This window comes from Corynebacterium auriscanis (genome assembly GCF_030408435.1).
Taxonomy (GTDB): Bacteria; Actinomycetota; Actinomycetes; order Mycobacteriales; family Mycobacteriaceae; genus Corynebacterium; species Corynebacterium auriscanis.
In genome coordinates, this window is record NZ_CP047046.1 from 1 (window position 1) to 57,671 (window position 57,671).

At 57.1% G+C, this 57,671-nt stretch carries 41 protein-coding genes, 3 tRNA genes and 3 pseudogenes (1 of these 47 running past the window's edge); 27 read left to right on the forward strand and 20 right to left on the reverse strand.

Going from position 1 to position 57,671, the window contains the following annotated elements:
* The first annotated feature begins 162 nt into the window (after positions 1–162).
* The 8 genes from dnaA (at position 163) to CAURIC_RS00040 (ending at position 12,237) form a co-directional block, all read left to right on the forward strand.
* Positions 163–1,935, forward strand: a complete 1,773-nt coding sequence (dnaA, locus tag CAURIC_RS00005; protein WP_425474822.1) for a chromosomal replication initiator protein DnaA — start codon at positions 163–165, stop codon at positions 1,933–1,935.
* A gap of 506 nt (positions 1,936–2,441) precedes the next feature.
* Entirely contained in the window at positions 2,442–3,626 is a 1,185-nt protein-coding gene (gene dnaN, locus CAURIC_RS00010) for a DNA polymerase III subunit beta (RefSeq protein WP_035114360.1), read from the forward strand.
* An 83-nt stretch (positions 3,627–3,709) separates the two neighbouring features.
* Entirely contained in the window at positions 3,710–5,176 is a 1,467-nt protein-coding gene (locus CAURIC_RS00015) for a DNA replication/repair protein RecF (RefSeq protein ID WP_282938238.1), read from the forward strand.
* On the forward strand, positions 5,169–5,708 hold the full coding sequence (locus tag CAURIC_RS00020; protein ID WP_282938236.1) for a DciA family protein: 540 nt from the start codon (positions 5,169–5,171) through the stop codon (positions 5,706–5,708). Before CAURIC_RS00015 ends, CAURIC_RS00020 begins: the two co-directional genes overlap by 8 nt.
* A gap of 86 nt (positions 5,709–5,794) precedes the next feature.
* A complete protein-coding gene (gene gyrB / locus CAURIC_RS00025) occupies positions 5,795–7,819 on the forward strand; it encodes a DNA topoisomerase (ATP-hydrolyzing) subunit B (RefSeq protein WP_070434410.1) in 2,025 nt (674 codons plus the stop codon).
* A 109-nt stretch (positions 7,820–7,928) separates the two neighbouring features.
* Positions 7,929–8,957 (forward strand): alpha/beta fold hydrolase, encoded by a 1,029-nt coding sequence (locus tag CAURIC_RS00030; RefSeq protein ID WP_235700735.1) that lies wholly within the window; start codon positions 7,929–7,931, stop codon positions 8,955–8,957.
* A gap of 97 nt (positions 8,958–9,054) precedes the next feature.
* Positions 9,055–11,565 (forward strand): DNA gyrase subunit A, encoded by a 2,511-nt coding sequence (gyrA, locus tag CAURIC_RS00035; protein WP_070434411.1) that lies wholly within the window; start codon positions 9,055–9,057, stop codon positions 11,563–11,565.
* 6 nt (positions 11,566–11,571) lie between these two features.
* Positions 11,572–12,237, forward strand: a complete 666-nt coding sequence (locus CAURIC_RS00040) for a DUF3566 domain-containing protein (protein ID WP_084588168.1) — start codon at positions 11,572–11,574, stop codon at positions 12,235–12,237.
* A 32-nt stretch (positions 12,238–12,269) separates the two neighbouring features.
* On the opposite strand, the gene CAURIC_RS00045 is transcribed toward CAURIC_RS00040, so the two are convergent.
* The gene (locus tag CAURIC_RS00045; protein WP_052095020.1) at positions 12,270–13,871 is read right to left on the reverse strand and encodes an HNH endonuclease signature motif containing protein; all 1,602 of its coding nucleotides are present in this window, start codon (positions 13,869–13,871) and stop codon (positions 12,270–12,272) included.
* 349 nt (positions 13,872–14,220) lie between these two features.
* Here CAURIC_RS00045 and CAURIC_RS00050 point away from each other — a divergent pair.
* Positions 14,221–14,294 (forward strand) — tRNA-Ile (locus tag CAURIC_RS00050).
* A 58-nt stretch (positions 14,295–14,352) separates the two neighbouring features.
* Positions 14,353–14,425 (forward strand) — tRNA-Ala (locus CAURIC_RS00055).
* A 130-nt stretch (positions 14,426–14,555) separates the two neighbouring features.
* Here the strand turns inward: CAURIC_RS00055 and CAURIC_RS00060 are convergent.
* The 7 genes from CAURIC_RS00060 to CAURIC_RS00090 all read right to left on the reverse strand — a co-directional run bounded on the left by CAURIC_RS00060 (position 14,556) and on the right by CAURIC_RS00090 (position 25,558).
* Positions 14,556–15,269: a YdhK family protein gene (locus tag CAURIC_RS00060; protein WP_035114366.1), complete on the reverse strand. Its 714-nt coding sequence runs from the start codon at positions 15,267–15,269 to the stop codon at positions 14,556–14,558.
* A gap of 335 nt (positions 15,270–15,604) precedes the next feature.
* Complete coding sequence (locus tag CAURIC_RS00065; RefSeq protein ID WP_052095021.1) at positions 15,605–17,128, reverse strand: aldehyde dehydrogenase family protein; 1,524 nt, start codon at positions 17,126–17,128, stop codon at positions 15,605–15,607.
* 13 nt (positions 17,129–17,141) lie between these two features.
* On the reverse strand, positions 17,142–17,639 hold the full coding sequence (locus CAURIC_RS00070; protein ID WP_035114369.1) for a hypothetical protein: 498 nt from the start codon (positions 17,637–17,639) through the stop codon (positions 17,142–17,144).
* A gap of 9 nt (positions 17,640–17,648) precedes the next feature.
* On the reverse strand, positions 17,649–19,061 hold the full coding sequence (locus CAURIC_RS00075) for an FAD-dependent oxidoreductase (protein WP_290182840.1): 1,413 nt from the start codon (positions 19,059–19,061) through the stop codon (positions 17,649–17,651).
* Positions 19,062–19,347: 286 nt separating this feature from the next.
* A complete protein-coding gene (gene katG / locus CAURIC_RS00080; protein ID WP_052095046.1) occupies positions 19,348–21,543 on the reverse strand; it encodes a catalase/peroxidase HPI in 2,196 nt (731 codons plus the stop codon).
* 240 nt (positions 21,544–21,783) lie between these two features.
* The gene (gene pabB / locus CAURIC_RS00085; RefSeq protein WP_052095022.1) at positions 21,784–23,517 is read right to left on the reverse strand and encodes an aminodeoxychorismate synthase component I; all 1,734 of its coding nucleotides are present in this window, start codon (positions 23,515–23,517) and stop codon (positions 21,784–21,786) included.
* 250 nt (positions 23,518–23,767) lie between these two features.
* The gene (locus CAURIC_RS00090) at positions 23,768–25,558 is read right to left on the reverse strand and encodes a YtxH domain-containing protein (RefSeq protein WP_035114375.1); all 1,791 of its coding nucleotides are present in this window, start codon (positions 25,556–25,558) and stop codon (positions 23,768–23,770) included.
* Between the two features lie 301 nt (positions 25,559–25,859).
* Here CAURIC_RS00090 and CAURIC_RS00095 point away from each other — a divergent pair, with 301 nt between their 5' ends.
* Both CAURIC_RS00095 and CAURIC_RS00100 read left to right on the forward strand, forming a co-directional pair.
* On the forward strand, positions 25,860–26,384 hold the full coding sequence (locus CAURIC_RS00095) for a peptidylprolyl isomerase (RefSeq protein ID WP_035114643.1): 525 nt from the start codon (positions 25,860–25,862) through the stop codon (positions 26,382–26,384).
* Positions 26,385–26,491: 107 nt separating this feature from the next.
* On the forward strand, positions 26,492–26,989 hold the full coding sequence (locus CAURIC_RS00100; RefSeq protein WP_290182843.1) for a rhomboid family intramembrane serine protease: 498 nt from the start codon (positions 26,492–26,494) through the stop codon (positions 26,987–26,989).
* A gap of 42 nt (positions 26,990–27,031) precedes the next feature.
* Here CAURIC_RS00100 and crgA read toward each other — a convergent pair whose 3' ends face one another.
* Complete coding sequence (gene crgA / locus CAURIC_RS00105) at positions 27,032–27,307, reverse strand: cell division protein CrgA (protein WP_035114381.1); 276 nt, start codon at positions 27,305–27,307, stop codon at positions 27,032–27,034.
* 76 nt (positions 27,308–27,383) lie between these two features.
* Here crgA and CAURIC_RS00110 point away from each other — a divergent pair, with 76 nt between their 5' ends.
* Positions 27,384–28,076 (forward strand): anthranilate synthase component II, encoded by a 693-nt coding sequence (locus CAURIC_RS00110; protein ID WP_035114384.1) that lies wholly within the window; start codon positions 27,384–27,386, stop codon positions 28,074–28,076.
* Between the two features lie 64 nt (positions 28,077–28,140).
* On the opposite strand, the gene pknB is transcribed toward CAURIC_RS00110, so the two are convergent.
* The 8 genes and pseudogenes from pknB to CAURIC_RS11075 all read right to left on the reverse strand — a co-directional run.
* Positions 28,141–30,270: a Stk1 family PASTA domain-containing Ser/Thr kinase gene (pknB, locus tag CAURIC_RS00115; RefSeq protein ID WP_035114387.1), complete on the reverse strand. Its 2,130-nt coding sequence runs from the start codon at positions 30,268–30,270 to the stop codon at positions 28,141–28,143.
* Positions 30,271–30,361: 91 nt separating this feature from the next.
* Positions 30,362–32,278 (reverse strand): serine/threonine-protein kinase, encoded by a 1,917-nt coding sequence (locus CAURIC_RS00120; RefSeq protein ID WP_290182847.1) that lies wholly within the window; start codon positions 32,276–32,278, stop codon positions 30,362–30,364.
* Between the two features lie 2 nt (positions 32,279–32,280).
* Positions 32,281–33,732, reverse strand: a complete 1,452-nt coding sequence (locus tag CAURIC_RS00125; RefSeq protein ID WP_035114390.1) for a penicillin-binding transpeptidase domain-containing protein — start codon at positions 33,730–33,732, stop codon at positions 32,281–32,283.
* The gene (locus CAURIC_RS00130; protein WP_035114393.1) at positions 33,729–35,168 is read right to left on the reverse strand and encodes an FtsW/RodA/SpoVE family cell cycle protein; all 1,440 of its coding nucleotides are present in this window, start codon (positions 35,166–35,168) and stop codon (positions 33,729–33,731) included. The genes CAURIC_RS00125 and CAURIC_RS00130 overlap by 4 nt, the downstream gene beginning before the upstream one ends.
* Before the next feature lie 3 nt (positions 35,169–35,171).
* On the reverse strand, positions 35,172–36,713 hold the full coding sequence (locus tag CAURIC_RS00135; protein WP_035114396.1) for a PP2C family protein-serine/threonine phosphatase: 1,542 nt from the start codon (positions 36,711–36,713) through the stop codon (positions 35,172–35,174).
* Entirely contained in the window at positions 36,710–37,225 is a 516-nt protein-coding gene (locus tag CAURIC_RS00140; RefSeq protein ID WP_070434426.1) for an FHA domain-containing protein FhaB/FipA, read from the reverse strand. The genes CAURIC_RS00135 and CAURIC_RS00140 overlap by 4 nt, the downstream gene beginning before the upstream one ends.
* 175 nt (positions 37,226–37,400) lie before the next feature.
* A complete protein-coding gene (locus tag CAURIC_RS11070) occupies positions 37,401–38,141 on the reverse strand; it encodes an FHA domain-containing protein (RefSeq protein WP_412766412.1) in 741 nt (246 codons plus the stop codon).
* A gap of 636 nt (positions 38,142–38,777) precedes the next feature.
* Positions 38,778–39,125: pseudogene (locus CAURIC_RS11075) on the reverse strand (DUF3662 domain-containing protein); the annotation flags it as partial.
* A gap of 468 nt (positions 39,126–39,593) precedes the next feature.
* Here CAURIC_RS11075 and CAURIC_RS00150 point away from each other — a divergent pair.
* Both CAURIC_RS00150 and CAURIC_RS00155 read left to right on the forward strand, forming a co-directional pair.
* Positions 39,594–39,678: transfer RNA gene (locus tag CAURIC_RS00150), tRNA-Leu, on the forward strand.
* Between the two features lie 173 nt (positions 39,679–39,851).
* Positions 39,852–40,388, forward strand: a complete 537-nt coding sequence (locus CAURIC_RS00155; RefSeq protein WP_290182851.1) for a transposase — start codon at positions 39,852–39,854, stop codon at positions 40,386–40,388.
* Between the two features lie 78 nt (positions 40,389–40,466).
* On the opposite strand, the gene CAURIC_RS00160 is transcribed toward CAURIC_RS00155, so the two are convergent.
* Positions 40,467–40,790 carry a transposase gene (locus CAURIC_RS00160; RefSeq protein WP_035113210.1) on the reverse strand — a complete coding sequence of 108 codons (324 nt, stop codon included), beginning with the start codon at positions 40,788–40,790 and terminating at the stop codon, positions 40,467–40,469.
* A 778-nt stretch (positions 40,791–41,568) separates the two neighbouring features.
* Here CAURIC_RS00160 and CAURIC_RS00165 point away from each other — a divergent pair.
* Both CAURIC_RS00165 and CAURIC_RS00170 read left to right on the forward strand, forming a co-directional pair.
* Entirely contained in the window at positions 41,569–41,976 is a 408-nt protein-coding gene (locus CAURIC_RS00165; protein WP_156963343.1) for a hypothetical protein, read from the forward strand.
* A gap of 8 nt (positions 41,977–41,984) precedes the next feature.
* Entirely contained in the window at positions 41,985–42,524 is a 540-nt protein-coding gene (locus CAURIC_RS00170; protein ID WP_156963341.1) for a hypothetical protein, read from the forward strand.
* Between the two features lie 1,867 nt (positions 42,525–44,391).
* Here CAURIC_RS00170 and CAURIC_RS00175 read toward each other — a convergent pair.
* Entirely contained in the window at positions 44,392–45,843 is a 1,452-nt protein-coding gene (locus tag CAURIC_RS00175; protein ID WP_290182853.1) for a peptide MFS transporter, read from the reverse strand.
* 45 nt (positions 45,844–45,888) lie between these two features.
* Here CAURIC_RS00175 and CAURIC_RS00180 point away from each other — a divergent pair, with 45 nt between their 5' ends.
* Both CAURIC_RS00180 and bioD read left to right on the forward strand, forming a co-directional pair.
* Positions 45,889–47,130 carry an adenosylmethionine--8-amino-7-oxononanoate transaminase gene (locus CAURIC_RS00180; RefSeq protein ID WP_035113209.1) on the forward strand — a complete coding sequence of 414 codons (1,242 nt, stop codon included), beginning with the start codon at positions 45,889–45,891 and terminating at the stop codon, positions 47,128–47,130.
* Entirely contained in the window at positions 47,127–47,828 is a 702-nt protein-coding gene (gene bioD, locus CAURIC_RS00185; protein WP_035113208.1) for a dethiobiotin synthase, read from the forward strand. Before CAURIC_RS00180 ends, bioD begins: the two co-directional genes overlap by 4 nt.
* Here bioD and CAURIC_RS00190 read toward each other — a convergent pair.
* Positions 47,758–48,468 (reverse strand): type 1 glutamine amidotransferase domain-containing protein, encoded by a 711-nt coding sequence (locus CAURIC_RS00190; protein ID WP_035113207.1) that lies wholly within the window; start codon positions 48,466–48,468, stop codon positions 47,758–47,760. The two genes, bioD and CAURIC_RS00190, sit on opposite strands and share 71 nt — an antisense overlap.
* Before the next feature lie 54 nt (positions 48,469–48,522).
* On the opposite strand from CAURIC_RS00190, the gene CAURIC_RS00195 reads away from it, so the two are divergent.
* The 8 genes and pseudogenes from CAURIC_RS00195 to CAURIC_RS00230 form a co-directional block, all read left to right on the forward strand.
* Positions 48,523–49,644: a pyridoxal-phosphate dependent enzyme gene (locus tag CAURIC_RS00195; RefSeq protein ID WP_290182855.1), complete on the forward strand. Its 1,122-nt coding sequence runs from the start codon at positions 48,523–48,525 to the stop codon at positions 49,642–49,644.
* Entirely contained in the window at positions 49,641–51,377 is a 1,737-nt protein-coding gene (locus CAURIC_RS00200) for an FAD/NAD(P)-binding protein (protein ID WP_290182857.1), read from the forward strand. The genes CAURIC_RS00195 and CAURIC_RS00200 overlap by 4 nt, the downstream gene beginning before the upstream one ends.
* Positions 51,370–52,953, forward strand: coding sequence for a type III PLP-dependent enzyme domain-containing protein (locus tag CAURIC_RS00205; protein WP_290182859.1), 1,584 nt, complete (start codon positions 51,370–51,372; stop codon positions 52,951–52,953). The genes CAURIC_RS00200 and CAURIC_RS00205 overlap by 8 nt, the downstream gene beginning before the upstream one ends.
* Positions 52,943–54,142: pseudogene (locus tag CAURIC_RS00210) on the forward strand (SulP family inorganic anion transporter); the annotation flags it as partial. The gene CAURIC_RS00205 and the pseudogene CAURIC_RS00210, both read left to right, overlap by 11 nt.
* A gap of 746 nt (positions 54,143–54,888) precedes the next feature.
* Positions 54,889–55,590, forward strand: coding sequence for a helix-turn-helix domain-containing protein (locus CAURIC_RS00215; RefSeq protein WP_235700636.1), 702 nt, complete (start codon positions 54,889–54,891; stop codon positions 55,588–55,590).
* Between the two features lie 294 nt (positions 55,591–55,884).
* Positions 55,885–56,343 (forward strand): annotated as a pseudogene (locus CAURIC_RS00220) (IS30 family transposase); the annotation flags it as partial.
* Between the two features lie 574 nt (positions 56,344–56,917).
* Entirely contained in the window at positions 56,918–57,208 is a 291-nt protein-coding gene (locus CAURIC_RS00225) for a hypothetical protein (protein ID WP_083284237.1), read from the forward strand.
* Positions 57,209–57,343: 135 nt separating this feature from the next.
* Positions 57,344–57,671: the 5' end (the start) of a hypothetical protein gene (locus CAURIC_RS00230; RefSeq protein WP_035114292.1), read on the forward strand. Its footprint extends 380 nt past the window's final position; 328 of the gene's 708 nt are visible here — the first part of the coding sequence; it begins with the start codon at positions 57,344–57,346; its stop codon lies off the right edge, out of view.

Here is a 57,671-nt window from a genome sequence, read left to right on the forward strand (position 1 = left end):
ATGACTGATCCAACGAACTCCTCCTCCCTCGAAGCCCACTTTCCAGGCTTATGGAACGCAATCATCAAAGAATGGGTAGATGAGAACGCCCGCGCGATCAATCAACCCCCTGATTCTCCAATTGGCAGGCGGTATCCTGCGCTCAGCCCAAAAAAACGCAGTATGCTGCTCCAGATCACTCCGATCACCTTGATCGGAAATATTGCTGTGCTCCAAACACCAAGCAAATGGATCAAAGAGGAAGTAGAGCGCGATCTGGCCCAACCCATCAAGGACGTTTTAGCTTCCCGTCTGCAGATCAACACAACTCTTGCGATCTCTTCACGCGAAGATGGCAATTCTAATTCGTCCTCGGAAGACCGCCAGAATCCGCAAGCCCAGGAGGAGCACCAGCCAAGTTTTGACACTTCGACCAGCGATAATGCTGCTAAGCAGCAATCCAATTCCGCAGCGAACTCAAACCACGGCGCATCGGCGCACAACCTGGTTGCCAATCGCGACAACCGTAGCGCTCACGAAGAAGATCCCAACACTGCCGAGGGCGATGTAATTGGCGCACGAAACGACAGCGGGTTTTCTGCTACCGAACACTCGCAGCAGCAACCAAATAGTCGCAGTTCGAACCGAGTCACCGCCTCTACCAACCGTTTCGCGGGTCATTCGAGCCGAGGGTTTAACGATTACGACCGGCCGAGGGCGTCGGGTAGAAGGGGCCAAGGCGGGCAGTCAAACGACGCCTTCTCCTTGGACGAGTGGATCGACATTAAAGAGCCAGAGGCCCAGGCAGCCGCGATTGCCAATACGAAACGACGCAACGAGTTTCTAAGGCAAGGAGGCATTGAACCGCAAGCGCGACCAGGCGCGACTGCTCCCATTACCGGGAATCCCGGGCGGGAGACAGAGCCCGAAACCTTGCTGAACAAAAACTATACATTCGAGACATTCGTGATTGGCTCCTCCAATAACTTTGCGAATGCGGCTTGCCGTGCCGTGGCTGAAAGCCCAGCTAAAGCCTATAATCCGCTGTTTATTTGGGGCGAATCGGGACTTGGCAAAACACACCTACTGCATGCCATTGGGCACTACGCTAAAGAGCTGCGACCGAACATGAGAGTGCGTTATGTCTCCAGTGAAGAACTGACGAATGACTTCATTAACTCCATTGCCACCGACACGCGCGAGGCATTTAAGCGGCGCTACCGCAATGTGGATATGTTGATCGTAGACGATATTCAGTTCTTGGAAGGCAAGGAATCCACGCAGGAGGAGTTCTTCCACACGTTCAATGCCCTTCACCAGGCGAACAAACAAATCGTGTTGAGCTCGGATCGTCCTCCCAAAAAGTTGACCACACTAGAAGATCGTCTGCGCACTCGCTTTGAGGGAGGTCTAACGACCGATGTGACCAGCCCAGATCTGGAAACCCGTATTGCCATTTTGACCAAAAAGGCCCAGATCGAGGGCATTCAACTCCCAGAAGATGTGAAGCAGCTCATCGCAAACCGGTACGACACCTCTATTCGGGTGCTGGAGGGTGCGCTGATTCGCGTCATTGCGTACTGCTCGCTGGGGGATGAGCCCATTTCTCTCGAAGCAGCCGAGATCGCTTTGCGGGATATCAACAACGGTTCGGTCGAGGTCACACCACAAGCTGTCATCGAAGTCGTGGCCCACTATTACAACCTCACCACCGACGAATTGGTTGGAAAGGGCAGGTCAAAGCGCTTTGTGCACGCACGGCAGATCGCTATGTACCTATGCCGTGAACTCACCGATCTGTCGTTGCCGAAGTTGGGGGCCGCATTTGGCGGGCGTGACCACACGACAGTGATGTACGCGGAGCGACGGATTCGGGAGTCTCTGACAGAGAACAAACAGGTCTTCGATCAGGTACAGGAGCTCACCCAGAAAATTGAAAATCACGCGCGCAACTAACCCCCGTTGCACTTATAAAAGCATATGTGCAGCCAAGTTATCCACAGTTAGTGGTGGTTATACACAGGGCAACTGGGGATAACTTGGGGTGCCGTGACCTTGATCGGACCTAGTTATCCACATTTCCACAGGGTTTTCCACAGATGTAATTACAAACTTGTAATTTCGGGGGCAGAGCCAGATTCGCTCTCGACGATGACAAACATGTAATTTCAAGATCGTAACTGGGGATAAGCCCCGAAAAACTGGGAACGAGACAGTGGAAAACCTGTGGATAAGTGCGACCCCGGGCGAGTTGTGCACAGAAGCACTGAGTTATCCACAGAAACATCCACCACTCCGCCAACAGGCAGAAAATAGCTCCGAACAGCACTAAACTTCTGTTATCCACAGAAACCACAGGACCTACTACGACTACTGAATCTATAACTAGAAAAAGATCAGAAATAGAGCTTGTGGGTAAAGTTGACGACCGAAATGACAAGCAAAGGATGAGGGACCAACATATGGACAACAACAACGTTCGCTTCACCGTGCCCAAAGATGATTTCTCAACGGCACTGGGGTGGGTAGCACGTTCCCTTCCATCCAAGCCCACGCAGCCCGTACTGCGCGGTGTACTTATCGAGGCCAGTGACCAAGGGCTCACACTCTCGGGATTCGACCGCGAGGTGTCCACTCAAATCACCATCAACGCCGAGGTCGATGAGCCCGGGCGCATCCTCATCGCGGGCAAATTAGCCAACGACATTGTGGGATCGTTGCCCGATAAGCCCATTACTCTGGAACTCAGGGAAACCAAAGTTCTCGTAACCTCCGGTAATTCCAGGTTCGAGCTACCAGCCATGACCATCGAGGACTATCCCGAATTGCCTGGTTTGCCTGGAGTCACAGGGACCATCGATCCTCACTTGTTCTCTGAGGCCGTTAGCCAAGTGGCTACGGCAGCCGGCCGAGATGACACTCTTCCTATGCTCACTGGTGTTCATGTAGAACTCGACGGTGAAAACGTCACTATGGCCGCCACGGACCGTTTCCGGTTGGCTGTTCGAACCTTGCAGTGGAATCCGGCCCAAGCCGATGGTAAAACCACTCTCCTGATTCCTGCTCGCACGCTGTCGGACACGGCACGTAGCCTCGACGCCCACAATTCTGATCCCATTGAAATTGCAGTGGGGTCTGGTGAGTCCATTGGCCGGGATGGCCTGCTCGGTATCGCCACCGAATCGCGACATACCACTACACGGCTGCTCGATGCCGAATTCCCCAAATTCCGGCCGCTGTTGCCATCGAGCCACACTGCTGTAGCCAGCGTGGAAATTGGTCCCCTCCAGGATGCGATCCGTCGCGTATCCCTCGTGGCCGACCGCAACTCGCAGATTCGCATGCAATTCGAGGAAGGTACGTTGACGCTTTCCGCTGGTGGATCCGAGGTTGGATCAGCAACCGAGCAATTGCAGTGCGCCTTCGCTGGTGAGCCTCTTGAAATTGCTTTTAATCCGGGTTACCTCAAGGAGGGTTTGGCAGCGATTCACACACCGCGAGTAATTTTCGGATTTACGCTTTCTTCCCGTCCCGCGATTATGATCCCCGATGCAGGTAACCTGCCAGAGGCAGATGCCGAAGGGAACTTCGCTACCCCGCGAACCGATTTCATTTACCTACTGATGCCGGTACGTATTCCGGGATAAGTCGCTCCAGCTAGACACTGATCGCCACTGGATGCGCCACGCAATAGGTTGCAGCTAGTGTAGGCCACTAGACTGGCAGCGATATGTACATCAGGTCATTACAACTAGAGGATTACAGGTCGTGGCGCACCCTCGACCTGGCACTAACCCCTGGTGTGACCATTTTTTCGGGCCCAAACGGGCACGGCAAAACCAACATTGTGGAAGCACTGGGATACCTAGCCCACCTTGGATCACACCGCGTTTCCACTGATTCAGCTCTCGTGCGCGAAGGCCAGAAAGTGGCTTCCATTTCTGCTACTGCAGTCAATGAGGGTCGCGAACTCACAACGCACTTGGCGGTTCGTGCTTCCGGGGCAAATCGTGCACGCATCAATCGAACCGCCATGCGCAGTCCTCGTGACATACTGGGAATTGTTCGGACCACACTCTTTTCGCCCGAGGATCTGGCTTTGATTCGGGGGGAACCCGAGCAGCGGCGAAATTTCCTCGATTCCATCATGCTGGCCCGGTACCCCCGCCTAGCCGGTGTGAAAGCTGACTACGATAGGGCTCTGCGCCAGCGCAACGCCCTGCTGAGGAACTCTTCTTTCGTATTACGGCACTTTGCTAACGGAGTGGCTGCGGGCCCAGGGAACACATCCAGCTCGACTGGTATCTCAAGCTCTAGCTCACCCTCGGACACGACACCGGGTGAAGCGCAGTCTGGAGTGGGGGTCGCCGTGGGCATGGCGAGGGCCGGATCCTCTTCTCATATCTCCGACGCTGAATCCGCCCTCGCCACGCTGGATGTGTGGGATGGACAACTAGCCGCATTGGGAGGACAATTGATGTCCGCACGAGTGCAGATCGTTCACGATCTCGCGCCTCATGTGGCAAAGACCTATCAGCGGTTAGCACCGGAATCCCGCCCAGCCCACATGGCTTACACGTCAACGATAGATAGTGCCCTACACGAGGTGGGAGTTCAGTTAGGGCACAGCAAGCCCGGTCAACCAACGGCGTTATTGAGCCCCGATGTTGCCGAGGCAGTGTTACTGCAAGCATTCGCTGAAAAACGACCGGCCGAAATTGATCGCGGAACCACGCTGCTCGGGCCGCACCGAGACGATGTGGTTTTTACTCTGGGCACACAACCCGCCAAGGGATTCGCATCCCACGGCGAATCCTGGTCGTTTGCATTAGCTTTGCGATTGGGCGCCTACTTCATGGGGCGTGCAGACGGGGCAGAACCGATCGTCATCCTGGATGATGTTTTCGCGGAACTGGATAAAAATCGCCGGCGCAGACTTGTCGACTTGCTACAAGACGCGGAACAAGTGTTGATTACAGCTGCCGTAGGTGAAGATATTCCCGTGGAATTACGCGCTCAAGCCACTATCTTCGACATTTTGGCCTCAGTCGACGAAGAAGGGCAGCGAATCTCCCAGATTTCCGCCGTTGACACGGATGAACCACAGGCTAAACACCAAAGAACCGAAGAATTAGACCCGCAAAGTGTTGTTGACGACGCTGGGACCGCGCAGGATGAGATCGAGGAACATGAGTAATCCCGGTTTGAACCCAAATGATCCAGTGGCCCAAGCACTGGCACAACTGCGGAAGGCCGGCGCCAACCCACAGGTTGACTCGGTTCCCAGGGGGGCGTCGGAAAGAAAAGAAAAAAAGTACAACAAACGGCGAATCACCACGCGCCTGGATGGAAGAGCCGACCGCAGTTATCGGCAGCCAAAGCGGTTTGGGGCATTGATTATGCCGGAAATCAAGCGGAATGGGTGGAACCAGCACTATGCCGTGGGGCTGATCATGAATTCCTGGGAGGAGCTGGTCGGGGAGAAAATCGGGTCCAAAACCAAGCCCATCAAATACGATCCCGAGACGAAACAGCTGTTCATCCAATGCGAATCCACACCTTGGGCCACACAGCTGCGATTGATCCAGACAAAAGTGCTGCACACGATCGTCAATCGGGTGGGGCCCAACGTGGTGGCCGAGCTGAAGATCCTCAATCCAGAGTTCAAAAGGCCCGGAAAGGGAAAGCTCCGCGTCCGAGGTCGCGGGCCGCGTGATGATTTCGGGTAAGCGGCGGGGTAGACTGGTGTGGTTACAAATAGCGTGCTTGGTTAACGCTGAACGAACGCTTTACCGACAAAGGAGCTTGACCCGACGTGGGTGAACCAGAGAACAAGAACAATTACGGTGCCAGTTCCATCACCATCCTCGAGGGACTGGAAGCGGTTCGTAAGCGACCCGGCATGTACATCGGTTCCACCGGTGAGCGTGGCCTACACCATCTCGTGTGGGAGGTCGTTGATAACTCCGTCGATGAGGCAATGGCGGGGTATGCAAACGAAGTCACCGTGCGATTGCTGGCAGACGGCGGTGTAGAGGTCGAGGATAATGGTCGCGGTATTCCCGTTGAGAAGCACCCATCCGGCCCGCCGACCGTCCAGGTTGTCATGACGCAGCTGCACGCTGGCGGTAAATTCGACTCGGATTCCTACGCTGTTTCCGGTGGTCTGCACGGTGTGGGTATCTCCGTCGTGAATGCGTTGTCCACTCGCGTGGAAACCGAAATTAAGCGCGATGGATATCTATGGAGCCAGGTGTTCAATAACGCAATTCCCGAAGAACTGGAGCAGGTCAAGAAGGCCCGTGGCACCGGTACCAAACAACGTTTTTGGCCAGACCCTGAGATATTTGAAACCGTTGAATTCGATTTCAAGACGGTGGCGAAGCGCCTCCAGGAAATGGCCTTCCTGAACAAGGGTCTGACCCTCAACTTGATTGATGAGCGGCCCCATGAGGAACCCGAAGAAGAGCTGGCTGATGCAGCTGAAGATGCTGATGCTCCTAAGTCTTCCGCAGAGAAGGCCGAGGAGGAAAAAGCTAAGAAGGGTCCTACCAAAAAGACCTTCCACTACCCAGAGGGACTAAAGGACTACGTCGACTTCATCAATAGCAAGAAGACCGCTGTACACCCCACCATTATTTCTTTTGAAGCCAAGGGTGAAGACCACGAGGTTGAGGTGGCTTTGCAGTGGAACTCCGGTTACTCCCAGTCCGTGCACACCTTCGCGAACACCATCAATACCTTTGAAGGTGGTACGCACGAAGAAGGCTTCCGTGCGGCGCTGACGTCTTTGATGAACCGTTACGCACGTGATCACAAGCTGCTTAAGGACAAGGATCCAAATTTCTCGGGCGATGATGTTCGTGAAGGTTTGGCAGCCGTTATCTCCGTGCGCGTAGGTGATCCACAGTTTGAAGGTCAGACGAAGACCAAGCTGGGTAACACAGAAATCAAGGGCTTTGTGCAGCGTGCCGTGAATGAGCACTTGTCCGACTGGTTGGATGCCAACCCTGCTGAGGCGAAGGTCATCGTCAACAAGGCAGTATCCTCTGCTCACGCTCGGATGGCGGCCCGTAAGGCCCGTGACCTAGTTCGCCGCAAGTCTGCTTCCGACCTGGGTGGACTGCCAGGTAAGCTGGCGGATTGCCGTTCTAAGGATGCGACCCTCAGTGAGCTGTACATCGTGGAGGGCGATTCCGCCGGTGGTTCTGCGAAGTCTGGCCGTGACTCCATGTTCCAAGCTATCTTGCCGCTGCGCGGGAAGATTTTGAACGTGGAAAAGGCCCGGATGGACAAGATTCTCAAGAATGCCGAGGTCCAGGCGATTATTACCGCTCTGGGTACCGGTATTCACGATGAATTCGATATCTCCAAGCTGCGGTACCACAAGATTGTGCTGATGGCGGATGCCGATGTTGATGGTCAGCACATCGCGACGTTACTTTTGACCTTGCTATTCCGCTTCATGCGCCCACTGGTTGAAGAAGGTCACGTCTACTTGGCTAACCCGCCCCTGTACAAACTGAAGTGGGCAAAGGGTGAACCAGGATTCGCCTTCAGCGACCGCGAGCGCGATAAGCAATTAGAGGAGGGCCTCGCTGCTGGCCGAAAAATCAACAAGGATGATGGCATCCAGCGCTATAAGGGCTTGGGCGAGATGAACGCTAAGGAGCTGTGGGAGACCACCATGGATCCCGAGTACCGCGTTTTGCGCCGCGTGACTCTGGAAGATGCAGCTGGTGCCGATGAGCTGTTCAGCATTTTGATGGGTGACGACGTTGTGGCACGCCGTAGTTTCATTACCCGGAATGCAAGGGACGTTCGCTTCTTGGATGTCTAACGTAGGTTGGAACCGAGGGCTGCCCGTAGTTACACGGGTGGCCCTCTTTTTGGTTTCGCTTCAGCTCATTTAGACATAAAACGATAGCTTGCTGGATACACTGGGCGACGTGACTAATTCTGATTCCATAGATTCCATGAACCCTCGCCAGGCCGCACCTGCAGAATCTCATAGGGATGCTGCAAGGAACAAGGATGAGGTGAAGGGAACAGAGACCATCGCAACGCGGATGGCGGATTCCTCTACCTCCATGATCAGAGTTTTCCCGGCTGGAGAGAATACTGTGAGTTCGGGTGCGGACAGCGAAGGGAAGACTGGAGCGACCCAGCCCCCGCTGATCGTTATTTGGCCTGGCTGGGGGATGGGTGCGCGCTACTACGATCCAATGGGTCGCGAGCTGGCATCCCGGGGTTATAACGTTGCAACCGGTGAATTACATGGTCAGGGAAGCAGCACGGCACGGGCTACGCGGATGAAGAGATGGGGATATCACGAGATGGCATCTCAGGATTACCCACGCACTATTCGGGCCGCCAAAGAGCGATTCAATCTTCCCGAAACACATCCTGTCGTGTTGCTATGCCACTCGATGGGTGGCCAGATTGGATCCCTATTCCTGGCGCGGCCCGAGGCATCCGAGCTTAATGTTGTAGGAATGATCGGAGTGGGCGCAGGCACACCGTTTTACAAGGGGTTTTCGGGTGCTCCCCGATATCAACTGCAATATGGTGCCCCAGTGATGAGATTGGTGACGAAGGCACTGGGTTATCAGCCCGAGGGGAAACTAGATTTCGCTGGATACGGTCGCCAATCTGGAGTACATGTAGGGGAGTGGTTCCGCCTTTCCCGCACCAACCGGTTTATCAACCTCAGCGGTGCGGATCTGAACTATGAAGCTGCCCTACAAGAAATAACCACACCTGTCTTGCTGCTGCGGTTCCGTAATGATTACGACTGCACAACGCGATCCGCGCACAATTTGGCGTCAATGATGCCGAAGTCAAAGACCTTAAAGGGGCGAGGTTCGGGGCCGGAGGTAGAAACGATTGAAGGAAAACTCGGGCACAATCGGTGGGCCCGAGAACCAGAGCAGGTGGCGATGCGCGTTGAGGAGTTCATCGACGATCTAGAAAAGTGACGACTGAATCTAAACTGCGAGTGTGGAGCCACAAAGGGAGGTTGTAAGAGGGTAGACTGGATTGGTCAGAGACTAGTTCAGAAAGGCTTCACACGACGTGAGCGACGATACAACCGGCAGCGAGAATCTCTTCGATCGGGTCGAACCCATTGACCTGCAAAAGGAGATGCAATCTAGCTACATTGATTACGCCATGAGCGTGATCGTCGGCCGCGCACTTCCGGAAGTCCGCGACGGGCTTAAGCCCGTGCACCGACGTATTCTTTACGCGATGTACGACAACGGCTACCGGCCCGAGCGAAGTTATGTAAAGTCTGCAAAACCAGTAGCAGACACCATGGGTAATTATCACCCACATGGTGACTCGGCGATTTACGACACTTTGGTTCGCATGGCGCAGCCATGGTCGATGCGATACCCGCTCGTTGATGGCCAAGGTAACTTTGGTTCGCGCGGTAACGATGGCGCCGCTGCCATGCGTTACACCGAGTGCCGGATGACACCGTTAGCGATGGAAATGGTGCGCGATATTCGCGAGAACACCGTTGACTTCCAGCCAAACTACGATGGTAAGACCAAGGAACCGGTCATTTTGCCATCGCGAGTGCCGAACCTATTGATGAATGGCTCCGGCGGTATTGCCGTTGGAATGGCGACGAACATTCCGCCTCACAACTTGAATGAGCTGGCAGATGCCATTTTCTGGTTGCTGGATAACCACGAAGCCGAAGAAGCAGAAGCCCTTGAGGCTTGCATTGCGCGGGTTAAGGGTCCCGATTTCCCAACGGCCGGTTTAATCGTTGGCGATAAGGGCATCCAGGATGCGTATCGCACCGGCCGCGGTTCCATCCGTATGCGCGGTGTGACTTCCATTGAAGAAGACGGTAAGCGGCAGATCATTGTGATTACCGAGTTGCCTTTCCAGGTGAACCCCGACAACTTGGTTCACAACATTGCTGAACAGGTTCGCGATGGAAAACTTGCCGGAATCGCTCAAATTGATGACGAATCCTCCGACCGAGTAGGTCTACGGATTGTTGTGACCCTCAAGCGTGATGCAATTCCACGTGTGGTTCTAAACAACCTGTATAAGCACTCCCAGTTGCAGACCAGCTTCGGTGCCAACATGCTGTCCATCGTAGATGGAGTGCCGCGCACTCTACGTTTGGATCAGATACTGCGTTACTACGTGAAGCACCAGATCGAAGTCATCGTTCGCCGCACTCAGTACCGCTTGGACGAAGCTGAGAAGCGGGCCCATATTCTGCGTGGTTTGGTCAAGGCACTGGATGCGTTGGATGAGGTTATTGCCCTGATTCGTCGTTCCCAGACTGTGGATATCGCGCGCGAGGGTTTGATGGACCTGCTGGATATCGACGAGATCCAGGCGAATGCGATTCTAGAAATGCAACTGCGCCGCCTGGCTGCGCTAGAGCGCCAGAAGATCATTGATGAATTGGCGGAAATCGAGAAGACCATTGCCGACCTGAAGGACATCCTTGCCCGTCCGGAGCGCCAGCGCGATATCGTTCGTTCTGAGCTAGCCGAAATCGTTGAGAAGTTTGGCGATGAACGTCGCACAAAGATTGTTGCTGCCTCCGGCGAGGTTTCCGAAGAGGATCTTATTGCTCGCGAGAATGTGGTCGTGACGATTACCTCGACTGGATACGCTAAGCGTACGAAGGTTGACTCTTACCGTTCCCAGCGTCGTGGTGGCAAGGGTGTGCGAGGTGCTGAGCTGAAGCAGGATGATGTGGTTCGCCACTTCTTCGTTTGCTCTACCCATGACACGATTTTGTTCTTCACGAACTTTGGACGGGTCTACCGACTCCGTGCGTTCGAGCTGCCTGAGGCATCAAGGACTGCGCGTGGGCAACACGTGGCGAACCTGTTGGAGTTCCAGCCAGGGGAGCAGATTGCTCAGGTTATCCAGATCCAATCCTATGAGGATGCACCGTACCTGGTCCTCGCTACGGCGCATGGACGGGTAAAGAAGTCCCGTTTGACCGATTACGATTCTCCGCGCTCCGGGGGGTTGATCGCCATCAACTTGAATGAAGGCGATCGACTGGTAGGCGCGCAACTGTGCACCGCGGAGGACGACTTGCTGCTGGTTTCCGAAGAGGGCCAAGCAATGCGCTTTACCGCTGATGACGAGGTGCTTCGCCCCATGGGCCGTGCAACTGCGGGTGTGAAGGGCATGCGCTTCCGTGAGGAAGACCAGCTGCTGGCTCTCACTGTTGTGCAGGAAGATGCCTACCTATTCGTCGCTACCAGTGGCGGATACGGCAAGCGCACCAAGATGGAAGAGTATCCGGCTAAGGGTCGTGGTGGACTTGGTGTTGTGACGTTTAAGTATGACAAGAAGCGCGGAAAGCTGATCGGTGCGCTGACGGTTGGTGAAGACGATGAGATTCTGGCCATCACTTCTGCTGGTGGTGTGATTCGTACCGAGGTCAACCAGATCCGCCACACGTCACGTGCCACCATGGGTGTCCGTTTAGTTGATCTTGGCAAGGATGTTGAGCTGGTCGCCGTTGACCGCAACATCGAGGCCGAGGTGGAGGAGACGGCGGAAGCTACTGCTAAAGCAGAGGAAGAAAAGTAGTCCGGTATGGCTGAAAAAAACCTAACGCCTGAAGGTAAGCCTTCCGTCGCGCCAGGGACCGCGAACCCGGCGTACGGGGCCACGTCGGGCCCTCCACGTGCCTCGAATACCTCAGATACCTCAGATTCCTCGAGGCGGGGTGACCCGGTGACGCCCCCGCGGAGCAATGTAGTGAAGTCACAGGGCACGGATAACCACGGTAGCCAGGCACCTACTTCCGAGACCCCGGCCCCGAGCTCGGGAATTCGCAGCAGGTTTGAGAAAACAAAATCCGCTTTGTCGGCGCAGGAATCTGGGTCGTCACGTGAGACTTTTCTCACCCACATTGACCCGATGAGTGCGTTCAAGGTTGGCTTCGTATTTAATTTGGCTTTGTTCGCCATTTGGGTCGTAGCGATGATTCTTCTCTGGATTGTCCTTAATGTCGCCGGAGTGTGGGATCGTTTGAATTCACTGGCTGGCGATTTGGCTGACGGTGAATTCTCGGCGGGATTGTACTTTGGGGTTGTCTTGGGTCTCGGCTTGTTTGAACTGGTGGTCTTCACCCTGTTGGCGCCAGTCTTGGCCGTAATCTTTAACTCGGCCGCATCCTTGTTCGGTGGCCTGCGTATTGGTCTCGGTTCCACGTGGGATAATCAGAACGATTCGCAAGCAGGCCGCGGAGAGAGCTAACACGCTCACTTGCATGGCTCTCTTGGGCATGGCTAGGCAACGCCGGGGCGTTTCCAACGGCGTGGCTTTGCATCTGGGTGAAGGTTTGATCCGCTTTCACCCGCGACCCTATGTCCATCAGGTGGTTCCCACCGAACTTTTGGGGGCCGGGTGGTTGTTTGCCCGGAGTTGGGCGCGTGTTCCCTGGGAGAGTAACTGCGCCATTTATCCTTTCGACGTTTGGCATCGTCAGTTTGAGAGTGGACATGCTTGTCCACCAGCGTGAGGTTATCCAGATCGGTTCCACCACCTGATTCCCAGCTCTTGATGTGGTGGATATCGCAGAACGCGGCCGGCGCGCTCGTACCAGGTGCCGTACTAATCCGTTCCTCGCCAAGGAGAGCCAGATACTGACTCAAGGACCCAAGTCTCCGGGATCGTCCTAGGTGCAGGGTTTGACCTTCAAGATCCAGAATTTGCAGATAGAGGTCGTCACATTCGGTGCCACCTATGAGGGATTCTAAAGAACAGTGAATGCCTCCATCGGTAAAAGCGTCTCCGTGTCCCTGTAACAATTCCTGGAGGGTCGTCACCGCGACGATTGTGGTGGACCCCCTCCGTGTTAAAAGACCGTCAGTTTTCAAAGCGGGAATGCCGTCTGCGGGAGTTCCCTCTTCCCCCAGTTGACTGCTCCGATTGTCGGCCCTGGATGAACATTCAGAGGCTCTCCTGGGTGACAGACGATTAAAACCACCAAACACAGCAGCCTCGAGCGCATCGTGGCGCCGTTGTTCGGGTGATCGCGGGTCGGAGAGGGAATCAAAAGCCGCGTTGGCATCTTCAGAATCCGAAGAGCTTTTGTGACCCATGCGATCAGCCAGATCACCAGCTTTCGCATGATCAGCGAACAATCGCTGAAGGGCCGCGGCAAACCGTGGGGTAACTTTGCCACGGATGGAGCTCATCCCGTCCGCCCCTTGTTTACTAATGGTGATTCCGCGTAGGCGCGCCCGATCGGAATCATCGTATTCATCCTCATCGATCAACCTACGAAGTTGCATCGCCAAATCATCAACGGTGTTCGGACCACCCTGTGCGATGAGTTTGGCTACGGGCTCGTCGGCTGCCTTAGTCGCTTCATCTTGAACCTTCGCTGGCAGGCTACGGATTGCGCGGTCCACCTTGGAAACCGCATACTGCCCGGCATGACCCGTTCGCGACTGAGTGCTCAACTGAGGCATGAAGTGCCGGGATAGTGTGCCGTCGTCTGTCCCATCTTCGAGCCGGGCGTCAATCGGTCCTGTATAGATCCGCCGGGCTGCCTGGATACGCTCTCGAGCATCCCTCATGGCAACTCCGCATTCACGGTTCAACCACTGGCATCGCTTGTGATCCATGAGCGGAAGCTCTTTATCGAACGCATGCATAAATTGAGCATCAACTAGCACCAACCGATTACGCACGGATTCTAATCGGGTGTACATTTCACGAGCTTGCTGCAGCGACAATGATCCCCACGTGGAAGAATCACCCTCAATTAATGCTTCTACCAAAGATTCAAGACTATGCATGCTCGTAAGCAGGTCAACACCAGTTCCGACGCCACGTTGTACGCCGTTAGGTGAGCTACCTTGTCCTACGTTTGAGTCAACCATGTTCCCCTCCTGATCCTTGACCCCGTTTGGTGAAGGCAGCTATTGCGTTGCGTTCCAATCACCATCCCCCATCCACCCCTAGCCTATACGTTCGAATCCCACCCCACAAGACCCTATCTTAGATTTTTTATCCGCCCTGATGTTTGGGGCGAAAGGAAGGTACGGCAACCAGATCACCCAAGCGGGGTGCCCTAGTTATGAGTCACTCTGTCTCCACCTCATCTCGGGCCCGTTCCCACTCCGACGTTCAAAAACCAAAAGCAGCACACCGGTGGCTCGCTAAAAACATAACTTGACCAGCCGATTTGGTTCTAATTGAGTGTTATGGGTACAGTATCTCTTGTTCGAAGGGCCTATAGCTCAGGCGGTTAGAGCGCTTCGCTGATAACGAAGAGGTCGGAGGTTCAAGTCCTCCTAGGCCCACAATTCGAACACCTGGATTTTGAACTAGCGATCCTATCCGCTAAGGTTTCAGATCTACGGGGCATTAGCTCAATTGGTAGAGCATCTGCTTTGCAAGCAGAAGGTCAGGAGTTCGATTCTCCTATGCTCCACAGAAAAAACCGGTTCACCGCAATGGTGGACCGGTTTTCATTTGCGTCAACGCCTCCTCACGATCCTCACGAGAGCTGTTGCTTTAAGCGAGGATCCCTCACATAACTGGTTACACGCACACGCCTCTCCCTACTGCCGGTCTGTAGCAGCTATCTCGCTTTCTACGACCCACTTATGGTTGGTCATCTTCTTTCCGTTCGCCTCGTAATCAACCACGTACACAGTCTCATCGGTCGAGGAAGCCACAGTGCCCTTCGCTCCCTTCATCCCGTCCATGTGATCTGCTGTGATCGTCACTGCGGCACCATTTGGCAACCGGTCACGGCCAGAATCGGCCAGTTCCTCCTGCACAACCCACTTGTGGTCCATTACGCGATCTCCGCCACCGACGGGCGTGTAATTCACAGCGTAGGTGTGCGTCTTATAAGCACCGACAATGGCGGCCTTCGCCCCATTCATATCCGGCATGTGTTCGGCCTTCAATGTCACCGCCTGACCGACGTGGAATTGGGGATCCGTTGCTTCCTTCATTCCCGCAGGAACAGGCCCTCCATCGCTGGGATGATCCATGTGGTGCCCGGTCCCGTGCTGCTGTGGCGAGTGGTTTCCCTTCTGGGCATCAGTTGCCGGGCCTCCCCCTTCTTCGTCGTTGCTCTGTTTCCCGCCCTGGTTTTCACTGCTTGCCTCTCCGCTGTTCTCAGCGCGACCCTGCGCATTTGTGAGTTCACTGGTCGCACTGCCACCGACGTTCTTCTCGTCATCCGCGTCGCTGGCACAGCCCGTCAACCAGAGCGTCCCCGTCAAAACCCCCGCTGTCACTGCGAGGCCGATTTTCTTACTCACAATTCACTCCTCCGTTTCGGGGTTCCTACGGCCGGACCTTAACCAGAAATCCTAAAAGGTCACATACGCAATGCGTAAAAAAAACCTGTTGTATCGCTTCTTGTTCGTGGTTTTGCTTTTGGTCTCTTGTTTTCTTTTTGCTCGACGCCACCCTCCGCATCACCGGCTCCAGCCAAAGTTACAGAGATCGCCACACCAAGGCTGGCCGGCGCCATCACATAACAAAACGCCCCCGGGATTCCCAATGGGAATACCCGGGAGCGTCTGTGGATAACCGAATACCGCGGCAAAAGGAAGGCCAGGAAACCCTGCAACCTACCCGCGCTTCCTGCAACCTACCCGCGCTTTTCCTTCTGCGACAGACCCTCCAGCTGCGTACCCAGCACGCCGAACTTTGCCAGACCTGCGGCGCCACCTAATGCCGAGTCTTCGAAGCGGGCCAGCATCATCTGCGTGAACTTCTCATATTTCTTTTCGGTCAGGGGGTACCAGTTCGCCTCCAGCTTGTCGCCGTCTTTGTCCACAATGACGGATTTGACGTTGCAGAATCCGTGTAGGCCATCCTCCGCCTTGTGGCGGCCGAACCCGGAGTTTTTCACTCCACCGAATTGCAGTTCAGCAGTAGATTCAGTGGCCATGACGTTGTTGATCGACACTCCGCCACACTCCAGGGCACCAGAGACCCTTCGCGCCCGGTCCTCATCCTTGGACCATACGGATGCGGTCAGTCCGTAGTCGGACTTGTTCGCACGGGCGATGACCTCTTCTTCGGTGGAGAACGGGAACACTGGAATAGTCGGACCAAACGTCTCTTCGGTGGCAGCCAGGGAATCCTCTGGCACATCAGTCAGCACCATGGGAGGGATAAGGCTGCTCTTGCGGTCCCACTCGTTCCCGGTCAAGATTTTCGCTCCGCGGGCCTCGGCATCCTCAACGTGCTTCGCGACGATCTCCACCTGCATGGGAACAATCATCGGGCCTAGGTCGTTATCGCGAGAAGCAGAATCTTCTTGCTTCATCAGGTTCACTTGGCGCACCAGCTCCGCCACGAACTTATCGTGAATGGACTCGTGAACGTACAACCGCTCCACGGAGGTACAGGACTGGCCCGTTGCGGTCAGACCACCGAACAGCAGGCCAGAAACCGTGCGCTCGATGTTGACGTCTTCGAACACGATCATCGGATCCTTGCCGCCCAGCTCCAATTCCACGGGAATGAGCTGCTCGGAAGCTTGCGCCATGATTTTTTTACCCGTGCGGGTGGAGCCGGTGAACATGATGTAGTCGGGGCGCTGATCGATGATCTCGGCACCAACTTCACCTTCGCCGTAAACAACCTGCACCCAGTTCGGGGCGATTCCGGCATCCTCGAGCAGGGATTCCAGTAGGCCATGCAATGGCGTGTGCTCGGAGCCCTTGTATACCACGGCATTCCCTGCAGCCAGGGCGGCGGTGATAGGCACAATTGCTTGGAAGAACGGGTAGTTCCATGGGGAAATGATGAAGACCACACCGCGGGGCTCGTACCACAGTTCGGACTTCTTGCCCATCATGGTCAAGGGGGTCGGCACCTTTGTGGCCTTCAGTGCCTTCACAGCGTTGTTTTCGAGCCATTGGATGTTATCGAGCGCGCCGAAAAGTTCCGACATGAGGATCTCTGGCCGCGCCTTATGGGTGTCGTCCTGAACGCGATCGAGAATCTCCTCGCGGCGTCGTAGAATAACCCGCCGCAAGTTGGCAAGGTGCCCGAGGCGCTCTTCAACGGTAAGCGCCCGGATAGCTTTCTGAGCTTCGCGGGCCCGCTCTACGGTGCCTTGGAGCTGGTCGGCTGGGGTGGTCACAAACTTCTGGTCAGTCATGTTTAACCTTCGCTTAGTTGGGTTTTTTTATCTCGACGCCAGGCTCACCCGACTGTGTTGTCAAGTGGGCTTCGTAACTCTCAGTGTTGATGGTGGGGTTGTATCCCATTCGCTGGTGAACGTTGCCTGATGAGGTATCGAGGTCGGAGTAGTACAGCGAGTGCACTACGCCCTTGATTCCGAGGTTAGCCAAACGGAACACACCGGCGAGTGGTTCTGGGACCTTTTTGTGTGCTGAAACGAGTGCAACAAACCCCGTGATCAGCGGTTGTGGAAGATAAGCGAAAGTAGTCATCAGCATCTTAAAGGGATCCCGGTCAGCGCCGTACATGTATGGCAGCATGCGGTCAGCGCCTTTGGCGGCATTAGTTTCAGAGAAACTGGGGAACCCGTCGCCACCAGGAATCATGACGTCGCCCAAGCGGTTGAGTCCCTTCAACTGGGTGGCGTTCAAGCTGAACTTGTTGGGGCCTACAGAAGCGGCATGTTTGTCAGTATTTGCAGTGCTCATGGGTTTTTCCTAGCCTTCCGCCACGATGGTTTCGCTGGCGCGTAGGGACAGCGCCATGATAGTCAGGGCTGGGTTGATGCCGGGAGCGTTCGGGAAGATTGACGAGTCCGCGGCAAAGATGCGGTTGCTCCCGTGTACCTTGAATCCCGGGTCAACAACAGAACGGTTCCTATCGGTACCGATGGCACAGCCACCCATGAGGTGCAGGCCGATGCCCATGTCACCTTCAATGATGCGATTCGCACCGGTGGAGTTAAAGATGTTGCGGATTGCATCCATACCCGCACGCTTGCGACGTTGATCTTCCTTGTTCAGCGACTTCTTGATGACGGGTTGTCCCTTGCGGTTGACCTTGATCTGCCCAGGGTTAGTATCGCGGACACATACTTCAACACAAGCCAGGTTCTCGAACTTAGACATGACGTCGCGGTGTGTGGCGCCGAATCCCGGCATCAATAAAGCGATAGAGGAAGGACCAGCAAAAACATTCTCCAATTTGAAGCCTTGGCGGCGGAAGCCCGGATCGTCTGACTTGTAGTTCTGCAGGGGGCCTTCAAAAGAACGCACCTTGTCCTTGTACACACCCACGTTCATGTACTGCGGGTGGGTGAAGAATTCTTTGCCCAGTGCAGGTAGCTGGCCGCCGAAGCCGGAGCGCAGCAGCAGGGAGGAATTACCAATGGCTCCCGATGCCAAGATTACCCGGGTCGCAGTGTACGTTTCCTCCACCTGTGCATCCAGGGGGCCGCCTTTGATGGCGGTGACTTCTACGTGGTCGGGGCGTTCGGTAATGGTACGAACCTCGGTGTGGTCCTGCAGGGTGAAGCCGTGGGATTCCGCGACGGACAACGCAGTAACGGCAGTCGACTGCTTGGAATCGATCCGACAGCCGGACAGACATTCAATACAGCAGTTGCCGTCCTCAAAGCGGCAGTCGGACTGACCGCGGCGCAGGGGAGCACACTGGTAACCGTTCGCTTCGAAACCTTTGGCGAAGATCTCCGCGTTGCGGTTGCGGTGATCCTCCGGCACGGTCTGCAAAACCATGTTGCCTTCGGCGCGGGCATACCAATCGGACATGTCGTCGCTGCTGAGGAACGAGACCCCAGATTTTTTGCGCCACGGGTCCAGCGCGGCGTCGTCGAAACGATCCATCAAAGCCTGGTTGACGATAGAGCCGCCGCCCACAACCTTGGGACGTAGGATGGCCAGGCTGGTTTCGGTGTTGACCTCCACGCCGCCTCCCCAGTACAGCTGGGCCGAGCCGTCCACTTCGGTCGTTGGGTAAGTTTTGCGGTCATAACGCTTGCCGGCTTCTAGGCCTAGGACGTTCCAACCAGCTTTGGAGAGCTCGCGGGCGACGTTGAGGCCGGAGGTACCGGCACCGATGATGATCGCATCGTAGCGCTGATGTTGAGACATGTACCCAGAGTAGCCCTCTACCTGCTGGTACGCCGGGTAATTTCTGAAATTGAACTAAAAATATGAAAGACTAGCCACCTCCGAAGGGGGTAGCTAGTCACGGTAGATTCGGCGGATAGGTGTCAAGACGATAGGTGACAGGCCGATAGGTAGGCCAGCGGTGCGGGGCTTTCACCGCATGCCCCGTGAGCAGCACGCTGGCCACGTGCTCTACCTGCCTGCGTTCTCAATAACCCACCAATCCATTGATCAGCTTGCCTACCGTTTATTTAATTGCTGCATGACCCTACCGGTGCAGGTCGAAGCGGTCGGCCTCCATTACCTTCACCCAAGCAGCTACGAAGTCATCGACGAACTTGTCGGCAGCATCGTCGGCACCGTAAACCTCGGCCACCGCGCGCAACTCGGAGTTGGCACCGAACACCAAATCCACACGGGTGCCTGTGAAGTTGGTACCGGTTGTTGGGTTGGAGCCTTGGTAGCGGTTGCCCTTCTCGTCCAGTTTTTCCCACTTGTTGTCGATATCCAGCAGGTTGACGAAGAAGTCGTTGGTCAGCTGGCCTGGACGATCGGTGAAGACACCGTCGCGAGAACCATCCCAGTTCGCATCCAGCGCGCGCATGCCACCGACCAAGACGGTCATCTCCGGAACGGTCAGGCCAAGCAGGTCTGCCCGGTCGATGAGCAGGTACTCAGCCGGCACATCTAGCTTGCCACTGTCGTAGTTGCGGAAGCCGTCGGCTACTGGCTCCATGTACTCAAAGGATTCAACGTCGGTTTGCTCTTCCGTCGAATCACCGCGTCCCGGGGTAAACGGCACGTTGATGTTTCGGCCGGCTGCCGCTGCTGCCTTTTCGATGCCGACGCCACCCGCCAGCACGATCAAATCTGCGATGGATACATTAATACCGCTTTGAGCACGGATTTCCTCCAGCTGCCCCAGAACGTTGCCGAGCTCAGCCGGGTTGTTGACGTCCCAGTCTTTCTGTGGGGCCAAGCGCACGCGTGCACCGTTGGCACCGCCGCGGAAGTCGGTGCCACGGTACGTGGATGCAGAGGCCCAGGCTGTGCGCACCAACTGAGAAACCGTGAGATCGGAAGCTGCAATAGCCTCCTTGAGACGCGCGATTTCGCCCTCATCGATGACATGTTCTGGTGGAATAACGGGATCCTGCCACAGGAAGGTGTCCTGTGGCGCTTCCTTACCCAGGTAGCGCTCCTTGGGTCCCAGATCGCGGTGGGTCAGCTTGAACCAAGCCTTAGAGAAGGCCTCGGTGAAGGCCTGGTGATCGTCACGGAAGCGGCGAGCAATCTTGTCGTATTCCGGATCCATACGCAGCGCGATATCGCTGGTGAGCATTCGTGGCTCCTGGAAACCTTCGCCGTGAGCGAGTGGAACCATATCCTTGCCACCACCATCTTTCGGGCGCCACTGCTTGGCACCGGCCTTGGACTCCATGAGTTCCCACTCGTAGGCGTAAAGAATGTGGAAAAACTCATTATCCCAGCGGGTGGGGTGGTAGGTCCACGTGACTTCGGGGCCACCACCCAGAGTGTCGTTGCCCGTGGGGCCTTGCCAACCGATCCCCTGGTTCTCCAATGGTGCTGCTTCAGGCTCTGGACCGATTTCATCAGGGGTGGAGTTACCGTGCGTTTTGCCGAACGTATGTCCACCAGCAATCAAGGCAACGGTTTCTTCGTCATTCATTGCCATGCGCTTAAAGGTTTCGCGAATATCGCGTGCAGAAGCTACTGGATCGGGCTCTCCGTCGGGACCCTCGGGGTTCACGTAGATAAGACCCATTTGTACAGCAGCCAAGGGGTTATCCAATTGACGATCGCCCTGGTAGCGATTGTTGGCCAGCCATTCGTTTTCAGGGCCCCAGTTAACCTGCTCCGGTTCGTAGGTATCTTCGCGACCACCAGAGAAACCGTAGGTTGGAAAGCCCATGTGCTCCAGTGCCACGTTACCGGCTAGGACGATAAGGTCGGCCCAGCTCAGCGCCTTGCCGTACTTCTTCTTGACGGGCCATAGAACGCGCCGGGAACGGTCCAGCAAAACATTGTCAGGCCAAGAATTCAAGGGGGCGAAGCGCTGTTGACCGGTGCCTGCTCCACCACGGCCATCTTGTACGCGGTAGGTGCCGGCGGAGTGCCAAGCCATACGAATAAATGCACCACCGTAGGTGCCGAAGTCTGCTGGGTACCAATCCTTGGAATCCAGCATGGCCTTCTTGATGTCTTCCTTAACTGCATCTAGGTCGAGGGATTCGAAAGCCGCAGCGTAGTCGAAGTCTTCATCCATGGGGCTGCGTTCGGTTGGATTGAACGCAAGCAGGTTAAGATTGAGCCGACCTGGCCACCAACGATCATTAGAATCGCCATTGGCGGGCAGACTCGTCTCACCGTGGACGACCGGGCATTTGCCACTGTCAGCATCCGATTTACTGACGTCCTTCATTGTGGTTTCGTTGTCGGTCATTTCGTTGTTGCTCATGGGGTTTGAGTACCTCCTACATAACGGTTCGCTTGTTGGTTTAGCCGTGGTCGGCGCAACCGAGCGTCGTTGGCTAATACCCACAGTAGTAGTTTTCCCGACACGTGGGGGAGGAGCACTAGTGCAGCCATGCGCGGCAACATTTCCGCCCTTACCTCCTAGCGTGGCCCTCAATTCTGCTGCTCAGTATTACTGCGCGACCAGTCCTACCACCCAGTGCCACACTTAACTTTGCTGAATTTTGGCTCCGAGCGCCTCCAACAGTGCCCGTGCTTTCACCATCGTTTCTTCGAATTCGTCGCATGGATCCGAATCCGCCACGATCGCGCCACCAACTCCGAAGGTCGTGGCGTGTGGCGAGCACACTAACGTGCGAATCACAATGGATAAATCGGCGTATCCATTTGGTGACACCCACCCCACGGCACCTGAATAGAACCCCCGAGGCCGGCGCTCCAATTCTTCGATGATTTCCATTGTGCGAATCTTCGGCGCACCGGTCATTGAGCCACCAGGGAAGCACGCGGCCACGCATTCCAGCGGGTTCACCCCAGGCCTCAACCGGCCTTCGATTGTGCTCACCAATTGATGCACGTGACTGTAGGACTCTACGGCGAAAATCCTCGGTACCCTCACGCTATCTACCTCACACACTCGCCCCAAGTCGTTGCGTAGTAGGTCGACGATCATGAGGTTCTCGGCGCGGTCCTTTGGGTTGGCTTTTAACTCTCGACGCCTCGCCGCATCCTCATCCGCATTTGCCTCTCGTGGACGGGTTCCTTTGATGGGCTGCGCGGTAACGCGCCCGGCAGTGATCTTCAGAAACTGTTCGGGCGATGCACTCAGAATGTGGAAGGGTGCGTAGTCCGCTATCGGGGGATGGAACTGGAGGTAGGCACCATACGGCACGGGGCTGGTATGTCGCAGAGCGGAGTAAGCATCCCGTGGAGTGTTTCCCATCTGCGCGATGCTCGGCCCTTGCGCGGTGTTCGTAAGGCACACCTCGTAGGAATCTCCTCGCGCAATGTATTCCAAGCTGCGGTGGATGGATTCAATGTATTCGGCTTTGGATTGATCCAATATGAATTCGGGCACCCCGGAATTCTGGATGGTGGGGATAGCAGCTGGACCGGAGTGCGCAGTGGGAGGCTCGGCCGCGGCGCGGTTAGTTGTGACCACGTCGACGGCGGTATCCAGCCACGCATATTGATCGCGCTCTGCTTGGGCTAACCATGCTTGCGGAGTTGATTGGCCTTGCGCGGGGAGCACGTCCTGGGCGGGTAGTGCATCCTGCGCGGGCAATAGGAAGAGTAAGTGCGTTTGATGTGTTGTGTGGTCGATGACGACCGCCCGGTCGGTGTAGATGAGGGCTAGGTCGGGGAGGGAGTCACCGGTCTGAAACGCTCTGGAATCCCCACCGGTGTGGGTTGAATCGGGGTCACCATTGCTGCATGTGGGAGCGGAGCTGGCGCGGGGGTCCACCGCGGATCGCGGGTTGGGGTGACCACGGCGAAACCACCCAACTAGTCCGGCAGGGTCCACCGCGGAGCGCGGGTTGGCTGCTGCATCCGCGTGTGTTCTCAATTCGTACCCAAACGCGCCCACGATACCTAAGGCGAATTGGCAAGGTAGATCAGCGGGGATTTTTACGTGGTAGGAGTCGAGGAGATCCTGCGCCTGGGCGAAGGCGTTGGGGTGGGGGTTGTGGGCGTCGGCAAAAAGAGAGCGAGCGAAAGGACCGGTGCTGTCGCACAGAATGGAGAAGGCGGCACCTGGGGAATCCAACCAGATGGCGTTGGGCGAGCTGGCGAACAGGGAGCTAAAGGTGGAGGGGCCGTCCGCCTCGACTGGCAGCGTGCGGTAGTGCAAGCGCAACGCGAGCCGGGGATTGAGGGAGGAACCCGAATGCTCTGCCACGTGGGGCTGGGAGGGATGGTTCGCGAAGCGGTCGGCCGTCATGGTTTCATCCTGCCGTTAGGGGTATAGGCATAGCAAAATCTCGGATTGTGGTGCGGATAATCCGTGATGAATGGCTCGAACTGACTTGTAGATATGGGCATGGCGTATGGATATGGGTATGGCAAAACCCCGGGTGTTTTTGTGCGTGCGTCCGCGACGAGCGCGGTTGCAGGCTCAAAAGACCCCGGGGTAAGTGAAACGCTATGGGTGCCCGAGGGCGCAGGTGGCGCCTCGGTTCTCGAATATCCGATTACAGGCTGTGGCGGCCACCCTCTTCCGGACCCTTGCCTGGGCCGTCTTCAAGCGGGAACTCTTCGGCGGGATCCTCCGCGCCTTGAACTGGGGCGTCGAATCCAGCATCGTGTGGCATGTCCGCAGGGGTGGGGCCTCCGGTCTTGGGCGCGTTTTGCTTGGGCGCTGCGGCCTTAGGTGCATCAGCCTTGGGCGTATCTGCACCGCCAGGTGCTGCAGGGGCAGCGAAGGAACCGGGATTCACTGGCTTGGGCGTACCCGCGCCGGGGGCAGCGGGCTTGGTTGCATTAGGGGCGCCGGGGGCGCCTGGAGCAGATGGTGCAGCGGGAGCGGAGGACTTGTTGTCATCGCCAGCTTCAGACTTCTTCTCAGAAACCTTGTTCTTCGCGTCAGCCGCTACATTGTCGGCCTTGTCCTTGGCTTCTGCGGCCTTGTCCTGAACCTTGTCCTTAGCATCGGCAGCGACATCCGAAGCCTTATCCCTGGTCTCTGCAGCTTTCTCCTTGGCCACGTCCGCAGCTTCGGAAACCTTGGCGGCAGCGGTGTTCGCAGCGGACTTCGCCTTGTCAGCAGCACCGGTGGGCTTCTGACCTGCGACATCCTGAACCTTAGGCGAGTTCTTTGGAGCCTGCTGGCCACGGCCCTTGGCGATGGCTGCACCAGCAGCTGCCAATGCTCCCAGCAGTAGGACGATCAGGCCCCAGTTCTTGCCCTTCTTGTCGTTCTTCTTTTGCAGCTTGGCGGCCTTCTTCTGAGCCTTTACCGCTGCGCGATTGGTCTTCCTGTTGACCTTGCGATCAAGTTTCTTTCCGCGGCGCAGAGCATCCTTCTTGGCAGCCTTGGCATCTTTGGCGGCCTGTTTTTGAGTCTTACGGGACTTCTTTGCCAGCTCCTTTTGCTTTGCCTCGGTGACCTGGCGAGCGTGTGCAGCGGAATCTGCTACGTTCTTCTGGGTTTCCTCCAAACGATCCGCGGCGGTGTCGCGCAGGTCAGCGGCATTGTCGCGTAGCTTGGCAGCGGTTGCAGCACCAGCGGCGAGTACACCGGACAGATTCTTTTTCGCATCCTCAATCCGAGGTGCAACCTGCTTGTTGTATTTCTTGTTAGCTTGCTTGCGGAGCTTCTTCGCCTGCTTCTGCGCCGCCTTCTGGCGCTTTTGGGCGTCCTTATTGGCCTGCTTCTTCAACTTCTTGGAGCGCTTCTGCAGTTCGTTAGTGCGCTCGTTCAGGCGATTGCTGAGGTCCTCGCTACGGTCCTTCGCCTGGGATTGCAGGTCAGCAAGCTGGTTCTGGGCAACGGTTGAGGCATCGGCCAGGCGTGCCGTCGCGTCATCCTTCAGCGCTTGTGCACGACCCTGCAGCTGTTCTACGCGCGCTTGAGCCTTGGCATTCTTTTTACGCAACTTGTCCTCCTTCTTCCTCGCCGCAGCGAGTTCTTTTTGTTGCTTCTTCGTTAAGGGCTTTCGTACCGACGCCAACTGCGCTACATCGTTTGCGTTCAACTCGGAAGTATCCGCGCCCTCGGCTACCGCGCGGGCCGCAGCTGCTGCGCGAGCCTTATTGAGGGCCTCAGCAGCGCCATTTTCCTTACGCATCTGCTCAGCAACAGCGTGAACGTGAGCTGGGGACTTGGCGAGTACCAGCTCTCGCTCCGGATCATCCTGCAAGCTCTTACGCAGGGCCTCTAGGGAGTCGAAGTGTTGATTACGAGCCTCATCTTGGCGCTTCTTCAACGCTTGACGTACCTGCTTGGCGCCTCTCAGCGCGAGCCGAAGCGTGGTGGGGTTCATCGGTGCGGTGCTCCTTTAATAGTTATGAATAACTTGCAATCCATACTAGGCACGAAATCGGACATGTGCCGTGAAAATTATCAAAGCGGGTGAAAGGGCCCACGGGGACGAGTGAGGACAAGGGCCCACGGGGATGGGTGAGGATAAGAGCCCATGGGGATGGGTGAGGATAAGAGCCCATGGGGATGGGTGAGGATAAGAGAGTGTGGCAACAGGCGAAGTAACGGGCGCGACGCGGTCGGCGTCGATAAAAATGACCACCTGCAAGCGTTGTGGGGAACAGATCGGTACAATCGGCCACGTGACTAACAAGACTGCAACCGCAATTCTGCACACTAACCATGGCGATATCGCCATCGACCTGTTTGGCAACCACGCGCCAAAGACGGTTGAGAACTTCGTGGGCCTGTCCAAGGGCACCAAGGAGTACTCGCAGCCAAATGCTGCTGGTGAAAACGAAGGCCCGTTCTACGACGGTGCAATTTTCCACCGCATCATCGATGGCTTCATGATTCAAGGTGGCGACCCAACCGGCACCGGCCGCGGCGGCCCAGGCTACCAGTTCGAGGACGAGTTCCACCCAGAGCTGCAGTTTGATCGCCCATTCCTGCTGGCGATGGCTAATGCGGGCCCAGGCACCAACGGCTCTCAGTTCTTCATTACTGTGACGGCAACTCCGCACCTGAACAACCGTCACACCATCTTCGGTGAGGTCACCGACAAGGAATCCCAGAAGGTCGTGGCCAAGATTTCCCGCGTATCCACCGGCCGTATGGATCGCCCAGTGGATGACGTTGTGATCGAATCTGTGGAGATCCAGGAGTAATTCCCCTGAACTCCATTAAGGAATTCTTTAAAGGCGCCCCGCTCACCGCGGGGTTTTGCTTTGCCTGCATCGCGGTATTTGTGGCGGAAGTCATTACCTCGGGCAGTGTGATTAGCCCGTTGGGCAATCGCGGCGAGGGCATTGGCTGGCACATGGTCTTTGATCCGGGTTTCGTAAGGGCCTACGACCAGTGGTACCGCGTATTCTCGGCCACCTTCGTCCATCTGGATATAGGGCACCTGCTGCTCAATTTACTGATGATCGCTCTTGTGGGTCGCGAAGTCGAACGCGCTTACGGCTGGGTTGTGATTCTGGCCTTGATTATCGCGTGCTCTATTGGTGGGGCGCTATTCGTGTGGTGGATGCAACCGCTGTCTGCAGTGGGTGGAGCATCGACCTTCGGATATGGTTTGTTCGCGATGTTGTTGCTGCTGTCATCCGCCCGCGGACAGGGACTGGCGGGCCCTGCGGTGTTGTTGGGCGTGAATCTGATGTACAGCGTGATGCTGACCAGTGTCTCCCTGTGGGGGCATATTGGTGGCCTGGTGGGTGGCGCGGTTGTGGCACTGGCCTTGCGTGTTCGCGGGGTTGGCCCGCGCAGTTGACCAGTTCTCCCGGTACCTATTGACCCAGGGGAAGTTGCGTGGCTACTTCCACCCCATCGTCATCAGCAGGCCAATAATCATCAGTGCAAAGCCGATCAGGTAATTCCACGCGTGCAGCGCACTCATGAACGGAATCTTGTCACCGGCGATGTAGTTCACAACCAGCCAGGCCAGCCCTAGGATCATCAAGCCCAGCATCAAGACCACATACCAGCGCGGAGTGCCGGTGGAATTCAGTTTGACCGGGGTGCGCCGCTCCGTGGGGTTTGTGGGAGCCGAGTAGTTCTCGCTACCGCTATTGACCTTTGACTTCGGCATGGGTTCTCCTAAATTCGCCAGGTTAGTTGTACTCCGGTGATTCTAGCAGCACCCTGGACACGCTAGAATCGCACGCATGCGCATCCTCGTCATCGATAACTTCGATAGCTTCGTCTACAACTTGGTGCAATACGTTGGCCAACTTGGGTTCACCGGCGAGGAATGCACGGTGTGGCGCAACAATGCTCCGGAATTGGGGGATACTTCCGAGCAGCTGCGATCTACTCTTTCTTTATTCGACGCCGTCCTCGTTTCTCCCGGGCCTGGTGAACCTGGGGCCGCTGGTCGCACGTTGGAGGTCATTGAGGCCTGCGCGCAGCTGCGCAAACCGTTGTTCGGGGTGTGTTTGGGCCACCAGGCCATTGGGCAGCACTTCGGGGCAAAGGTCGTTCGTGCCGATGAGCTTTTCCACGGCAAGACCTCACCGGTCACCCACGATGGGACGGGGGTGTTGGAGAATATTCCTAGCCCCTTCCGCGTCACGCGTTACCACTCTCTGACGGTTGATCCGGCTACGGTTCCTGACGAGCTTATTGTCACCGCGCATGCGGATTCGGGCATGATCATGGCCATGCGGCATCGTGATCTGCCTATTCACTCGGTACAGTTCCATCCCGAATCCGTGATGACACAGTATGGCCACCGCATGCTAGCCAATTGGCTGGCGGAGGTCGAGGGCGCAGACGTAGATGAATCCCGCGTGCAGCAGTTGGTCACTGATCAGCTGCGGGTGACCGGTGCCATCAGCGCTGAATCGCACATGCTTTGATGCAACTGCCACCCTGGGGCTAGGGGTGGAGGGAGCCGGTGGCGGTCGCAGGTTCGACCTGGTGTTAAGGCAAGAGGTCGAATACGTATACGCGTACCTCGATAGAGGTATTTCTTTTCACAACCTCACCTGCATGGACCGATTGGCCAGCAACCTCATCCTGGCGGACGAGCTCCCGTGTCTTGACGTTCTTGCGCGTGACCTCCGATGGAGATCCGCGCCAGCCGGCCTGTTGCAGCAGTGATAGGACTTGGGAGTACTTCTTGCCCTCTAAGCTCGGCATCCGGAACATATTGCCCTTGGATACTTCCAGCTTGATGGTGCTACCCTTCTTCAGCTCCGAGCCTTCGCCAGAAGCCGACAAAACGTTGCCCTCTTCCTCCATGGAATCAATGCCGGTTTCCTCCACTGTAAAGCCAGCGGACTCCAAGTTCTTGCGTGCGGTATCGGCATCCTGACCAGTGACGACCGGAACACGAACTTTCTCTTGGCCTGTGGATACCGTGATGGTTACTTTCGTGCCCACGGAGACCTGCGAGCCCTGCGCTGGGTTCTGACTAATCACTTGGCCAGCCGGAACCTCGTCACTGGATTCCTCCTGCACAGTCGGGTTCAGCTTCAGCTTCGCCTTCTTCAGCGCGTTACTTGCCTCTTCGGTGGTCATGCCCGTCAGGTCAGGGGTATCGGTAATTTCGCGACCAGAGGAGATTACCAGTGTGATCGCAGTGCCGTTCGGCACGGTGGAATTCGGTCCAGGCTTGGTGGTGATGGCATTGCCCCGAGGGATTTCTGGATGGGTAGCCTCCGTCACCCGCACGTCAAAGCCCGCATCGTGTAGGCGTGTTTCGGCGTCTTGGCGGCTGAGGTTTTTAACATCGGGCACTTTCACTTTTGGTGCAGGTGCCGCTGTCGACGATTGCTGATTGCGCTCGCTGAGGAAGTGGTAGCCGGCGTAACCCAGTCCACCTAGCAGCCCCAAGGTAAGTAGCGTGATTAGAGCTGGCTTCCAGAAACCGCGGCGTTGTTCATCTTCGTAGTACTCGTCGTACTCGTCGTAGCCATCGTCGTAATCGTCTGGGTAGCTGTCGTGGTGGCTATCGTAGCTGCCGGGCTCGCTGTAGCTGGCGTTGTTGTAAGGCCCACCGTTGTACTCGCCGTAGCTACCTTGGTCGCCGTTGTTGTAACCCGGTGCTTGTTGGGGGGTTGACGCCCCAGAGGCGCCGTGGGCCGCATTTGCGCCCATAACTGCCCCTGCTGCTCCGGCTGCCGCACCTGCGGCGGGCATGACGGAGGTTGACGTATCGTCGTCTGCGTAGGTCTGTGCTACGAGAGGCAGCTGGTCCTCAGATAGACGGCGTAGATCCGTTGCCATTTGCTGGGCATCGTCGTAGCGATCGGCCGGCGCTTTCGCCATGGCCGTCAGGATGATCGAGTCCAGCGAGAGGGCCTCGCGCTTAGATAGGTGCATCCCGGGAACTGAACTGGGCGCCATCGGATCGTCTTGAACGTGCTGAAATGCCACCGAGAACGGTGATTCACCCTGGAAAGGGGGCTGGCCAGTGGCCAGTTCGAAGAACACGCATCCGGCGGCGTAGATATCGGAACGGGAATCCGCCGATTTGCCACGTGCCTGCTCTGGTGACAGATATTGCGCGGTGCCAATAACGGCAGCGGTCTGGGTCATGGCGGCCGAAGAATCGCTAAGAGCACGGGCGATGCCAAAGTCCATGACCTTCACTGCGCCGGTGTTCGTGATCATGATGTTGGCGGGCTTGATGTCGCGGTGGATGATGCCCGCTTCGTGGCTAAAGTGCAGTGCCTCGCATACCGAAGACATCACTTGCGCGGCATCAGTCAGCCGCATCTTCCCCTCGTCGTGCATGATATCGCGCAACGTTTCCCCGTTGACGCGCTCCATGACGATATAGGGAACGGACCCGTCTTCCTCAGACGTCTGACCGGTATCGTAGACCGCCACGATGGCGGGATGATTCAGTTTGGCGGCATTTTGTGCTTCGCGACGGAACCGTTCTAGGAAGGTTTGGTCGCGCGCCAAATCCGGCCGCATCATCTTCACAGCCACATCTCGCCCCAGCAGTTCATCGGTTGCGGCGTAGACGTCGGACATGCCACCGGTGCCGATCTTGGCCCCTAAGCGGTAGCGGCCGCCGAGGGTGGTGCCGGTTCGCTCCACGGGATGACTCCTTGTTCTCTACTTACTCTCGATGGGACTGATTGGGTGTGGGGAAAGTGATGGATTACGGGGTTGGACAGTTGCAGTTTTTCTATATTAGTTGACGCTGGTAGCTAAACCTAGTTGCATCTCCCACATTATTCACATTATTCACACCAGCAACGACAATTGGGGCGAGCGCATCGTGTTGACCATAAAATCCATGGGCGCCTGCCACCGTGGCGGTTGGTTGGACCCGGTTTCCAGTCAATCCTTCGGCCGTGCTGGTCGTGCCACCACCGGTTGAATTCGTTGAATTCTCGCCGGTATTTCCGTTTCCGTTGGCTTGAGTATTACCACCCGCGTTTGGATTGGCATTACCCGGAGCATTGCCCGGCGCATCGCCATTGCCATTGCCTTGCCCGGGCCCACCGTTGGTGTTTCCGGGGTTCGTGCCACTATTGCCCTGACCGGGTTGGGATGTACCTCCCGGTTGAGGTGCGGGCTGGGAGCCCTCGGGCTGATCAGAGGGGCGGGAATCCTGATTTCCCTCCCGCGGCGTGGAGGTATCCGTGGGAGATTCACGATCTCCGTTGCCCCGATTGCCCCGGTTACCACCTAACCAGCCGTTATCTTCCCCGTCACTACCTTCATCATCACCATTCGGCAGGCCCGGGAGCGGATTGTTGGGCGTTGGGTTATCGGTTGAGTTGCCGGGAGGGGTCACACGGCTTGTAATAGTGCGCGTTTGCGTACCCGGCGCCTTATCGTTGCCATCGCCAAGTAACAGGTATCCGGCTACACCCACGGCCAAAGCAGCCAACAATCCCATAATGACCAGTGGAGCTGAGGTGCTTTTCTTTTGCGCAGGGCGCTGCGGTACCGCCGGAGTGGCAGTTACCCGCCCCTGAGGTGGCCGGGGGTTGCTGGGCCCGGGGTGGCGTCGGGAAGAAGCTGCTGCACCCGTGACTGCCATAGAAGGGCCCTGCACTGGCGGGACCCTAGTACCTGGGCCATGGGCGACCGCGCCCAATTGTTCGGTGAGCGGATGATCGGCGTAATCCTCCACTGCTGGAACCCGGTGCGGTTGGGGAGGCCGTTGCCCTTCGGCAACGAGGACGGTTGCGGCGGCCAGTTCCTCGCCATCGGCGTAGCGCGCGTCAGGGTTCTTGCGCAGGCAGATCCCGATCAGTTCCCGCATATTCTGCCCCACGGTATCGGGCAACGGCCGTGGGTCTTCAGAGATGTGTTTGATTGCCACCGAGACGGTGGATTCTCCCTGGAAGGGCCTCTCGCCAGCCAGGATCTCGTAACCGACCACACCCAGGGAATAGATGTCCGAAGCCGGGCCCACGGGATTGCCCTGGGCCTGTTCCGGGGAGACATACTGGGCAGTGCCGACCACCATGCCCGTGCGTGTCAGCGGCACCGCCGCTGCAGCCTTGGCGATGCCCAAGTCCGTGACCTTCACCACACCATCGGAAGTAATCAGTAGGTTGCCCGGTTTGATATCGCGGTGGACCATCCCTGTCGCGTGAATTACCTGTAGACCTCGGGCAGTTTGAGCCATGATGTCCAAAACCAGCGGCTCGGGCAGCGTGCGCTCGCGATTGAGAACATCCGCCAGCGATTCACCGCTGACGTATTCCATGATGATGTAGCAGAACACCGCACCGTGATCGCGTACTTCACCGTAGTCGTAAGTGGCCACCACGTTGGGGCTATTCAGCTGCTCGGCGGCACTGGCCTCGTTGCGAAACCGCGTGCGGAATTCCTCGTTTTCGGTGTACTCCGGCTTCAGGATTTTCACGGCGACATCGCGCTGGTGTTCCGTATCGCGCGCCAGCCACACGGTGGACATGCCCCCGCGGCCGATGATCCAGTTCAGCTCGTAGCGCGATCCGAGCAGCCTTTGTACCCGCTCGAAATCGGTCCGATCCGGCTGGAGGTTGTGCTCTGCATCAGCTGAATTTTCTAATCCGGGTGAATTGCCGGAACGGCTATTGCGTTGATTATGTGGGTCAGTCATGGTTACTTCAGCTCCTGCCTGGCCGCATTGATGACTTCGCGCCCAATTGGGCCGGCAACTGAACCACCAGTTGCCGCCTGGCCACGGTCACCACCATTTTCCACTAGCACTGCTACTGCGACATCCGCTTGGGTGGAAAAAGCGATATACCAGGCATGCGGGTTAGAGTTTCGCGAATCCTCGCCGTGTTCTGCAGTACCGGTCTTTGATGCAATTGTGCTGTCCTGTCCACCCGCGTAGCTCTCCGCCTGCAACATCATCTTCGTTAGTTGGTCGGCGGTTTCCCTTGGCATGGCATCGCCTGCCTTCTTCGGCTTCGTGGACTTCAATGTCTTCAAGTCGGAACCGGTGATCTTTTTGATCAGGTGCGGTTCCATCCGTTTGCCACCGTTGGCCACCGTAGCTGCGATCACAGCGTTTTGCAGCGGGGTCAGGGCCGCATCGCGCTGTCCAATTGACGTTTGACCTAGCGCGGCATCGTCAGGGATCTCGCCCAAGGTTGACCTCTGCACGGGCAGTCCTACGTCGTCCATCTCTTCGCCGACACCGAATCCCTTGGCCGCCTTGCGTAGTGCATCGGCACCGTGTCGGGTGGAAAGATCCACGAACGCGGTATTGCAGGACCGGCGGAAGGCTTCCATCAACGTGACCTGTCCACCGCCACCGCAGGAGGTGCCACCGTAGTTCTCCAGGGTGGCAGCAGTCCCTGGCAAGGTGATTTGGTTGGCGCCGGTGACCATCGTGTTTTCATTATCGCCGGCCATCAGTGCGGCCGCAGTGGTCACGACCTTGAAGGTGGATCCAGGGGGCTGGGTCTGTTGCGTGGACCGGTTGAGCAACGGGGCATTGTCGCTATTCGACAACTGTGCGAAATTGGCCTCGGCTTGCTTCGGCTCATCGGTTACGATCTCGGATGGATTGAAGCTGGGGGTGCTGGCCATCGCTAGGATCTCGCCATTGCTTGGGCGAATCGCCACGACCGAACCGGAATAACCGCGGTTCGCCAACTGCTCGTAGGCCACTTTCTGCACATTCGGCAGTAGGGTGAGGTCTACGTTCGCACCCTTGATTTCCTTACCCGTTAGCGAGTCCCACGCGCGCCGGGCGAACAGTGAATCGTCGGTGCCGTTCAGGATCGAATTCTGGCTGGCTTCCAACCCCGAAGCGCCAAACCGATCGGAAAAGTATCCGACCACGGCCCCGTACTGTGCCGGGTTCGTAGGGTAGTACCGGTGGTAGTACCCATCCTCATCTGCCTCGGAGCGCGCAACAATTTGGCCCCCTGCGGTGATCTGCCCGCGTTCTTGCGATTTCGCCTTGAGGTATTGGCGCGCATTGCGCGGATTCTCCGCCAGGCTCTCGTGCTGGAAGGCTTGGATATACGTCAGGTTGGCAATCAACGCCACAATTAACAGCGCCGAGAAAATGGTTACGGCACGGATGGAGCGGTTCATGGTTGGTAGCCCCCGTTCCACTTGGCTTGGTTGGGTAATTCTTCTTGACGCCCCGCGCCCACCACCGGCTGGTGATTAGTTGCACCATCGTTTGGTTCCAATTCAGCGGGTGCGTAGCCGTCCCTCGCAGCGCCAGCCGCGTAGGCAGGGGCGGGTTCAGGGGAATAAGCGGCGTCGGAAATCCGCAGGATAATGGCCAACAAGATGTAGTTCGCTAGCAAGGAGGAACCACCGTGGGCCAGGAAGGGAGTGGTGAGGCCCGTCATGGGCAGGAGGCGGGAGATTCCACCGGTGACCACAAAAACTTGTACGGCGATGGTCAGGGACAAACCAGCAGCAACGAGCTTGCCGTAGGAATCCTTGACTAGCATGGCGCTGGTGAATCCGCGCGAGACGAAGAAAGCGTACAGGATCAGTACCGCGGCAAGGCCGATCAGTCCGAGTTCTTCCCCAATAGCGGCCAGAATGAAGTCCGAGTGCGCGACGGGGACTTGAAAGGGGTAGCCGGAGCCTAAGCCGGTACCGGTCACTCCGCCAAAGGACATGCCGAAAAGTGCTTGGGCGAGCTGGAATCCCTTGTCGTCATAGTTGCCGATGGGGTCTACGAAGTTCGCCACCCGGTCTTGAATCTTTGCAGAAACTTGGTAAACGGCCACGGCACCGATGGCGGCTAGGCCGAGGCCCAGAACCAGCCAAGAGGCGCGGTTGGTGGCGATGTACAACATGCCTAGGACGGTGCCGAACAGCAACAAGGCCGGGCCGAAGTCGTTCATCGCAGCCATGATGACCAGCGCGATACCCCATACGAGTAGCAGGGGGCTGAGGTCACGTAAGCGCGGGAATTGCAGACCGAGGAATGATCTGCCTGCCACATTGAATAGGCGGCGCTTGTTGACCAGGAGGGTGGCGAAGAACAGCAGCAGAAGGATCTTCGAGAATTCTCCGGGCTGGATGGAAAATGGGCCGATGCTGATCCACACGCTGGCATCGGCGTTGAGGCTGGTGGGCCACACGGTTGGCAAGGCCAGCAGAATTAAGCCCGCCAGACCCATGAGATAGGAATAGTTTTGCAGTCGCCGGTGATCGCGCAGGAATACAAGAACGGCGCACATCATGGCCACGCCGATGACCGTCCACATGACCTGGGACTTCGCCAGGCTTCTGTCCGAAGCCAGGTCCAAACGGTAAATCATCACCAATCCCACGCCGTTGAGTAGAGCCGCGATCGGCAGCATGATTTGATCTGAATTCGGCGCGATCCAGCACATCACCGTGTGGGCGATGAGGAACACCAAGAAGAATCCGCCAACCAGGGCGAAAATGTCGGAGCCGATCTGGTTACCTTGGGACAGTTCCAGCGCCACGATGGCGATCATTAACACGAGCGCGGCGAGTACCAGTAGGCCGGCTTCTAGTCGTCGTGAAAACAGTTTCATGTGTTACTTCACCTCACGGCACGACACACCAGGGGTGGTCAGGTCGGAGTTTTCGGCGGCGTTGCGGGAGTCAGACGGTTTGTTGTTGGCGGTGGGCTTGGTCGATTCGGAAGCGCTAGTGGATTCCGAAGCCTTGTTCTTATCCGCCGGAGAGCTGGAGTTAGCCTCGGGCGGTTTCCGGTTCGAATCGCGCTTGACACACACTGGGAGAGTTTGCTCTGCAAGGCGCTGGACTTGCTGTGAGACCTCGTCGTAGTTGCCCTCCGGCAGGCTGGCCAATACACCGCGAGCTGCGGGTGTGAGGTCCGCGGTGTTGAAGCGGTGGCAGGAATCATCGGAGTTGGCGGGCAATAGTCGCACTGCCGCGTCCTCATCTAGGCACACGTCGTGATACCGGTTTTTCAGGGATATCCCCAGGATCGTTGCATCTGCACCGTTGTTGACTACGATCTGGTCACCATCTTCGGCGACGAAGTAGTTGTCGCGGATCTTGTTGTATCCCAGCAGACCTCCGATGCCGAGCAGAGCCAGCACCAGGAGAATCCCGATGACGGTGACGAAGGGGAAGCGCTTGTTTTTCTTTCTCGCCTGAGCCCGCGCTTCGGAGGGGTCAGGCTCAGATTTTTTTGTCGACGCCCCGTTCCTCGGCTTAGCGTTGACCACTTGCACACTTGCTGCGCGCGAGGCGGGGGAGTTAGGGCGGGGCATTTCCTCGGTCTCGCCGGCAATGGCGCCGGCAAGGACCTCGGTGGCGGGCAAGGTGATGTTTTCGTCGACCGCGCGATTGGTCTCGGGGTCGAATTCCACCACGTCGGCCACAACCACGGTGACGTTATCCGGGCCTCCACCACGCAGCGCCATCTCAACGAGGCGACGGGCGGCTTTCCTGGGGCTGTCGATCGACAGGATCTCGCGGATCGTGTCGAAGCTCACCGGGTCGGATAACCCATCGGAGCACAGCAGGTAGCGATCGCCGATCTGGGCGGAGCGGTAGTTGATTGTGGGCTCCACGGGCCGGCCGTTGAGCGCTTTGAGAATAAGGGAGCGCTGAGGGTGGCTGCTGACATCCTCGGGGTCCAGCTTGCCTTCGTCCACCAGGGATTGCACGAAGGTATCGTCCTTGGTGATCTGAGTGAGTTCACCATCGCGCAGCAGGTAACCGCGCGAATCACCAACGTGGCATACACACACTTCCTCGCCGCGGAAGAGCAGTGCGGACAGCGTGCATCCCATGCCTTCCAGGGTGGGGTTTTCTTCTACGTGCGCGGCGATTTGGTTGTTGCCGTCTTCCATCGCGGTGGCCAAGAGGGTGCCGAGGCGCTCATGGTGGCTGGGTTCATCGATTAGTGGTGAATCCAGCGGACGCAGCGAATCGATGAGGAACTGTGAGGCTACTTCACCGGCGGCGTGGCCACCCATGCCGTCGGCCAGCGCCAGTAGGCGGGGGCCGGCGTACGCGGAGTCTTCGTTGTTGGCGCGCACTAGGCCTCGGTCGGAGCAGGCCGCGAAGTTGAGAGTGCGGGCGGGGGAGGAGCTGTGGGTCATGCTTCCATCCTCACGTTGGTTTGGCCGATACGAACTTCGGCGCCCGCGCTGAGGCGTTCGAGTTGATCGATGCGTTGATTATTGAGCCACGTTCCATTGCGCGAATCTAGGTCTTCTATGAACCAGTCCGATCCGCGATTAATGAGGCGCGCGTGGCGGCCGGAAGCGAAATCGTCTTCCAGCACAAGGGTGCAATCCTGCGACCGGCCTAGCGTGACCTCGTTGTATCCCTGCAGGTTCAGGTAGGTGCCGGTGAGGGGACCGGAGATGAGCGTAAGGGCCCCCGGAGCCTTGGCGCGGCGGAATCCCCGGCCAATTCCGGGACCACTCGGCTGCTCCCCACCCATTCCGCCTCCGGGGATAGCTGGCGCGGCAGCGACGGGAGCGGCACCGGCGTGCAAGCCCGACGCACGGTTCGCCTCCTTGCGCAAAGCGCGAACGCTCATCCAAATGAAAAACCACAGTAGGATAAGCAGAGCGACCTTCGCCAGGAGCAGCAGGGTAGTCTGCACAGGATTCAACCTCTCGTTGGTGGCAACCGAACGTTAAATACCTTAGTTTAGACGGCGCTGAGGGGGTAGAGGTTCCGTGGTACGCAGACGCACCGATGAACCCTGCCGGTTCAGCTTGATTCATCCTGCCCAGTGGTGTTTCACCCAGGGCTTCGTCCCGGGTTTAATTCTGCGTTTAATTCTGGGTGAAACGCACCAGGATCTCGGAGTGCCCCACGACGATCAGATCGCCGTCGGCCAAGAGCCAGTTTTCTACGGGTGTATCGTTCACAGTCGTGCCGTTGGTGGAGTTCAGGTCGGTTAACACTGCGTCGTAACCGTCCCAGACGATATCCGCGTGCTGCCTGGAAACTCCGGTATCGGGGATGCGCAGATCCACTCCATTGCCGCGCCCGATGATGTTCGAGCCCTCCTGGAGCCAGTATTTTCGATCGGAACCATCTCGTAGATGCAGGATCACGCGCATATCGGATTCTTCGTCCGCGTAGCCCTCGCCACCGTTGACGGGCGTGTCGGGTGCGGCTTGCGCAATGATCTCCGTGCCGGGGTAGCTGGGCTGTTGTGCTTGTGGTTGGTTTGGGGTTGGGGATTCTGTTCCATCGACGCCACCCTGGTCCCCATCCCAGCCTTCATTGGCACTCAGGGAATCCCCGTGAGCGCGGCGCGCGTGGTCATTGTCATTGTGGGAATCGTTGTTTTGGGGTGCGACAGTAGATGCGCCAGTGCCTGCCGAAGCTGCGCCAGCAGAACCGTCACCGGCAGCATCCGTGTTGCCCGCACTGGCCGCACTAGCATTACCCGCACTGGCACCGCCCGTATTAGCACCCGCAAAATCGGCACCAGCCAAATCGGCACCGGCAGCATCGGCGTTGCCCGCACTGGCACTACCCGCACTGGCTGCAAAAGCCGAGCCCATACCAGCCGCGTGCGCACCGCCAGGACGAACTACGTCTGCTAAACCGCGGTTTCCTCTGCTTGCGCCACGATTGTCGTCCGCGTGGCGATCGTCCTCGATGCTTGTCGAAGGGGAATTCGTGGCGGACTCGCGTGCGTAATTCTCCCCGGGCTTCTCCGAGACCTCGTCCGACCTAGCGTATTCCGGATCCGGCTCCCGGTACGTGGCTTGGCTAAACGCAGTGTCCTCGTACACACGCTCACCCGGGGCGCTTTCAAAGTGCCCGCTGCCGGATGTTGGGTTGTTCTCGGCACTGTCTTCGGTGAATCCGCGAGCGTTGGTGCTCGCCTTGGCATCGTCACTGGGACGGCCAGACAAGTCGTAGGCTGCGGAATCGTGCGCATCGTATTCACGTGCGGCGGCTGAGCGCTGACCATTGCTGTTGCGCTGTGGCCACTGGGCCGGAGAGCTCAATTGCTGCCCAGGGTAGGAATCTGGGTAGCTGCCGTCGGGCGATCCACCTTGTTCATCAGCGCCATATTGCCCGTTGGCGGACTGCTCGGATGCCTGGGCAGAGGCGTCGCTGCTGGCGGTGGGGGCGTCGGGTGAAGAAGGCCGACGATCCGGTTCACCGAACAGTGAACGGGCCCGCAATTGACCGCTGTGAAGGTTCCGGTGAGCGACGATTTCCACGGTGATGGGTTGCGGGGTGGTCCAACCGTTGTTGCGGGTGAAGCGGGTGAGGCGGTCTGCGAGATCGCTTTCGAGGTTAGGGCGATCCTGAATGAGGCTTTCGTGATCATCAGCGGAGACCAAGACCGTGTAGAAACAAGGCGCGAGCTGCTTGCCGTAGTTATCGGTCATGACGGCTTCTTCGGCCTGCTGCTTGAGCAGCTCATCAATCTCCGTCGGGACAACCTCGCCACCGAATACGCGCGCTAGACCGTTGTCTAAGCCACGTTGCAGTGAGCTATCCAGTTTGCGGAAGCGACCGAAAAGATCCATCGGGTTTCCTTTCTTATCTTTATCCAACGCGCGGTCTGCGTAAGTCGTGCGCACGAGGCCGGGTGAGCCGTGCCGGGTGGGCCGTGCCGGGCGGACGAACGAAGCTGTACATCAATGTGGATCATCCCTGGGGGCGGAAAACTCCGCAACTGTAACAGCTGGTAATCCGAAGTCGATAGCTCGGTGGGCAGGACTCTGGATACGGGGCTTCGCCTTGGATTCGTTAAAACCCTCTTGGGCGGGCCCTCACGCCAACCGCACGCGACGGCAGGTGAGGCCACCGTCGAGTGGTTGCAGCCAGTATAAAGCACAATATGGGCATAACTACATTTGAGACACCGTTCCGAAAGCCCTTGTGTTCGGTGTTTCCGCAGTTGAGGCCCGTATTTTGTTTAGATTTAAGAAGCCGTGCTAAAGTTTTGTCCTGTCGCGAAAAGCGGCACCATGCGAATGGAAATAACGCAACTCGGGCGAGTGGCGGAATTGGCAGACGCGCTGGCTTCAGGTGCCAGTGTCCTTATAGGACGTGGGGGTTCAAGTCCCCCTTCGCCCACGAAAAATTGGAAACCCCGGGGCATCGAAGCGATTCGGCGCCCCGGGGTTTGCGCATTGTGAGGCAGGGGGCAAGTTCTAGTGATCGTGGAAACACCTGACTTCGTGTGAGGTGTTGTCTTGGAGTCTCGGTGGGATCCGGATTCTGTTGTGGTTGAACGTTTTTGTAGTTTGATGCAGGCAGGAAGCTCTGTTCGTGCTGCCGCTGTCAGCGTCGGGTTGCCTCATTCTGTGGCGTATCGGCTTGCCCGGCAGTTGGACGTGGAGGTTCGACGATATCGTGTTACGTCTTCGGAGGGGTCAGAGCGTATCAGCCAGTTGTGGGTTGCTGGTTGGGCGCTGATGGATATTGCTCGTCAATGCAAGGTCAACTCGAGCGTGGTCTATCGGATCGGTATTGAACTGGGCTTGTGGAAACGCAACCCGCATGGACGACGAGCTGCCGCAACCACCAGACGCTGCGGGTACCTACAACTTAGAGTCAATGCGTCAGGGCGCAAGGATGCCGCATCGGTGTGTGGCATCAACCAACGTGATGCTCTGGATATCGACAAAAATCTGATCAAACTGGGCAGACAGCGCGTAGCGTTTGAACCCGATTGGCCCGCCACAGCTCAAAGAGCCGGTGCGCGGTGTAAGCCTCGTCCAGCTCGGCAGGGGTGGGCCCGAAACCACGGGCCTGGAAGCGGTAGAACGTTGCTGGTGAAATAGCGTATTCATGCTCGTTGAGCACGCGGCACATCCGCTCGATGGAATACAGGTGCCGGTGAGTGCGGAGGAAGTCCACGATCACTTCAGTGTGCGGTCGAGCTCCGCCTGGGCGAAAAAAGCTGAGGCCAGTTTCAAAATCTCGTTGGCTTCTTTGAGCCGGGCATTTTCTTTGCGCAGGGTGATAAGCTCCGCGTCTTTCTCGGCGTTGGATTGCTCGACGGCGACGCCCACCTTTTTCTCTTCTGCGCGTACCCAGTTGCGGATAGTGGATGTTTTGATGCCGATGACAGCTTCGACAGCGCGTAGTGCGGCTGCCTTGGATGAAGCGCCGTCAGCACGCTCCTCGAAATACAGGCGCACCGCCCGCTGCCGGGTCTCCTGGTCGTAGGGACTGATAGCCATGATGTTCCTCCTGCGTTACATCATGCCCTCTCACCAACCCAGGCCGGTTTAGAACGACCTACGCACTCCAAAACGCGAAGAGCCTGATACCGCTGCTTCCATATGAATTATTGCCCTGCCAGTTTCAAACTACAGCCTTCGAAATTTATGAATGCATCATATTAGCTGTTCAGTGTCAGCTATAGCCCTAGCGCTGTCAGAAAATGGAATACTGGTCTATCCAAGGTTGCTCTGGTTACACCGTTATTCGCTTACACGGCCCCGACGCTAACAATGAACCTAATGAATGGGCAAGCCTAAAAGCAACAAACGAACTACATTGTTTGCTGAGTAAGGATGACGAGTGGCAATACTTATAGGGATATGATCAAGTAATATTACAAAATTCATCCAGCGTCTACTCTTCGTGCCACTTCCGGTACTGACCTCATCAAACCCAGCATCGACCTAACAACAGGGGTGGAGTCCTTTGAACATCGCTGCCCCTTGTTCGTGAATTTTACGATCACTCCTTGGCCCATTAGCTCGAACTCACTCAGTCATTGCCGATCTTCTTAGCCGAAATCGCACCCAGCTGTTTAGTAATCCCCGGAGGTAGTGGCGGTTCTGTTACCTTAGTCAAGAAGTCATACTTAGCGAATAGGAGCTCCTGTCATTCGAGAAGCATTCGTTGGATAGGTGCCTCGCACGAACATTTTCGGGCAATACCCTAGTAGGAGGTTTGATGCAAAGGTATAGTCACAACAACTTTACCCCTCACTCTAGGACAGCTGGCAGAATGCTATACAAAAATACTAAAATGCTTGTAATTAGCGCAACTACTATCGCAGTAACTGTGGCCGGCGCTTCAGCAGATGCAGCAATTGCAGACCCAGGTACGCAACGAGCAATTGAAATGGTAGACAACGCCACTTCAATTGCAAAGAATGCGCACGCTCCTGTAAAGCGCTCAGTATCCGACGCAGCGACCGCGATCACAGTTCAGCTACCGAATTCCTCCGAAGATCCCACGCGTTTAACTGATAGTTCTTTTGGAACATTGTCAATATATGGTCAGCAAGGAGCTTTAAAGAAAGGAGATGGATTCGCTGTTGCGCAAGGAAAAAATACTACAGTAATACAAAAAAGGGACACAATTCTGTCCAACTGGCCCAGATTATACATGATCAAAATGATGCGGGTGTAGTATTTTCCATGAATACCGATAAACCATCGAAGCTAAGGAAGTTGCGTGATGGGTCGATTCATATTGTATCCAGCAGAGAAAACTTAGGAACGGTAGTTCGTGGAATTATAGATGAGCCTTGGGCCGTCGATGCTAAGGGGAAAATGCTCCCAACCACCTACTCCATTGATGGAAATAAAATCATACAGAGAATTGATACAAAAGGGGCATCTTACCCTATTGTGGCAGATCCTAAAGTGACTTGGGGTAGAGGTATGTATATTAACTTCTGGGGGCAGGAATTAAACGTTTTGGGAAGCGCCGCAGGTATTGCCCTTGGAATTCTTGGGGCAAGTGGCTGTGCTGCAGTAGGCGTAACTAAAAAGATTCCAAACCTACCTAAGGCCATAATTGGATTTCTTTGCAGCGTAGGTGGTAGTCAATTAGCGAAGGATATGATTAGGGCATCAATGCGTAACAACTCTTTTCGTGCCGGGCAGTGCTATCAAGTACGCTATCCATCAGATGGAAAACGATGGAATCCCGTTGGAAAAGAGAATTGCAATTAGATAGAATTAGTTCATCATGAGTAGACTCCCTTTAATGACAAGGTTACTAGCCTCTGGAATTCTCATAACTTTCCTCATTTTATTATATATCATTTGTAATTTGTCTGACCGGGTTTTCCTTTTTATATCAGTGGCCTTGTTTGCTGTATTCGAGATTGCGGTTCTTGTTTTCTACAATCACAAAGACTGGTAATCTTTAGATCGTTGTTCAATAATTGCAGCTTTAAGGTTTAACGAAACACTCTCCTCGGGAAAGTCCGGTTATAGTTATGCTTATCATGCGTTGATGCGATTCTTGGTCATAGTCCCGCGTCATCACCGTAGAGTAGGAACAGGTGTGTGCCTGGAACACGCTAGTTTTTTGGACTGTCCAGTCTTCATCTTTCGTGTCGTTGGGTCTTCGTCGCCAACACTGTCGTCGGCGTCTCTTCCCACAATGGCGTTGTAGAGGTCAGCCATGACTCGTGAGGCGTGGACGGAGGCTTTTTCTCTGAGGCAATGGTTTCTTCACTGGCTAGGTGGTCCAGGGTTTAGTGAAAGGCTATGGTGAGATTTGCTCCTTGTGTTTTTGCTTCACCGGGCACCACACCCGATCAGAGGAATTCGCTGTATCCACCACCGCCGGTTGAGGCGCGGGCGACGTCTCGTTCAAATAGGTTAATATTTTCGGGGGTGATTCCGATGCAGCGGAAGGGGTCTGACCAGAATCGTTGGGCGTGGGAGTTTTCCGTGGGGTTTTCTGGTGTCTTTTCACTCGTTGATGCGTGGTCGTCAGTGGGTGACGCTTTTGTTGAGTTCAGTGCGGATTGTGCCGGGCGGTGTACTCAATGCCTTCACTGTAGTGTATTTTGTATCAACAAAAATCGATTCACTTGAAGTGTGTTCGGGCTCATGTCTGGTAGTCCTTGTTTAACGCAACATTTGGAAGCAAATGCCCAGAGGGTGTTGCGTACTGGACAATAGTGTACGCTCACGTGAGTGGACTAGAGAGCTTAACGGAAAAGCGCATTATCGTCTGAGTCTCCCACAGTTCCCGTCGGCTGAACAGTGAAAGCCTATCATCATATACAACGTTGACACCATCCGTCACCTATGGCCAGAATTGATACACGCGAACTGCGGTTTTCTGGCTGACGCGATAGCCTAGTTCAACGCCTGCAGCGGCGGCATTTCGGCGCGCATCGTATCTGACTAGACCCAGTCGGCGATTCTGCGGGAATACACACCCGTTACGAAAGCCGCTTAAACAAACCCGCAAGACGTGCGAAGACCTGTCATGCCCGCACTCCATAGCCCGTTTGGCCCATTTACCCTAGCATCGCGTCGGTGTATCTGTTTAACGTACTCGATCAAACCAGCATCACAGATGGAGCGAGCGCTGATTCTGCGGGCTTTGGACTGGTGGTAACTGCCAGAGGTGACAAAACCCCCCTCGCGGTGAGCGTTTAGCGTCTGGCACCTGAACTCGACGGAGGAACGATCGCGGTTGTCGTCGATGGAATGGATCATTGTCAGCGTTGGGGGTCGATGTGGTCGTTGCTAAAAAACTCAATCGGCTTTGGGCAACACGTTGGTGTCGCGCAGTTTCGGATTCTCCCGCCGTAGTCTGGCATTGTCTGCAAGAACGTCGTACTCGGCCTACTGGACGTATCCTTCACGACGAACCTGCCGAATTTCACTGATGGGCACTGTGCCACAACCTCCAAGTATCGGGCGACAACCTTGCATTGGCTTTGAAGAGAACACCCTTCCACCCCACTGCGATCCTCAAGCAAACGGACCACACTGTCCTGCGCATCTTGATAAAACCTCTTCAGCGTGCCGTAGGTTCTCTTTTCTACTCAAGCAGAACAAAACCTAGGTTAGGTTACACAGTTTTGTAACCCGGTACCCAAGTGCGTGGTTTCTTCAGAGCGATCGCCAGGCCAGTGGCAATCGGTACTAACCCGACCACCACAAGGTATGTCAGCTCCGTTTCGGCGGAATAGAACGTGGACAAACTGCCGGCCAGGGAGGTGCCGATGGCCAAAGACAAGAAGAAGAGGGCGGAGAAACGGGTGGCGAATGCAGTAGGGGCGTGCGCAGCCGTGGCTGCCATGCCGATCGGGCCGATGAATAGCTCGCCTAGGCTCATCAGGAGGATGCACACTGCTAGAGCTAGAAACGGCACCGATGCGGAATGAGCAAAAGGTAGGAGGGATAGGATTCCGGCGCCGGCCAATGCCAGCCCGCCACCCATGAGGCGGTTGCGGCCGGGCATCGCACGTGTAGCCAGCACGCCGGCGATGGGCAGCGTGAAAACCAAGATATAAAAGGGGTTGAGGGATTGGGTCCATGCGGCGGGGACTTCGAAGGATCCGATAGTGCGATCAAGGCGCTGGTCCGAATAGACTGCGAGCACGCCATAAGTCTGTGCTTGTAAAGCCCAATACATCGTTGAGGCCACGAAAAGCGGAATGAAACCGACAACACGGGTACGTTCATCAGCGTTCACCTGCGACGAGGTAAGCATCACCACAAACAGTCCTACCGCCACGGTGACGGTCGCGATGAGCAGGCCAAAAGCCATGCGATTCGGGGTGATAACCCCGGTAGTGATAGACCAAATTCCAGCGGCGACAGCTACTGCGGCGAAGACGGAAACAAGGACTAACCGGCGCGGTGCTAGCGGATTGGCTGGCTGTGTCACCAGTGCTCGCCTCGCGCTATCCAAGTTCGATAGCATGCGTGAGCGCAGGGCGAGGTACATGGCGCAACCGATAGCCATGAGCAGAGCAGCCGCACCGAAACCGACATGATATCCGCGGGCCAATGCTAACCAGCCGGTTAGCATTGGCCCAAAGAGGGCACCAATGTTGATGCCCAGATAGAAGATCTGAAACGCGCCGTCCCTTGCGCCAGCTTTCGGGGGGAAAGCGGCTCCCAGGATGGTGATCGCTGCAGTCTTGAGCAACCCCGAACCCAAGGCCAGGGGCAACAAACCTGCAAACAACCCGGGGAATCCCGGAATGAGGGATAACGATAGATGGCCCGCGATCAAAAGGCCCGCGCCCGTGAGCAGTGTGCGTTCTGCGCCGAGCACGCGGTCTGCGACCCAACCTCCCGCAAATGTAAACAGATACAGCAGCGCACCATACGCACCGACTAGTGCGGTGGCATGGGATTGTTCGAGTGCTAGACCCTGAGCTTGGTCGTAGAGGTAATAGGTAAGGATGGCTTGCATGCCATAGAAGCTGAAGCGCTCCCACATTTCCACACCCGCAATGGCGGGCAGGGCGGGTGGAACCGATTGAGTTGTACGGTGTTCAATTGTTGTCATGAAAAGTCATTATGCATCACGACGGACTGTGCTACAGATGAATCCATGAAGTTTTTGAACAGTGTTCAAGTCGGGGAGGTAGATGCCGCCCATATTTGGCATCCCTATGCCGCCCCCGGGTCGCCTGCCCTCCAAGTGGTGGGCACCGAAGGCGCGTACCTACAGTTGGCCGATGGACGTCGGGTTATCGATGGCATGAGTTCTTGGTGGGCCGCCTGCCACGGGCATTCCCACCCACGGCTTGTCGCAGCGGCAAAAAAGCAGATTGATAACTTTAGCCATGTGATGTTCGGCGGGCTCACCCACGAGCCGGCCGCGCGACTGACAGCGAACCTCATGGACCTCACCAACCACCAGTTCGCACAGGTCTTTTACTCCGATTCCGGATCGGTTTCGGTGGAGGTTGCAGTGAAAATGGCACTGCAGTATTCCCGTGGTGTTGGTAAGCCCCAGCGCACCAAGTTATTGACCTGGCGCTCGGGCTACCATGGCGATACCTTCGCAGCCATGAGTGTGTGCGACCCGGACGGCGGCATGCACTCGCTTTGGACGGGAATCCTCGCCGAGCAGATCTTTGCACCGGCACCTCCCGTTGCAGGTGCGAGCCATGAAGAACACTCCACTTACCTGGCACAGATGGAACAACTCATCACCGATGAGGTAGCGGCAATCATTATCGAACCGGGTATCCAAGGCGCCGGCGGTATGCGCTTTCACGACCTGGACTTAGTAGCCGGCGTGCGGCAGCTGTGCGACAAGCATGGGATCCTGCTGATCGCCGATGAAATCGCCACCGGGTTCGGCCGGGCAGGGGAACTGTTTATGACTCAAGCCGCGGGCGTGGTTCCCGACATCATGTGCGTAGGAAAGGCCCTGACCGGCGGGTTTATGTCACTGGCCGCGACCCTTGCCACCGCGCGTGTGGCGGAGGGCATGCAACCGCGCGCGCTCATGCATGGCCCTACGTTCATGGCCAATCCCCTAGCGTGTGCGGTTGCAGCCGAATCTACAGAAATGATTGCTGAGGGCACGTGGCGCACCCATGTCCCCCGTATCGAGGCCGGATTGCGGGCCGGGATTCCTCGTGCCCGGGTACGCGGAGCCATTGCCGTCCTAGAGATGGACCACGAGGTGGATATAGCCCGTACCACCACCGCCGCCCTAGAACACGGTGTGTGGCTGCGCCCATTTGGTCGGCTTATCTACACGATGCCGCCCTTTATCTGCACCGATGAGGAAATCGCGCGTATCTGCCGTGCGGTCGTCGCAGCAGGGGAGGCCGCATGATTTACTGCATTACCGGAACCAACACGGACGTGGGAAAAACCATCGCCACGGCGGCCCTAGCTGCGCATTACACCGCTCAAGGCCTTCGCGTCACAGTGGCCAAACCAGTACAAACGGGTGAACCTCCCGGGCACGGCGATACCGCCACGGTCGCCCGCCTTACCGGTGTGCAGACCTGCGAGTTCGTGCGCTATCCAGAACCACTAGCCCCAAACCTTTCTGCACGGCACGCTGGGATTTCCCAACCGGACCGCGAGGAATTGGTGAACTGGATTCGGCATATAGAGGCCGACATCGTCCTCGTCGAAGGTGCCGGCGGTTTGCTGGTGCGCCTCGCGGATGATTTCACGCTGGCTGATGTCGCCGCTGATCTAAGCGCACCGCTCATTGTGGTGACGAGTTTGGGTTTGGGCAGCCTCAACGCTGCGGAACTCACCGTGGAAGCTGCGCATTCCCGGGGCCTAAAGGTGGCGGGGCTCATCGGTGGATCGCTGCCGGCCACACCCGACCTCGCCACGCGCCTCAATATCCAGGAACTGCCACACATCACGGGCGTACCGCTGCTCGGGTGCATCCCGGCTGGTGCAGGAGCGCTGAATCAGGAGGAGTTCCGCTCCCACGAGTTCTTTAACCCTGCTGCACTGCCTCTACTAGCGCCTTCGCCAGCTTCTCCGAAGATTGTGGATTCTGACCGGTAAAGAGGTTGCCATCACGTACCAGCTTTGGACGGAATGGGAGGGCGGCCTTTTCGTACTTCAGGCCGGCTTCCTTCAAACGATCCTCCAGCAGCCATGGTGCCTTGGACTTATCCGTGACCATGCCTTCTTCGGTGTTAGACAGCGCGGTAATCAGCTTCCCCGCGAAGGGGGTCTGGCCGGTGGCGTCGTCAATAGTGGCCAAAAGTGCAGCCGGCGAGTGGCACAGCAAACCCAGCAGCTTGCCGGAGGCCAGGCGCTCGGTGAGGATTCCACCGGAAATCTTGTCGTACGCCAAATCTTCCATGGGACCGTGGCCACCGGGGTAGAAGATAATGTCGTAGGAGGCAGCATCGACCTTGTGCAGGTCCTCTGAGTTGTTCAGCACGTGGGACATCTGCTGTACCTTGTCCGCCATTTTCTTGGCGGTGGTGGGCAACATGCCACCCTTTACGCTAATGCTGACGGGATCAACCGTGGGGGCGACCGCGCCGGGAGTTGCGATGGTGACTTCGAACCCCGCATCGCGGAAAATGTCGTACGGCACCACCAATTCCTCAGCCCAAAATCCGGTGGGGTGGTGGCTACCGTCGTTCAACGTCCAGTGGTCGGCCGCGCTCACGGCCATTAAAACGGTGGTCATTATGGATTGCTCCTAAAAATCTAGTACCGGTAATTCGGGATAGTATGAATAATTATGAAATCCGAGTCCACAGCTAACACCACACACTCGGGCACTGTACACCTCAACAGCGTGACCAACGCGAAAATTCCACAGGGATTGGATGATCTCATTGGCCATACGCCGCTTGTGGAACTGAGCCACCTTGCCCAAGCTTTCAACCGGCCTGACGTGCACATTTATGCCAAGCTGGAGCAATTCAACCCGGGCGGCAGCGCGAAAGATCGCACCGCCCGGGCGCTCGTTCAAGCAGCCGTCGAAGCCGGCATGCCGGAAAACCCAACCCTGGTGGAATCCAGTTCCGGGAACCTAGGCATGGCGCTGGCCCGGCAAGCGCAGATGCGTGGCTGGAATTTCTACTGCGTGGTGGATCCACGGGTTAATGATTCCACTGTGGCCACCATGCATGCTCTTGGCGCGCACGTGGAGCTCATCGAGGAGCCCGATCCAGAAACCGGTGATTGGCTGACGGCCCGTCGCGCCCGCGTGGCCGAATTGATGCGCACTGTGGATGGGGCGGTCAACTTGGATCAATATTCCAACCAGGCCGCGTTCACTGCGCATGATGAAGGAACGATGGCGGAAATCATTGGTCAACTGGGTTATGCTCCGGATTGGTTGTTCGTCGCAATGAGCACCACCGGCACCATCGGCGGTTGCATTCAGCGGCTGCAACGGATTGGGGCTGCTACTTGCACGGTGGGGGTGGATGCGCACGGTTCGGTGCTCTACCAGGGTAAACGCGGCGAACGCATGTTGCCGGGATTCGGTGCAGGTGTGGTTCCGCATCTCGCGACCATTAATGAGCCTTCGAGGGTCCAGCGCGTGCACGATATTGATTCCGTCATCGGTGCTCGCGCTCTCGCGCGCACTGAGGGGCTGATCCCGGGCGCATCCGGCGGGGCGGTCATCTCTGCGCTCCATGCTTGTGTGCCACACATCCCGGAGGGCGCCAGCGTTGTCATCGTGCTTCACGATGGCGGTACCAACTACCTCAACACCATTTACGATGACGGCTGGGTGCAGGAGAATCTGCAGGTCAGTGGGGAAGACCTGGAAGCACGAATCAACGCGATTACCGGGGAGGACCTGGAAGCACGAATCAACGCGATCACCGGGGAGGGCTCAGCTCGATGAAGGTTGGCCTTATCGGTGGCGGGCCTCGTGCGCTGTGGGCGGCGGAGGAACTTGTTTTTTTGTTCCGACGCCACAAGCTGCCCCTCACCATTGTGTGCTGGGATCCTGAAGAACCTGGCGGTGGAAGGGTATACCGAGCGGATCAGCCGTTGTGCTGGCGCCTAAACGTACGGTCGGACATTGTTCGTACTCATATCGGCGCCTTCCCCAACTGGTTGGATCGCAATCTCACCCGCGATGCGCAGGGGCGGGAGACCTATCGCGGGAAAGTCTTCACGGCGGAGGATAAGGTCTTTGCCCCGCGTGCAGTGGTGGGGGACTTTCTGCGGGATAGTTGGCGGGCCCTCGTCGATGGGTGTGGGAAGGATGAAAAGGAATCACCCTCCCATGGTGGTCCGAGCATCGCGATCACACACATCCCTTCTCGAGTGGTGGAGGTCCATTCCGTAGATGGCAAGGGTGTAGGTAACTGCCGCATCGTGGCTGCGGATGGCAGTGAAGAGTTCGTGGACGAGGCACTAGTGGTCACTGGGCACGCTGCCAGTTGGAATGGGCAGCAAAAGGACTTCATTGCTGCCCATGATCACCACAGCTTGGAGAGCATTCCTGCCGGCGCGGACGTGGATATTCGCGGAATGGCACTGACTTTCATTGATGTGTGTTTGGCCCTCACTGAGGGGCGTGGCGGGGTGTTCGTGCCAGCTGGTGATGCTGCGGTCGATGTCACTGGTGGAAGCACGCCAGCGGGTACACATGATGCGGCCCATCCTGACCCTGTTCAAGCGGGTGGTCCGGCGCACCAGCCATTGCGCTATATTCCATCGGGCCGGGAACCTGCGCACTTGTATCCGTACAGCCGCTCGGGCCAGCTGATGCAGGTGAAGCCCGACCCATCCAGTCCGTGGGTTAACCTGGAAGTTCCAGGCCAAGAAGAGTTCGAAAAACGCATTCAGAACTGCGCCGATGTGGCGGAGATGCGCGCGATTCTGGATGAAGTGACCAACGTTGTGATGGCGGCGGCGCGCGAGCGGGCCGAGGGACTCCAGGCAAACCGCAACCCAGCAACGGATGCTCGGGCAGAGCTCAACGAAACAGCGGAGAACCAAGTAGCGCGCAACCCAGCAACGGATGCTCGGGCAGAGCTCAACGAAACAGCGGAGAACCAGGCAGCGCGCAACCAGGCAACCCACTACCCCGGTCGACAATGGGCACGGGGAGAAGCATGGCGTCGAATATATGGAGCGATCGTCGACCGCGCCAGCTACCTGGCCCCCGGTGATCTAGAAGGTTTCTACGAACTAGGCCGCGAGCTGGAACCTATCGCTTTCGGCCCGCCACCGGTTACAGCAAAGCGAGTCGACGCCCTCGTGGCCGCCGGAATCGTGGTGTTGCCGCAGGGTGGGGGCGAACCCGAGGGCGCTCCGACAGATGCGATCCATGTGGACGCGGTCATCGCACCGCCGGGATTGCAACCGGGAACGGTTTTGGAGGACCTCGTGAATCGCGGTGATGTCCACATGTTGCCGCAGGGTGGGCCGAACATTGGTCGCGATGGGATGGCTCCCGGCACACACATCGCGGTCATTGGGCGGGATGTGGAACCGCGCGTTATTGGGCACGATACGTTGAATCGCGCCATGCATAAAGAGATTCCCACCTGGGCTTTCACCGTTTTCAACCGCGCGTTAGATGCGCAAGCAGAAACTAGCAATAATGGGAGGCATCATGACTGACAAAACCCTCGATAACCGGCGGTTCCCCCGCCACATGCACGCTACCGTGCCAATGACCGCTCGGTTGGAACCGTGGATGCAGCGTCTTCTTGCCGATCCAGCGCAGTGTGCAAACCTACTGCAGACGTATGATTCCCCGGTCAACGTGTTAGCGCCACATGTCCTGCCACGGAATGCCGATGAGTTGGTTCGCGCCGGGGAGGTCAACGGTGTGGAAGTGCGCGTGTTTTATGCGCGCAAGGCCAATAAAGGTTTGAGTTTTGTGGATGCGGCCCTCGCGGCAGGTCACGGCATTGATGTCGCCAGTGAGCGCGAGTTGCTCCAAGTCCTGTCCCGCGGGGCAGAACCGGACCACGTGATCCTCTCGGCGGCGGTGAAGCCGGATCGCTTGCTGCAGCACGCGGTGGGTGCGGGTGTCTACATCAGTGTGGATAGCGTGGCAGAGATGCAGCGCATTCAGGCCGTCGCCAGTGCCGCGAGTGCCACGGCGCGGATCGTGCCACGCATTGCGCCGAATCCCAACCGCTTGCCACCCACGCGTTTCGGTGAATTGGCCGGGACGTGGGAAGCGGCGTTGCAGCAGGGTCTGCCCGAGAGCGTGCAGGTCCACGGTGTGCACCTTCACCTGCACGGATACTCGGAGGCCGATCGCCGTATTGCATTGGCTGACGCCATCGCGGTCGTTGATACTGCGGTGTTGGCTGGCCATCCGGTGAACTTTATTGATCTGGGTGGCGGGGTGCCCATGAGTTATCTCGACGCCAAGCCGGAGTGGGACAACTTCCAGAAAGAGTTAGCGGCCGCCCGCGCCGGGGAGCGGGAGCCATTCACCTGGAAGGGCGATCCCCTGAACAACACGTACCCATTTTGGCAGGAGCCCACGCGTGGGGAGTGGCTCAAGCAACTGCTTGCCGGCCAGTTGGGTGGTGATGTGGAGGACGCGACATTCGGGGAATCCGCCACCGCGCACGAATCCTTTACGGAGCACTCAATTGCCAGCGATTCCACGGTTCCCGTTGCCGAGGCATTGCGCAGCCGTAACCTCCGTCTGCACATGGAGCCCGGTCGCAGTGTGCTCGATGGCGGCGGTGTTATTCTCGCCCGCGTGGCATTCGTGAAGAAGCGCAGCGACGGTGTGGATATCGTGGGCTTGGAAATGAATCGCACGCAGTGCCGGACAACCTCTGATGACATTTTGTTGGATCCGGTGTTGGTTCCCGCGGCCGCGCGCCCCACCGCGGCCGACTCCCACGAGGCCGAGAATGGGCAACAAGCAGCAGTGGCCGATCAACGCGAAAACGCTGGGCTGAATGCTTTTTTGGTGGGTGCGTACTGCATCGAGGACGAGGTGATTATTCGCCGAGCTATGCACTTCCCCGATGGTGTGCAACCCGGTGACGTTATCGCGATTCCCAATACGGCTGGATACTTTATGCACATCCTGGAAAGCGCATCCCATCAGATTCCCTTGGCGCGCAATGTGTTCGTGGATAGTGCGGGGGCGAATCCCCTACCTGATGAGATCGACCTGACTACCGCGACCCGTGCTAACGCTGATTCCGCACATGGCAACTGATCGTGTACACCCACCGGGAGGCGATACCGTGCCTCTCGGGGTCATCCCGTCGTTCCGCTTTGCGTTTCGTAGCCCACAACGGTTGCGTATGGAGTTTTTCGGCGGTATCGCCGTATCGCTGGCGCTGATCCCGGAAACGATTGCGTTTTCGGTTTTGGCTGGTGTGGATCCCGCAGTGGGGCTGTACACATCGGCCATCATGGCTATAGCTATTGCCTTTACCGGTGGGCGACCTGCCATGATCACCGCTGCTGCCGGTGCAGTCGCGTTGGTTTCTGCGCCACTGGTGAAAGCCCACGGTGTGGAATATCTCATTGCAGCAGCTTTGCTGGCTGGAATTATCCAGATCATCTTGGGCGTTGCGGGCGTGGCTAAGTTGATGAAGTTCATCACCTTGCCGGTGATGCGGGGATTTGTCAATGCGCTGGGTATTTTGATTTTTACCGCGCAGCTGGAGCACGTTATCGACAAGCCGTGGATGGTGTTTGTGCTGTTGGCAATCGGTATCGCGTTGATGTTAGTGGTGCCGCGATTCCTGCGCGCCATTCCCGCCCCGCTAGTTGTAGTGGTGCTGGTGACGATCGTCGCGGTCGTGGCGGGATGGCGCGTACCGACCGTGGGGGACATGGGGGATCTGCCACGCGCTTTGCCGCATGTCCATCTGCCACAGGTGCCCCTGGAATGGCACACGTTCCGCATCATTGCGCCGTATGCGGTTGCGATGGCGATTGTGGGCTTGGTGGAATCACTTCTGACGGCACAGCTGGTTGACGAGATCACCGATACTCCCTCCAGCAAAACCCGGGAAGCGTGTGGCCTTGGCGTCGCGAATATCGCTGGTGGTGTATTCGGCGGTATGGGTGGCTGCGCGATGATCGGTCAAACGATGATCGGTGTGAATGATTCTGGCGCTCGCACCCGTCTTTCTGCCTTTGTTGCTGGGTTGTCGTTGTTGGTGCTTTTGCTTCTTTTTAACGACGCCGTCGGCGCCATCCCCATGATCGCCCTTGTAGCCGTGATGATGGTGGTGGCTGTGCGAACGGTGAATTGGCGGTCCGTGGACCCGCGCCGCGTTGCTCGGATGCCGTGGACTGAAACAGTTGTCATGGTGGTGACTGTGGTTCCCACGTTGTTGACCCATAACCTCGCGGTGGGCGTGGTCCTGGGTAGCGTGCTCGCGGTGGTGCTTGCTCGGTGGTAGTGTGCCCGCGGCCGTGTTTGATCGATCTTCGTGCACCATCTAGCTGCCCGCTCACTGTGGCCGCTTTGATGTGCATCGGTTCCTGCAGGCGGGTCTCGATGGGGTTCCTATGGATGGCGCTTTCCCGGTGGTAGTGTGCCCGCGGCCGTGTTTGATCGATCTTCGTGCACCATCTAGCTGCCCGCTCACTGTGGCCGCTTTGATGTGCATCGGTTCCTGCAGGCGGGTCTCGATGGGGTTCCTATGGATGGCGCTTTCCCGCACGTCATGTACCCAGTCCCAGCGCGTCACCTAGCACCCGCTGCCCATGCACTCGTTTATGCACTTGTTTATGCACTTGTTCATTCAATGTGCAGCAGAACTCTGACAAAATGGCGCGTTTTTGTTGGACTTCTGCTGCACATTTGTCGTGCCGGGGGAGTATCGGATGATTTGTGTGCGGGAGAAATTCGGCGTTGGGATGTTCGAAGGAGCCCCTCAACACCTTTCGAACTACCCAGCTCCCATCACGGTGTAGCGCTCACCGCCCGTCGACCAGAGCACGGCGTGGGGCTTGTTGGTGGTTTCTTGGTGTGGGGCTTGTCGGTCGTTTCTCGGCGTAGCACCCGCTGCCCATGCACTCGTTTATGCACTTGTTTATGCACTTGTTCATTCAATGTGCAGCAGAACTCCGACAAATCGGCGGGTGGGGTCTAGTGGTGAGTGCAACACCCTGATTTGTTCATGAGGTGTTGATGATGTCCTACACTCCCGATCCTGCTGTTGTTGCTGCTTTCGACCTGATCGCGAACCACCGCTACAGCGCACTGCACGCAGCCCAAGCCACTGGCTGTACCGACCGTGCGTTGCGGGACTACATCACAAGCCAAGGTGCGCGCCTTGCGCGGGGACGTGGTGGTGGTCTTGCCACCCACAAGACAACCACCCAGATGATGGTCATGTTCTTAGCATGTGCTGGGCGAAGTGATCACGATATTGCCGCCAGAACTGGTGTCCACCCAGTTACCGTGTACCGGTGGGTACATAATTCTGTCATGCCTGTGTCCCGCCCGTCGGTATCGTCGACAAGTAACCGTGATCAACCCATTGTGTTGTCAGTAGACCCCGTGGTGGTGAATTATCAGCCAGCGACAGTCAAAGTCGGCCGGGGTATGCGCTTAACCGCGTTCGACAGGGTCTACATCAAGTTTTGCCTAGATCAGAGTTATTCCATCCGCCGCACCGCCCGACAACTCGGCAGGCATCCCAGCGTGATCAGCCGCGAGGTAACCCGCAACAGTATCGACGGGGTGTATCACCCACTGATAGCCCAGCAACGCAGCATCGATGCAGCCAAACGCCCGAAACCGCGAAAACTTGATGCTCATACCACGTTACGACGTATCGTCATTCGACTGCTTGAACCGGCAGGTCTCACCGAAACGTATTGTAGCTAGGCTGAAACGTTTATCCGGCATTCATCAGGAGTTGACCTTGTCACACGAAACGATTTACCAAGCCCTCTACGTCCAAGCAGCTGGTGGGCTACGCCATGAGTTAACCGTCGACTACGCCCTTTCGATCAGGTCGCACAGGACGACGACCCCGCTCGAAGCTACCGACTCGCGGGCGCGGGGCGAAACCATGGGTTCATGGCGCGACAATACTCCACCCGCCCACCACACGCTGCTGACCGGGCGGTGCCAGGGCATTGGGAAGGTGATCTCGTGTGAGGCGCTCAGGGTGGAAAGCACGCGATCATCACCTTGATAGAACGGCATAGCCGGTTGTTCATGGCCAGGTTGTTAACCACCGATCACACGTCCCAGACCGTGGTCACCGCGTTGAAAGACATGCTCGGGCAGATCAACCAGATGGCTATCGCCCCAGACCGTCGCGTCCAGACCCTGACCTGGGATCAGGGCGCGGAAATGGCTGCCAGTGGTCAGCTGGCCGAACATTTTGAGGGGTTGAAGCTCTACTTCTGCGATCCGCACTCCCCATGGCAGCGGCCGAGTAACGAGAATATTAATGCCGAGCTACGCCGATTCATTCCGAAAGGCACCGATCTTGCCACGGTGACCCATGAGCAACTCCAGGAATATGAAGACCTCATCAACGACACTCCACGGGTGGTGCTAGATGGACTGACCCCGAGGGAAGTATTCTTTAACCTCGACCCATCCGAAGATGTTGCATTCACCGCCTGACCCTTCCGCGCGTTTTTGTTGGACTTCTGCTGCACATTTGTCGTGCCGGGGGAGTATCGGATGATTTGTGTGCGGGAGAATGCGGGCGCCGAGGCGTTTGGGAGAGCCCCTAACACTCCTACAGGCAGCAGATTGCGCACCAATCCCAATCGGCTCTCAGGCATCCGGAAAGCAATATCGGCAACGGAAAGCAGGCGAATTCCCACACGCCCCGGCAGCCTTGCTTGCAGAGTTCGCGACCGATACAGGAACGCCCCGGCAGCCTTGCTTGCAGAGTTGGCGACCCGTATGGGGATGCCCCGGCCACACAAGCGGGCATGATTGTCATTCTTATTGAAAACACCCCCGCGTGGGGGTCGCCACGAACTGCAGCAATGACAACTATTGAAATCTAATTGAAAACCAGTAAGGTGGGGGTTGACGGCAGGGCCCCTTCCTCGCAAAGGCCCGCCCCCGGCGGCGAATGGTCTGGTGAAGGACCAGGGTGGCGTCGGAAAGAGAAGAAAAAGAAGAGGCCGGTAATACCCGGCGCAAACGTGCTTCACACAGCACCACGGCGAAAAAGGAGACAGCAATGTCCTGCAAAACTCACGAAAGCCACGACCACCAGCACGGCCCAAACTGCGGCCACGTAGCGGTGCCTCACGGCGACCACGTTGACTACGTCCACGACGGTCACCTGCACCGCAACCACGATGGCCACTGGGACGAGTGCGAGACGACTGAGCACCACGCCCACGACGATCACGACCACGAGCATGGCCCCAACTGTGGTCACGTTGCAGTTCCTCACGGCGATCACGTGGATTACATCCACGACGGTCACCGTCACGCGGCACACGATGGCCACTGGGACGAGCACTAATCGCAGCTAGCGCGGGGTGAATCCATCGCCCCTCACAGGGTTTCACCGGTCACTTCCTACGGAGCTTTCCTAGGGAGTGGCCGGATTTTGCTTTAAGCTGGGTTGGTCAAAGAACTATTGAGGAGTGATTCGCCCATGGGCAACCAGCCGAACAACAACCGGAACTACGGGCAGGGCTATGGTCGCGGATACGGCCAGGGTTACAGCGATGATCAGACGCAGGTTTTCAACAACCAAGCTGGCTACAACCAGGGCTACGATCAAAGCTACGATCGTGGCTACAGCCAAAGTTACGGTCAGGGTTATGGCCAAGGTTACGACCAGAATTACAACCAAGGTTACGGCCAAAGCTATGACAACTATGACCAGGGCTATCAGCAATCCGGTGCGTACCAAGGCAAATCGGCCCCGGAGGAGCACCGTGATTCGGGGCTGCTCGCGGGCCGGTTCGATGGCAAGCGCG

What these genes read in the sequence shown, in the direction of transcription:
- dnaA (WP_425474822.1), top strand. Translation starts at nt 163, where the DNA reads ATGCTGCTCCAGATCACTCCGATCACCTTGATCGGAAATATTGCTGTG.
- dnaN (WP_035114360.1), top strand. Translation starts at nt 2,442, where the DNA reads ATGGACAACAACAACGTTCGCTTCACCGTGCCCAAAGATGATTTCTCA.
- CAURIC_RS00015 (WP_282938238.1), top strand. Translation starts at nt 3,710, where the DNA reads ATGTACATCAGGTCATTACAACTAGAGGATTACAGGTCGTGGCGCACC.
- CAURIC_RS00020 (WP_282938236.1), top strand. Translation starts at nt 5,169, where the DNA reads ATGAGTAATCCCGGTTTGAACCCAAATGATCCAGTGGCCCAAGCACTG.
- CAURIC_RS00040 (WP_084588168.1), top strand. Translation starts at nt 11,572, where the DNA reads ATGGCTGAAAAAAACCTAACGCCTGAAGGTAAGCCTTCCGTCGCGCCA.
- CAURIC_RS00045 (WP_052095020.1), bottom strand. Translation starts at nt 13,871, where the DNA reads ATGGTTGACTCAAACGTAGGACAAGGTAGCTCACCTAACGGCGTACAA.
- CAURIC_RS00065 (WP_052095021.1), bottom strand. Translation starts at nt 17,128, where the DNA reads ATGACTGACCAGAAGTTTGTGACCACCCCAGCCGACCAGCTCCAAGGC.
- CAURIC_RS00070 (WP_035114369.1), bottom strand. Translation starts at nt 17,639, where the DNA reads ATGAGCACTGCAAATACTGACAAACATGCCGCTTCTGTAGGCCCCAAC.
- CAURIC_RS00075 (WP_290182840.1), bottom strand. Translation starts at nt 19,061, where the DNA reads ATGTCTCAACATCAGCGCTACGATGCGATCATCATCGGTGCCGGTACC.
- katG (WP_052095046.1), bottom strand. Translation starts at nt 21,543, where the DNA reads ATGACCGACAACGAAACCACAATGAAGGACGTCAGTAAATCGGATGCT.
- pabB (WP_052095022.1), bottom strand. Translation starts at nt 23,517, where the DNA reads ATGACGGCCGACCGCTTCGCGAACCATCCCTCCCAGCCCCACGTGGCA.
- CAURIC_RS00090 (WP_035114375.1), bottom strand. Translation starts at nt 25,558, where the DNA reads ATGAACCCCACCACGCTTCGGCTCGCGCTGAGAGGCGCCAAGCAGGTA.
- crgA (WP_035114381.1), bottom strand. Translation starts at nt 27,307, where the DNA reads ATGCCGAAGTCAAAGGTCAATAGCGGTAGCGAGAACTACTCGGCTCCC.
- CAURIC_RS00110 (WP_035114384.1), top strand. Translation starts at nt 27,384, where the DNA reads ATGCGCATCCTCGTCATCGATAACTTCGATAGCTTCGTCTACAACTTG.
- CAURIC_RS00120 (WP_290182847.1), bottom strand. Translation starts at nt 32,278, where the DNA reads ATGACTGACCCACATAATCAACGCAATAGCCGTTCCGGCAATTCACCC.
- CAURIC_RS00125 (WP_035114390.1), bottom strand. Translation starts at nt 33,732, where the DNA reads ATGAACCGCTCCATCCGTGCCGTAACCATTTTCTCGGCGCTGTTAATT.
- CAURIC_RS00130 (WP_035114393.1), bottom strand. Translation starts at nt 35,168, where the DNA reads ATGAAACTGTTTTCACGACGACTAGAAGCCGGCCTACTGGTACTCGCC.
- CAURIC_RS00135 (WP_035114396.1), bottom strand. Translation starts at nt 36,713, where the DNA reads ATGACCCACAGCTCCTCCCCCGCCCGCACTCTCAACTTCGCGGCCTGC.
- CAURIC_RS11070 (WP_412766412.1), bottom strand. Translation starts at nt 38,141, where the DNA reads ATGGGCTCGGCTTTTGCAGCCAGTGCGGGTAGTGCCAGTGCGGGCAAC.
- CAURIC_RS00155 (WP_290182851.1), top strand. Translation starts at nt 39,852, where the DNA reads ATGCAGGCAGGAAGCTCTGTTCGTGCTGCCGCTGTCAGCGTCGGGTTG.
- CAURIC_RS00160 (WP_035113210.1), bottom strand. Translation starts at nt 40,790, where the DNA reads ATGGCTATCAGTCCCTACGACCAGGAGACCCGGCAGCGGGCGGTGCGC.
- CAURIC_RS00165 (WP_156963343.1), top strand. Translation starts at nt 41,569, where the DNA reads ATGCTATACAAAAATACTAAAATGCTTGTAATTAGCGCAACTACTATC.
- CAURIC_RS00170 (WP_156963341.1), top strand. Translation starts at nt 41,985, where the DNA reads ATGAATACCGATAAACCATCGAAGCTAAGGAAGTTGCGTGATGGGTCG.
- CAURIC_RS00175 (WP_290182853.1), bottom strand. Translation starts at nt 45,843, where the DNA reads ATGACAACAATTGAACACCGTACAACTCAATCGGTTCCACCCGCCCTG.
- CAURIC_RS00180 (WP_035113209.1), top strand. Translation starts at nt 45,889, where the DNA reads ATGAAGTTTTTGAACAGTGTTCAAGTCGGGGAGGTAGATGCCGCCCAT.
- bioD (WP_035113208.1), top strand. Translation starts at nt 47,127, where the DNA reads ATGATTTACTGCATTACCGGAACCAACACGGACGTGGGAAAAACCATC.
- CAURIC_RS00190 (WP_035113207.1), bottom strand. Translation starts at nt 48,468, where the DNA reads ATGACCACCGTTTTAATGGCCGTGAGCGCGGCCGACCACTGGACGTTG.
- CAURIC_RS00195 (WP_290182855.1), top strand. Translation starts at nt 48,523, where the DNA reads ATGAAATCCGAGTCCACAGCTAACACCACACACTCGGGCACTGTACAC.
- CAURIC_RS00200 (WP_290182857.1), top strand. Translation starts at nt 49,641, where the DNA reads ATGAAGGTTGGCCTTATCGGTGGCGGGCCTCGTGCGCTGTGGGCGGCG.
- CAURIC_RS00205 (WP_290182859.1), top strand. Translation starts at nt 51,370, where the DNA reads ATGACTGACAAAACCCTCGATAACCGGCGGTTCCCCCGCCACATGCAC.
- CAURIC_RS00215 (WP_235700636.1), top strand. Translation starts at nt 54,889, where the DNA reads ATGATGTCCTACACTCCCGATCCTGCTGTTGTTGCTGCTTTCGACCTG.
- CAURIC_RS00225 (WP_083284237.1), top strand. Translation starts at nt 56,918, where the DNA reads ATGTCCTGCAAAACTCACGAAAGCCACGACCACCAGCACGGCCCAAAC.